Raw genomic sequence first — 57,671 nt, 5'->3', positions numbered from 1 at the left:
CGCAGTAGCTTTAGGTTCGCCGATTCTGGGTGCGATCGCTCAACGTTACGGCGAACAAATTTTACTAGCAGATGGCAGCCTCAACCGCCAAAAGTTAGGCGAAGTTATCTTTAATTGTCAAGATGAACGCAACTGGATAGATGATTTGATTCATCCTTATGTGCGCGATCGCTTCCTCACAGCAATTGCCCAATCTTCCTCACAAACACTGGTGTTAGTAGTGCCTCTCTTATTTGAAGCGGGAATGACTGATTTGGTTACAGAAATTTGGGTAGTGCATTGTTCCCAAGAGCAACAACTACAAAGATTGATACAAAGAAACCATTTAAATAGAGAACAAGCAGAAGCCAGGATCAACAGCCAATTATCTATCGAAGAAAAAGTTGCTCATGCAGATGTCGTTTTAGATAACTCTTCTACCCTAGAATTACTACTGAAACAGGTAGATGTAGTCCTAAAAACCAGGAATGTAGACTAAAGTCTATTTATCTTAAAAAGATACATAGACGACATTCTTAAGACATAAAACATTTATAAATTAATATTGTATTTTTAACAAAAAAACACTCATATCTGACCAAATATTGTTCAATAATTCGGTGATTTTACAGTTGAATCTGCGGTTCCCAGTACTGTAAATTTAAGTGAATAGTAAAACAATAGCTGCCATAACATCTGGTGTTGTATGAAATACTGAAGATTAAAGGTAACAAACTAGTCAATAATATGAAAAATAGTGAACTTTTACCTAAAAAACAGCATCATCATGACATCAATGGTTTATCTTACAGAAGATCCATTTAGTATCAATTAAACATTAATATCTCAGAATTAAGTCTTAAACAAACTGACTTTTGAATTATTAGGTCTATTTTTCACTTGTTTTTAAGTGCCTTCTCTTCAATCAGAACAGGTATGAACTTAAGTTTTAGTTTTTTAAATAAGTTATCTTTGGTTAGCTTTCCAGCTAATCCATTAAAACAAAAGAATAAAATCCATGATTATACCCAACAAGTTTGGGGAAGTGACTACGTATTTGAGCGCCTTAATGAAGGAATGATCGGTTACATGACTGGAGTCGGCAAAGGTATTAAACCCTGCGATCGCATTATCTTACGAGAAGGTTGTGAATCTTATCAATATCAAGTTGAAGAAGTTGATTACTACTCCGATCCGTCTGATATGTGGATAGCTTTACTGAAACAAATACCGATTGACTAAATATCAAAGTCAACCAGTTATTTAAATTATAAATGTGAAAATTCTTCTTCTCTTGCTAGATAATAAGAGAAGTCAGTTATCTATTTTAAATTTATCAAAAAATGAGCTATTAAAGTATTCCTTTCGTAGGATAGCAAGTAAAGATGCAAAAGATTTGGGTTATTTTTATCAAGGTGCATTACTGTACCATCTACCGCTAAATGGTGATGATCTATCCAACGCTCTTGTGAATCTAGTAAAAAACTGAAGTAAGGGCTGACATCTGGATGATTTTTTGTTAATTCATCGTAGCTTTGATAAAAAGGAGGTATCCCAATTCCCATTGGCATATATAAGCCGTTAGGATACTCTTGTACAGTCAATTGAGGGAGTGTTTTGAGATCAATCCCACTAATGAATAATTTATTTTGTTCACTAGTCTTAGTATCTGTGAATAGTAACTCAATTTCCTGTAAATTTTGTTCAACACCAATCGGTTTAATGTTCCTTAAAATAGCTTTATCAAATTTGCCTATTCTCCAGTATTGATTTCCCCAAGGCTTATTTTGATCATAAAATCCTGGTGGTCGAAAACTTGCAAATTTAATTTCTTTTTTAGGGTCGTAAAAATCTCCCCATTTTGTGACATTAGTCGCTAGCGTAGTTCTAACTTTTCTACCTTGCTCTCCGGATACAATTATCCTTTCGTCTAGGGGGAACTGAGTAGCGACTTCTTTTTCATCAATTATATTTCTCAGAAGATTAGTCTTTAATATTGTGCCACTTGGGTCTTGCCAGTGTTCTAATTTCCACCAATGCTTCCAATAGGAAATATTATTAATTTTTTCAAAAATATTTTTGTAATGTCCCATCGGAAAGGTAAACCAACTTTGATAATAAAGAGATTTGTTACCATCCTCTTTAGTGAAAAGCAAAATTTCCCAAAATCCGGCATTTAAGCAATTATTAGCCAAAGCAACCTCTACGAGATTTTGCTTTTCAAAACCATCTCCTCCAACAATTTCTAGATTTTTGGAATTAGCGGGAAAACTAACCTGTTGTCTATTCCACTCCCGGTCTGTAAAAGCAATTATTTCTAATCCTTGATCTTTTTTAACCCATTCGGGTGCTTTTGGGACTAATAGCTCTAAATCAACATTTTTTATAATGATTTGTGCCGTTTTGTTGTCTGTTGGCTCAAGCACAAAATCAAAATGCGTATCATCTCTCTTAATAATTGTTAATTTTCTATTGGAATATCTTTGAAAGTTTTTGCCTAGAGGTGCGGGATTAACTGGATAATCGACATTCGATAATTCTTGTAGTTTTAGAGTCATCTTGTCATCAAATTTATATCTGGACTTAAACCAGAAACCACCTATTCCCAGCAAACCAAGGCATAAAATAAGGGTACTGAATAAAATTTGTTTCTTCGTGACTCTAAAATTAGCTTTGCCAAATCGGGAAATGCCTGCATTTTTTTCCTTCGCAGAATTATTTTTCATTAGACAAATTTATTTTTATCAGAATGCTGCTTAATAGCATACTGTTTCATGCAACTGATTCCTTATTTTTCTAGGGAAAGGTCACATTATTAAACAATTACCTGGAATGAAGGGGTTTAATGCCTATTTCCTGCGGATGCGGAATGCTACGTCTCTCTTAGAACGAAAATTGCTCCTCTTGTGGTTTCCCCAAGAGGAGCAATTTTTTGCGCTTAAGTTTTAATCAGGGTCTAAGCTCGACTTTATCCGAAAAATGGGTTTAAAACCCCATTCTTCCAGCACGGCTTTAAAGTAATGAGTAAGGAGTAATGAGTAAGGAGTGGATGAAAAACGGGTATTTACTCATTACTCATTACTCATTACTTATTACTTATTACTTATTACTCATTACTCCAGAATCACAGTGCGTACCCTTCTCCTGACGGAGACGCTGCGCGAACGGGAACGCCAAGGGCGAACACGGCGGTGAGGATGTCAACCATTTTTTTCGCAACGCGATCGCATAAATAATTAATGCCTGATAATTAATAAGGCAATCTACACAGAGCAAAAATGCAGACTCTCCAAAAACTCTTCCTCCCAAGCATGGGCTGTGGGACTTGGGCCTGGGGCAATCAACTGCTTTGGGGATATGACGAAAGCATGGATGACCAATTGCAAGCCGTCTTTAACCTTTGTGTAAGCAACGGTGTAACTTTATTTGATACAGGTGATTCCTATGGAACTGGGAGATTGAATGGTCGCAGTGAGTTACTGCTGGGACGATTCAACCGAGAATATGTAGGTTCAGACAAAGACAATATTTGTATTGCTACTAAGCTTGCTGCTTACCCGTGGAGATGGACACGCCAATCAATGGTAAGGGCTTGTAAGTCATCTGCTCAACGCCTGGGAAGAAATGTTGATTTGGTACAGATGCACTGGTCTACAGCGAATTATGCCCCTTGGCAAGAAGAAGGGCTGTTAGATGGTCTTGCCGATGTATATGAGCAAGGACTGGTCAAGGGAGTGGGACTATCCAATTATGGGCCGAAACGACTTAGGAAAGTGCAGAAAAAGTTTGCTGAACGAGGCGTTCCGATTGCAACTTTGCAAGTTCAATACTCTTTGTTGTCTACATATCCTGTCACTCAACTCAAGCTCAAAGACCTTTGTGATGAGTTGGGAATTAAATTGATTGCCTACAGCCCTCTCGCTTTGGGAATACTAACAGGAAAATACTCTGAGCAAGGCCCTTTGCCCAAAGGCATCCGAGGTCTGCTATTTAGACAGATATTACCAGGAATGCGATCGCTGTTGGGATGTTTGCGAGAGGTGGCACAGTCTAGAAACAAAACCATGTCACAGGTAGCAATTAATTGGTGCATCTCTAAAGGAACCATTCCCATCCCTGGAGCCAAGAGCGTTGAACAAGCGAGGGAGAATCTTGGTGCGTTGGGTTGGCAATTAGATGCCAGTGAGATTGCAGAGTTGGATAGTGCAGCGGCAAATGCCGACAAAAAAATGGTACAAAATATCTTTCAAACTAAGTAAAATCTCAATATTTCTCAATTTAAATATCACATTGCAAAACCTGGTTTAAATCCGAGAATAAAAAGACTTGGATTTTCCATCAATTCCGACATAAATCTCTTAATTATGTCTGAGTTATTAGTGATATAAATTACTATTTTTAGCTGAAAGTATAGCGCTTTTATTCATTTTTTTGTTAAAAATAGCTTTTTATCGACTAGCTACGGAATTAAAACTACGTAGAATTTGTTTTTAGATAACATCTAAAAAAGACTTAAATCAAGGAGTTATGTCCTAACATTTAGTGTGTGGAACTTGATTTTTAACGTTGACTAAGAAAGAATGAATATTGAGTCTAACATCTTGTAGACACTCTTGGTGACAACTTAACCTTATCCAATGTCCACAGTCCGCGAAAGCGGACTTTTTTTATATATTAGCTGAGAGCTATTAATCAAACTGATTAGCTCGTTATTGAGAAGTGAATTAATTACTTGAATATGAAATTTAGAAAATATAAGAGCCTATTTATCGAACAGAATTCAGGAGTCAGGAGTCAGAATTCAGCAATGTTTTCTGTATGACTGGCGGTGCTTCGTAGCGTTAGCGAGTCTTGTCTACGACACGCTACGCGAACGAGCGTCTGAATGACCGGGTTTAAGACCCCCACCAAATCTACGATTTGGTGGTTTTCAATCAGTCGCGGGTCTGAATCCCCGACTGATTTATTCTGACTCCTGAATTCTGAATTCTGAATTCTGAATTCTGAATTCTGAATTCTGAATTCTGAATTCTTCTTCAAAAAGTAAATATTAAGTAGGGGCGTGAAAGCCTAAAATGTTTCAATAGATTTTTGAGAAAATTGAGATAAATCAATGTTTTCTGCTTTTTTTCTAATGCACGACTTTAGCTTTGCCACGCCAGTAGGGTGTGTTACGGCTGTGTGGAATTTTAAGAACTGCTGTCTGAGTTATTTTGTAACGCTTCCTAACACTTCCATGACTTCTGCTTCCGGTTTTACTCTAGCTTCTGCTTCCAGAAATTCAGCTACTTGAGCCTCAATTTCATCCCGAACAATTTGGCGATATTCCAAGAAATGCTCAATTTGGGCACAAACAGCTAAGTAGCTACTCATCCCACCTCGATTATGCTGATACATGTTCCACAAGTTGCGCCAGAATTGCCAGCGCGTCTGACGAAGTAGACCTTGACGCCAACAAATCACCAGCAACGCTCGGAGTACTTTCCAGTTCAATGGTTTTTTGGCACCTTTGCCCTTTTTCGGGTAGGTTGCTTCGCCCAAAAGACGGAAGTGTTTGTATGTGCGCTCTAAAAACCGTTCTGGCTCATACAAATCACAGAAGGCTTGCACATATTCACGAGCGATGTCTTCTAACGGTCGAGTTGGTACAAAGTTCATCAACGTGGTTTGGTTGATGTTGGCTGATTTATTGCGGAGTCGTCCTTCTTTTTCTAATCTATGCCAGAGGGCTGTATCTGGAAGTGCTTGCAACATACTAAACAAGGCTGTGGGAATTGCTGTCTGCTCGACAAATTTGACAATTCGTGCGCCTGCACCTGCTTTTTCGCCATCAAACCCAATAATAAAACCTGCCATGACTCGCAGTCCTGAGCGGGTAATCTTATTCACCGCCTCACTGAGTGAGTCTCGCGTATTCTGGTATTTCTGAGTAAAAGTGAGACTTTCTTCGTCGGGGGTTTCAATTCCCAGAAAAACGGCTCCAAAATTACACGCTACCATCAAGTCCATCAGTTCTTGATCTTGGGCTAAATCAACTGAAGCCTCTGTAGCAAAGGAAAAGGGATAGTTATGTTCCACCATCCAGGGCAAAAGGGACTTCAAAAATAATTTGACATTCCGCTTATTGCCGATGAAGTTGTCATCCACCATAAAAATACTACGCCGCCAACCCAGTTGATAGAGGTAATCAAGTTCTGCTAATATTTGTTCTGGGTTTTTAGTGCGGGGTTTGCGACCGTACAGCACAATAATGTCGCAGAATTCACATTGAAAAGGACATCCGCGCGAAAATTGCACTGACATCTCCGCGTATGCTTCAAACTCTAGCAAGTCAAAGCGAGGAGTTGGAGTGTTGGTGACATCTGGTTTTTCACCGTCAGAGCGAAAGATACCTGTGCGATCGCCCCGTGCGATCGCTGCTACAAATAAAGGTAGGGTGATTTCCCCTTCGTCTAATATCAAGTAGTCTGCTCCGGCGGATGTCATTTCATTTGGTAGAGCTGTCGGGAAGGGGCCACCCACAGCGACTTGTTTACCTCTCTGCTTTGCTTCCAATATTTGAGAGAGCAAATCCTCTTTTTGCACAATCATCGCCGACATAATAACCAAATCTGCCCAAGCCCATTCTGCCTCTGTACAGACACGAACATTACGATCTACTAGCTTGAAATTCCATTCCTGGGGTAAAATCGCCGCTACAGTCACCAAGCCTAAAGGCGGTAGCATTGCTTTGCGGTCTAATAAAGCCAGAGTCTTTTCAAAAGACCAAAAACTTTTTGGAAAACGGGGGTATAGAAGTAAAACGTTCATATGTGATGCTTATAAACCTTGATTTTTGTTACTGGTTTACTTCATATAAAACTAAACCAGTCATCAGAACACATTTAGAGGAGCTTCTGTATCCAGTAGCTATAATCTCTACTATGACTTATTTAGTCAGCACTCAGCACTGAGTCTGGTAAAGGATTTCGCCGGAAATAACAGGACTTGTGTCACGCTTCTTGTATCCTGCCTCCTTCAAGACTTGGCAAATTGGCTATTTTGAGAAAATTAACTGTGTTATTTTCAATACTATACAAGGTGTATTTGCACTTTCAAGCTATTTAGACGGGCTGCAACCCGTCTTTATTTATGAAGAAGGGGAAGGGGGAAAGGGGAATGGGGAAAGGTAAAAACCTCGCCCGAAGTAAAGCGAAATAATCCAAATTTTATGGGGAAGGTAAAAAGCGAGACCAATTGTGGGCGACAATCATCATCCCTTTCCCCTTTCCCCTTTAACCTTTTCCCTTTTATTGCGATCGCAGATATCTATACATAGAGATACGTCTCTCCAATCCTCTACTTCTTTCCTCCTGCCTTCTGCCTCCTTTGTAATAATAATAGTTAGTTAAACAAGCAGAGATGTAGCTAAGTATGGATAACTTCCCTCAAACCAATTCTAGCTACCCTGTTGGGGGTGGTTTACCTGTGATTCAATATTGGGCAGAAAAAACTCTCTCACCACAAGGATTAAAATTATGGCAAACTCTCAATCATAAAAGTGCGTGTTTATCCTGTGCTTGGGGTACGGGTGGGCAAAAAGGGGGGTTTGTTAATGAAGCGGGAGAATATTTACAACGCTGTGCTAAAAGTGTAGAAGCGATCGCTGCGGAATTGCAACCAGGAATTAAACAAGATTTTTTCTCAGCAAATAGCATCAGTGAATTACAAAAACTGACTTCTCAAGAATGCGATCGCTTGGGTAGATTAAGTTATCCTCTCATTCTCAGATCAGGTTCATCCTATTATCAACGTATAAGCTGGGAAGAAGTTTATGACATCGCGACACAAGCCTTTAATTTACCACCAGCACGAATTGCTAGTTATAGTTCTGGACGTTCATCTAATGAAGCTGCCTATTTACTACAATTATTAGTGCGATCGCTAGGTAGTAATAATCTAGCAGACTGTTCAGATTTGTGTCACGCACCCTCAACAGTGGGGTTAAAAAAAGTTTTCGGCTCAGGTACATCAATGGTAAGCTTAGAGAGCCTGGAACATAGTGATTGTATCGTTTTAATTGGTTCCAACGCACCTGCAAATCATCCCCGATTGATGAACGAATTGATAAAATTGCGGGAAAGAGGCGGGAAAGTAATTATTATTAATCCCCAAATTGAAATAGGTTTAGTTAAATTTGCATCTCCTGCATTTCCCATCAAATCTTTACTCACAGGAGGTTCAGATATATCTTCTTTATATTTACAACCAATTCCTGGTAGTGATGTTGCATTATTTGTAGGTTTGCAAAAATCCCTAATTGAACAGAACTTGATTAAAACAGAATATCTACAATCTTATACACAAGATTGGCAAAAAGTTATAGATTACGCTAACAATACATCGTGGGATGATATCACTAATACCTGTGGTTTATCCCAAGAAGAAATCACAGCAACAGCTTATATAATTGGAAAATCAGCGCGTGTAATTTTTGCCTGGGCAATGGGGATAACTCAACATGCTAACGGTGTAGATAATGTTTTTAGTATTGCTAATACAGCATTAATTACAGGGAACGCTGGTAAAATTGGTGCTGGAACAATGCCCATTCGAGGACATTCCAATGTGCAAGGATTTGGTTCAATGGGTGTCACTATAAACTTGCGGGAAGAAATCAAACAAGCACTATCTGAACTATTAGGAAAACCTCTCAATGAAACTCCTGGCTATCATACCCGTGACTTAATAACAGCGGCAGAATTAGGAAAGATAGATACACTATTTTGTTTAGGGGGAAATTTATATGCAGCTAATCCAGACTTACAGCAAGCAAAACAAGCATTGTCGCAAATAGAAACCATTTTTTATGTATCTACTAAACCGAACTTAGGACACTTTCACGGATTAGCCAAACAGCAAACTTTAATACTACCTGTCTTCAACCGCTTTGAAAATCCTCATAAAACAACAACTGAATCAGGTAATAACTTTGTACGGTTAAATAACGAAGGTAAAAGTCATTTACAAGCACCTGATGCTGATCTGATTTCAGAAATAGAATTAATTACAGAAATTGCTCATCGGTTACATGGTAAAACACCGATAGATTGGCGGAAGCTGCAAGATACAGTTTATGTAAGAAAATTAATTGCTAAAACCATTCCTGGCTATGAAAAAGTTGGCATAATTGACCAAGACAAACAGGAATTTATCATTGAAGGACGGATTTTAGATGAACCTAAATTTCCTACCTCTGATGGCAAAGCACAGATGTTTGTCACACCTTTACCACAATTATCGCTACCTTCTAAACAAACATTTGGTGTGACAGAAAATCAGCCAGGAATTGTGGTAATTTTAGGAACAGGACGCAGTTATGGTCAACATAATACTGTAGTTTATCGCAATGAAGATAAATATCGAGGAATGCCCCATCGTCACTGTATTTTAATGAATTCTCTAGATGTAAAAAAAGCGGGATTCCATGAACATCAGCGAATAAGAGTGAAAGGAGATAGGGGAGAATTAGACAATATTGAAATTATTTGTGGAGCAATCCTTGAAGGTGTAGCTTTTATGTTTTATCCTGAAGCTAATATTTTATTTCAAGCAAAAATTGACCCGCAAAGTAGCACACCTGCTTATAAAAGAGTTCCGGTTTGTGTTTATAAATCCCCGATCTGACTTTTACAATTATGTCTTATATTTAAAAATTTAAAAAACGGTAGATTGCTAATTGTTCTACCGTTTTTTATGTATGTTTTATGTGGTACTCAAAAGTCAAGTGATATTTTTGCTTGCTTTCATATGAAAGTGAATTTTGAGTATTTATTTTTCCACAGGTGTTAGTTTTAAAGGATACAATGGCTCAGATCCATTTAATTGCCAAATTCTAAATACCAATACAGCTGCTACAGTTAGCCATACACAAGAAAATGATAAAGTCATTCCCGCTAAAGGATTAGTTTGCCAATAAATTGCCGTCACCACTACAGCAGATAACCAAGGGCCTAAAATAACCACAGGAACAGCAGCACCTAATCTCCGTTCTACAGTAAAAATCGTATTCCAAGTATCCCCCAAAGCCAGATGCACCACAAACAAAATTAAAGGCAACACAAAAAACTGGTGATTCATTTGCTGCCAAACTAATACAGAAGAAATTACCCGTAAAACGGCAATTATCATCCAAACTATGGGAAATACTAAAGGTGGAGGCGACCATCTTGGTCTGATCACCTGGTCATAAGTCTGACGAGAACGGGTATTATCTAAAAGAGAAAAAATTCGTGATCGGATACTTAATAGAGCAAAAAATAATCCGGTTAATAAAGTACTAAACCAATTGGGAAAAGAAGAATTGGTATCAATCAACATTACTATTTTTTCTATTCCCAGCAACACGAGAAGCATGACTACTATTTGTAAGATAGTCCCTAGTGTATAAACTAAAACTGCTCTAACATCTAGTTCTTGTGTAGTAGCTATTGATGTATTTGGAGACTGTTGTTGATTAAGAGTTTTTACCCCCATCACTGCATTGACAAATTGTTCAACTATTCCACTATTATTGGATTTATTCATAATTAAGAGATTGTACTTAGCTTGCAATTAGTAGTAATAAGTCATTATATGATAGTCTAATGGTTCAAAATAATTTTTATAGTATCTTTTAATATCAGAGTTTATAAGTTGCAAATCTAATGTACAGTCTTTCGTAAGTGATATTGAGGAAAAAACGTGGAATTTCAGAAGTTATTGTATATTTTTACTCTAGTAAAGATTGCTACGTTCGCTCTGAGTGTACCTGTATTTGCTCAAATCACACAGACTCCCTCCAATTCTTCACAATCGAGTTGTCGTGCAACTAAAGTAGATACTCCAATTTTCAAAGAACCTTCAACATCATCCAACGCTATCAGAATATTGTCGGCAAAAACAAAGATTGCTTTGGCATATATACCAGCTAGTGGAGATAGATTTGTCAGAATTCAATCTCCGACTTCAGGGTTTATTCAAACTGCTGTGCTGAGATTTTGTCAGACGAATAACAACGCTCAAAACCTGTCGAGTAAACCTACTATTGGCAGTGAATGCCGGCAACTTGTACAACCTCAAACTCTACGTCTCCAACCAAGTACAAAAGGAGCCTATATTGCAACACTTTCTCCAAACACAATTGTGTTTGTGAACTTGCTTACAGGTAATGTAGTTAAGTCATACAAAGCTGAAAATTACATCTGGGTTGAAATCGACCTTGCCAGAAGTTTCCCTGGAGAGTTATCCGGTAATGGTTGGATAGCCAATACTGACTTGGTAAATACTCCTGGATTAAGCAGTCTGACTTATTGTAGTTAGTAGTCAAACACCTTGATTTTCCTCATCGTAGTGGTGCAGCCAATGTTGCTGATTATAAGCTAATGGGTAAACCAGCAACACGAGAAAACTGTATTAATTTCTGGCAGGATAAAAGCTTTTGCTTACTTATTAGGGTTGTAGACAAGGATAAGTGCCAGTGCGTTGGTGCAACCCGCCGTAGGCATCTCTGTTATTGTAGACTACGTTAACGAAATATAATCCACTATTTTTATGAGAGCGATGCCTAGGGTGGATAAAGTGCGTAGGCGTAGCCCGTCGTAGACATCGCTGATTAGAAACGTTAACCGACGAAATATGAACAACGAGTTTAGCATTGAATTGCTTTTACCCCACACCTGCAATCACCTGCCCAATATCTTGAGGGGTTGCACCTGTTGCTAACATTGCCCGGATCAACAATTCAATTGATACTGAATCATCGCCATTTTCAGCTTTAGCAATGCGAGGTTGGCTAGAACTAATCTTAGCAGCGAGTTCACTTTGAGTCATCAGTTTTTGCCGACGCTCCTTCAAGTTTTGGCTGAGAGCTAGCTTAATTTCAACCAAGATAGTTTCTTCGGGCGTTAACTCCAAAAAATCTGAAACTGTGCCAATTTTCCAGCCTTTAGATTCCAAACGTTCTCTCTTTGCTTGATCCATTACATTACTCCTGTTGATCGTTATCGTATTTGTTCAGACGGTTTTTGCAAATCTCAATTACCTTTTTGGATGTTGTTCTCGTTGTTTTATTATCGATATAATATACCGATTAAAGGGAACTTTATGCTTAGAGCGATACCTACAGTGATCGCACTCTTCGCACTAAACGGATATAGCTTTACTTGATCCCAATACTTGAGATAAGGTGAAATACTTGTGAATTCAATAGTCCTAGAACTACAAAGAGATGCCCTCAACCCTTCTATTTCTGTCCTAATTCTTCTCCGTAAGCTTATGTTAACGATGAAACTACTCCAAGTTTCAAGCGTTGTGTCGCTGGTGCGCTCCAAGCAAGTGGTGAAACAGCAATTGACGAGTTTATCTTAGAGAATAAGTATCTTAAAGTTGTCAAAGCGGCTATCAAGGGTTGGTTGCAGCCAGGTAGTTGAGTGCGATCGCTTTTCGTCTACGCTACGTTAACGAAACATAACGCATCATTTTGATGAGAGTAATACCTACGGCGGGTGGAGCGATCGCTTTATTCAGCAATTGTGCCTCACAGATAATCACTTCTCAATAACTTGTAAAATTTAAACAGCGAATAATTCCTCTATTCTTATGAATGTAAAACTTCAGACCGACGAAGATAAGCTCCAGGCAAGCACGAGTATAAACATAAATAAAGAAACAGAAAACGAAAAAGTTCTATGTCCTCATTGTCAGCGCACTGCTACGAACGGTATTAAATGTAAAGGTATTTGTGTGGCTGATAATGACTATTAAGGTATAAAATCTATCGCTATTGAACCATTGCCGTCATTACAAAAAATCGGTAGCATGAAGGTATAACTAAAGTTATACCAATCTATGAAAACAGCTATTTCTATCCCCGATCCTCTCTTTGCGGCTGCTGAAGAATTTGCAAAACGCATGGGGTTATCCCGTAGTCAGCTTTATGCTGTAGCACTTCAAGAATATTTACAATCGCATAAACCGGATCAAATTACTCAACAGTTAGATGCCGTATATGCTGATGAAGACAGTAGTCTTGATCCATTGTTTGTAAAGCTACAAGCCCATACGATATCTGAGGAAAATTGGTGATGCAGCGAGGGGAAATTTGGTGGGCAGACCTGCCAACGCCTGTTGCTTCCGAACCAGGATATCGTAGACCCGTTCTGATCGTTCAGTCTGATGAGTTTAATCGTAGCCGAATTCGGACTGTGATTGCTGTTGTACTCACAACTAATCTGCGACTGGCTGAAGCTCCAGGTAACATTTTGGTGACAACAGATGAAACTGGTTTACCCCAAGACTCGGTTGTGAATGTTTCTCAGGTAATTACTGTGGATAAGTCGTTTTTGATGGAGTGGGTGGGACAGATAGGCGATCGCCTAATGGTGCTTGTTGATGAAGGTCTTCGTTTAGTGCTTGCGCTATAGGTCTTGAGTTATGCCAGCAAGATAACAAGTTGATCGAGCGGACGGTTGAGATATCTGGGTGGTGTTGATAGCGATCGGTGCGATCGCACTAAACAAGAATTAATTCTAGAAAGTTTTGACATGAATTATTATAATCCTCAACAAAAGTTAAAAAATCGGATTAATAATCAAATTCTGGATCATCCTTTTGCAGACTATTGGGATATTTTTATTCTTAAACATCAACATCCAATTAATATTACTCTACACATTCTAGGAATATTCTTTTTTTACAGTTTACTTTTTTCTACTTGGAAGTTGCAAAATTTTTGGTTGCTCTTGGGCTTACCGTTAACTCAATTGGTGGGATTAACCGGACATTTTTTATTTGAGCGTAGCCATATTGATTTACAAGATGCTGTATTTTCTTGGCGGGCTTCTTATTGTTTAGGTAAAATGTTATTTAGAATTTTGACTGGTAAATATCGAGATGATATTCGCCAACGACAAGAAATATTAAATAATTATCTATCAAATAATTATGCAAATATTCAATAATTGGAATGTAATTGCTCAGGGTTGGTATATTGCCTGTCCTAGCCATGAAATACCTAAAAAAACGGCAAAATCTGTAGAATTATGCGGTCAAAAAATTGCAATTTTTAGAGGTGAAGATGGGCAAGTACGGGCTTTGGATGCTTACTGCCCTCATTTGGGGACAGATTTAGGAATTGGGAAGGTTGACGGTAATTGGATTCGTTGTGCATTTCATCATTGGGCATTTGATGAAACAGGGATTTGTCAAAATATTCCCTGTCAATCAGAAATTCCTAACCAAGCTAAATTACAAGCTTATGCAACAGAAGAAAAGTATGGATTTATCTGGATTTATCCAGATACTAAAGCACCAGAGGGAGTGGCTGATTTTGATGATTTGAAGGGAAAAGAAATTGTTGCACAAGCTGATATTGCATTTGAAAGAAGTTGCCACCATCATATTTGTATGATGAATGGGATTGATGCTCAACATTTAAAAACAATTCATCATTTAGATATCAAAATGGATCTATCCCTACATCGCAGCGAATTAGGGACGCAAATCGACTTTACAATGCGGGGACAATTCCCCAAAACTACCTTTCGAGAAAAGTTAGGTCAAAGATTTCTTGGTTCTTCATATCAGTATTCAATGCGTTATGCTCATGGCTGCATTGGCTTGTTAACAATGATGAAAGATGTTAGGCTTTTTCCACCACTGTTTATGATATATGCTTACACTCCGATTGCACCTGGAAAAACGAGAATTCAACCGATTTATGTAACTGAAAAACGTAAAGGTATTGTGGGATATTTGCTGAGTCCGTTTTTGTTATTCTGTACTCGCTTGGCTTACTATATGCTCAGAGATGAGGATGGCAAGATTTACGACAATATTCGCTTTAATCCGAAGTTGCTTCTTAGTATCGATCGACCATTAGCTGAATATATGGAGTATGTGAACCAGCTAAAACCGTCTCGATGGTCAAAAAATAGGAGTATAGAATAGTAGCTTGGATTAGCGATCGCGTAACCCAACAAAAGTTTTGGTAATGTTGCGTTTTGTTTCTCAATCTAAATACATCTTAATTATTTTGTAGAGTGGGCGATTTCCATCAACTCTATATTGAGAAGGTGCAAGATGTGAATATAGAATTGTAGTATAAATAACCATTTTGGAATCTGTCACACCATACCGTAATTTTACTAAGTTGGTCGATAAAGTGTTAAATAAACACATCTTACCAATCAAGTTTAGGTAATTGCCGAATAATGAAGAGTTTGCTGATTCCTGTTGAAAATTTGCAACCAAGCGATCGCACCGCTATGTATGCGTTGCTGCAAAATCACTTTAAAGGTATAACCTGGGATGGGTTTCTAGTCGATTTAGAGCGCAAAAACTGGGTTTTGTTATTGAGAGATGAAACATCCAACGCACTCAAGGGATTTTCAACTTTGATGTTATGCCAAAAGACTTTTTTGGGAGAAAAAATTAGTGTAGTGTATTCTGGCGACACTATTGTTGATCCTAGTGCTTGGTCGAGTACAACACTACCACGAAGTTGGATTGCTGCCATCAATTTTCTGCGTCAAAATTATGCAGAAAATAAACTTTACTGGCTGCTAATTTGCTCTGGTTTTCGCACTTATCGTTTTCTCCCTACTTTTTGGCAAGATTTCTACCCCCGTTATGATGTCACAACACCTACTGATGTTAAGCATTTAATGGGTAATTTGGCACAGGAATATTATGGTAGCTTATATCAAGAAGCAAGTGGTATTGTCCGATTTCCGCATCCCCAAATTTTACGGGAAGGGTTGATTGAAATTCCATCAGGACGACAAACTAATCCCCATATCCAATTTTTTGAGGCAAAAAATCCCGATTATCGGTTAGGGGATGAATTAGTTTGTTTAACTGAAATTAATTATGACAATCTCACTCGTTCTGGACAACGGATGTGGAAGTCAGAATCATCTTTAAAATTTGTGCAAGATTGTGTTCTTGTTTAACTGTTATGTCATCTACTAACCCACACTTAAACTTTAATAACCCAACACAATTTATAGAGGGATGGTACTGGACATTACCATCAAAAAAATTAAAGCTTGGCAAAGTAAAAGCTATAACTTTGCTAGGTAGAAATCTGGCAATTTATCGGGGAGTTAGTGGCCAGGTAGTAGCTATAGATGCTTATTGTCCACACATGGGCGCTCATTTAGCAGAAGGTAAGGTAGAAGATGATGGAATTCGCTGCTTTTTTCATAATTGGAAGTATGATAGTCGCGGAATTTGTGTAGATGTTCCTTCTCTGGGAAAACCGCTACCTGTGTGTATTAAAACTTGGCATACGGCAGAAAAGTACGGCATGATTTGGGTTTGGGTGGGAGAAGAAAAGCCAAGTTCACTGCCTTTTGTACCAGAGTTAGAACAGGCAGATTGCGATTATATATTGGGAACTCGATTTGTCAAAAACTGTCATCCCAATGTCTTACTAATTAATGCGATTGATGCTCACCATTTCAATACAGTACACAATCTGCCCTTAGAGATTGTATTTGATTCTCAAAACCTCAACCCTAACGCTATTAGCTTCAGCAACACTACACGAGGAGGTGATGATTCTTGGTTAATTCGCCTGATTCGTCCTTTATATCGCAACGAAGTTACTTATAGTATGTGTTACTGGTATGGCAGCACTGGAACTGTGACGCTAGGCCCGGATTTTCTGCATTTCTACATTATATTTACACTGCGAATGATCGAAGGTGGGAAAACTGAAGGGCAAACAATTCTTGTGACTCCTAAGCGTTCGGGATTTTGGGGATGGGTTTTAAATCGTGGTTTGTTATGGTTAACTCAGCAAGTTGGTAATTACTTTGCTAAAGGGGATACGCAGGTATTTCAGACAATTCAGTTTGATTTGAAAACTCCTACTAAAGCAGATAAATCTATTCTGCAATTTATTCAGCACGTTAATCATCAGAAAGCTTTAACCTGGGGAACTTGGGAAAGTGTTAATCATCCAAATATTCAAACTCCATCAGAGGATGTTTGTAAAGTGTCGTATAGCACATCAAATTGTGACATTACCCCACCCTAACCCTCCCCTTGTAAAGAGGAGGGGACTAGATTTCCAGTTTCCCCCCTTTATAAGGGGACGGGACTAGATTTCCAGTTTCCCCCCTTTATAAGGGGGGATTAAGGGGGGTATTAGATGCTTTCGGTAACAAATATAGCTTTTAAAAAGTCTTCTCAAATTCTAATCATGAATTCACTTTAATTGAACAGGAAAAATATGGATTTTAAAGATAAAATTGTCGGTTTTGATCTACCACACACAGATTATGATGACCGTTTGCGACGGATATTAACAGCAGCGTTACCCAATCAGAATAATTCTGCTAATTACCCACAATTAAATTATTGGGATACGGAATTTTTCAATTTACATCAAGTGAAAGTTTTTCAACAATCTAATATTAATGAACAATCAGCTATTTTGGAACTTGCCAACCGCAGCCTGTTAGAAGAATCATATTTCATTGAAAAAGCAGGTGTTGGCTACATGGCAAAAATGGTATTGTTTGCAGAAACAGTTGAAGAGCGAATGCTTTATGGATTGTTTACGGCTGATGAAGCTAGCCACCTTCACCAAATTAGCCATTTTTTACCAGCAATGGAAGTAACTAGTACGGACGATCCGTTTTTGCGCTTATTATCAGAAGTGGTTGAAAGTGCAGATAAAACAGTTTTGTTGTTTGTGCTTCAAGTGGTTTTAGAAGGATGGGGTTTAAGCCATTATCGGCGTTTAGCAAAGGAATGCCGCTATCCAGTTTTAGCAGAACTTTTTTCCAGTTTTTTACAATCTGAATCCCGTCATCACGCCACGGGAACCACCTTGTTTAATCAAATTACTGTTTCAGCATTGAGTCAAACAACAATTCTTGATGTATTGGAACAGTTTTTGTTTATGGTACAGGTGGGACCACAAAGTGTACTTGCAGCAGTTGAACAAGTGAAAGGACATCTGACGCGATCGCAAAAAATCCAAATTCTAGAAGAACTAGATACTGAAACCCACAGTGGAACGCGATTACAAATATTGCGATCGCTCATGGGGATAAAATCAGCCCAGTCTATCCTGCAAAACTTAGAAGAACGCGGAGCCTTTGAACCACTCCTCGCCCATCAATGTGTGTAATAAATATCAATCTTATCTCTGCATGAAATAAAAACGGATATGGAAAAAACTATTCATCGCAAATTACAAATCAACCACACCCGCAACAAACAGCAAGATCATACTGCTTTAATGGATGAAGCTGTCACCAAGTTTCGCTATGAAGATTGTCAAAACGAGTATTGGAACCCAGAGGAATTTTCCCTGCTATATGGTACACCTTTATGGGAACAGTCCAGCCAACATCAGCGTATAATTTTGAACCAACTTTACTGGGTAGCTTACTACTCACAAATTGTTTCTGCTGAAATTGCCACTATCTTTTTCAATCAAACCAGTGCAGCCGGACTTTACGCTCAAGAGGATTTTCGCTTAATCTGCGATACATTAGATTTGGAATCCGCCCAAGAGCGATCGCACATTAACGCCTTCCGCACAATTGCCAAACAGGTTGAACAAGCGTTGTTTGGGGAACTGATCTTTACCTACCCCATGCGCGGCCCCTTTACAGAAACGATGGTTTATGCTGATACCAATGCTCTAAAAACTTGGTGGAAAAAAATTCAACTTCAATATTTTGGGCTAATTTCTGCAAATAATACTTTTTTGGCTTGTCAGTATTTTACAGTCCGGGGAGTGCGGACACTAAACGGCAAGTTAATACAGCACAAACTCAGCAATTATTATCAAAAACATCCCCATCCCGAAGCTGCTCCAATTCCTGCTAAAGTCTCCTATTATCACTTCATGGATGAAAGTTTTCACTTCAATAGTTCGACAATTATATCTCACGATATTGTCACTTGTCTTAAGCCACCGACTGCATTTGAGCGACTCGTGGCTAATTTAGGATTATGGGGATGTCAGCGCGATCATTTACATTTTTCGGCTGCAATCAACGGAATTTTTTGGTACGATCCGGCGCTGTATAGTAAGATTTATCGGGTGTTGCGATCGCCAATTTTTGAGATGAGTGACAAAGATGCTAAAGAAATGATGCGGCGTTGTTTTACCGAGGAGTCGGAAGGCTTGCAGCGCAGTTTTTCAACTCATCAGGAGGCGATGAAGTCTTATCAGGTGTATGTGGAAAAACTCGATTATCTTTGGCAACGTAATCGGGATATGTCACTGATGGGAACTAATTCAATTTCTCGATATTTGGCAACTCAAAGAAGGGCTTTTCAAGGCTTAAAACACCAAGAGGATTTGTTTTTAAATCACGCAGAGACACAGAGGCGCAGAGAGGAATGGAAGAGTGTTGTTTAGGTAAAATTGTTGCGTATTATGGCTGACTTCTGTAAGATATCCTTTCCAGGAAGTGATTTTATTCCGATCGCTCTGGAATGTCATCAAAGTTTGTCTGAACATCTCACGATTCAGAATTCACCTGTTTTATTTGGTTGTCGGACTGGTATTTGTGGCACTTGTTTGGTTGAGGTTATTGGTGATATTCCTCCTCCTCAACCTGATGAACAGGAGATGTTGGAGACGTTAGCAGCTAATTATCCTCATGCACGGTTAGCTTGTCAGGTTGATGTTACAGGTAATGTTGAAATTCGTAGGATTTAGATGGTGATTTAAAAACAACTAAAAGAGCAAGTATGGATTGGTTAAAGCGCGTCGCAGAAATTCGTAAAACTTGTAACGTGCCAGCACCAGCCCGAAATGTTGCTATTGCTAGAGTCTGGATAGATGAGACATTTTCCGAGCTATTCGCCTTTAGTGGTAAGCTGTTGCGAGAGGGAGCGGTTGATGTACCCACTCAACCAATGTTTAAAACCTTTGAAGTTACCGGACACCGAAGAGACTTAGACTCAGAGTACAAAATATTAGAAGCGATTGCCGAAAAATATACAAATAATAGAGAAGTAAAGGGTAAGATTGAGTTATTCACCGAAAGAGAGCCATGTGATTCGTGTGAGTATGTCATTAAGCAGTTTAGGCAAGCTTTCCCGAACATTCAGCTAAATGTACATCACGGAAACATTGCGTAAAGGAGTCGGTATAAATGTCAATTCGCAATTTACCCGAAGCACTTCAGCTTATTTTTAACGAAAATCAGCTTTCGCCATGTTCAGATTTAGAAATAATTCAATTTGAACAACAACAAGGTATTACTTTGCCCAGTAATTATAAAGACTTTCTCAAGATGATGGGGCATGGTGCAGGTAAGTTTTTGCGTGGTTCTGATTGCTTTTACAAACATTTACCGCAAATTCAAGAATGGGCTAAAGAACTTCTGGTAGAAAATGATTTTCCTGAAGCTTTGCCTGAAGATGCTTTTGTATTTTTTATGCACCAGGGTTATCAGTTTAGCTTTTTCAGGCTTTCAGAAGGTGATAACCCACCAACTTACTCATATTGCGAAGGACAGGAAGAGTCTTATTTTGTCAAAAGTCATGATACGTTTAGTGACTTTATAGCGGTGGAAATCGACCTTTATTTAAAGTCTTCAATGTCTCTAACGAGTTAGATATTTAGCACATGAAATTGACAATTATCTTTCTCTCTATCCAATATCGCACTTGTAAATTTCTCGAAATGTCGGTTTTTTTAGCGTCAACCTAACTTACTCGCTTTTATCTTCAGGTACTCGTATTTGTTCAAGTGGTTTTAGTGTGGCAGCCGAATTAGCCATTTGTAACCATGCAAGTTCTTTTAACGCATTTGAATTAGGTATTAGTGTTTGTTCGATTGCTTTTTGCATTAATAAATTAGGTATTAATGCCTGTCCAATTAATTTCTGCATATCTGAATAATTAATTTGTAACTGTGCAAGTCTTTTTAGCGCGTCTGAATTAGGGATTAGTGCCTGTCCAATTAATTTCTGCACATCTGAATAATTAATTTGTAAGTGTGTAAGTCTTTTTAGCGCATCCGAATTAGGTATTAGTGTCTCTTCAATTGCTTGCTCAATAACCTTATCATTTTGTTCATCAATCAAGTCAGTATCAGCAATTGCATTTGTTTCTTCGATTGATCTTAGATCAATCTCAACCATCAATTCCTTTTTAGCCATTTCAAGAAACCGTTGAGTTCGATACATCCAAAAAGGCTGTTTCACATATTCCTGAAATTCGCGTCTTAGTTCTATATGTGGAGCAACTATTTCTCCATTTTTCTTTATCCACCAGTCTGGCTTTTTCTCTCCTGTGACAAAAACAATTGGTAAAGACTCTCTTTTAGCAAAATCTAATATTTGTTTCCAAAGAATGAAGTCTCCATATTTCCGTTCATCTGCTTTGTCTTTACCATCCGAAAAACCAGGAGGTTGTGATTTTTTGTACCTATCGTCAGCTTCTTTATACAGGATCTGCAAACTTTGCTCATCGTAGGGTTCTCCCACTTTTGAATCAAATATTGAGAGAAGATGTTCCAAAATTCTGTCATTGTCTGAATCAAACGGAAAATGAGCATTGGCAAGCTCATTTATCTTTTCTCGAAAAACCTTCTCTACCTCATCCACTGCATCAAGATAATTTTTTTGCTTATCAAATAAATTCTCCACTTCAGCAGCTACAATCTTTCCTGCTTGGTTAAGATGACCTCGGAGACTGTTAAATTTTTGTTGTTCAGATTTCCATTTTTCAAGTGCTGATAAAGCTTTCTTAAAAGATGCTGCCTCCGAGTCAATTATTTCTTCTCGCTGTCTCAAAAACTCGTCAGCTACTTGATAAGGCAACCAAATTCTATTTTGAAGATGTTCCAGTATTTTAAGAAAATCCTCTACGGTAAGACGCGATACCCGATATAAATCAAGGAGAAAATTTGTATCAAAGACAAAAGTGGCATTTTTCCACAGCTTTGAAAAATCAGCCTCAGATGGAGAAAGTCTCCAGGAAAATAAGTTTCTCATGTACAAAGGATTAGATTAGGAATTTTAATATTATTCAATGTCAAAAGCTGAATATCTTGCATCAGTAGATTCACTTAAAGGTAATTAAATTATGTGGCTTGATATTTCTGTACCTTTTGCAATCCCTCGCAGTCGGGACAAGTTACCCTTTTTCAATTCAGAACTAGTTTCTTGCTGTAGCGATTCCAAAAGGATTTGTACTAATGTCCAGCCGCTAATTGGTAACTCTAATACCTGCTTTTGCAATTGTTGTAATGTCACGCTCGTTTTCCCATCTCAGGTTATCTCATTCTTAATTGTAAATTAGCTCTTTTGGAATTCGATATATACAGCAATGCAGTTCTATTCAAGACATTGCCATAATTTAAATACGATCGCTCCCACCCACCATGCAATTTGCAGATTTCTGGTACATTGTCGCACTCAGCGAACAGTTACAACCTAACAAGGTATTACCACGCACCGTTTTAGGAGAATGGTTAGCGATATTTCGCGGTGAAGATGGACAAGCCGTAGCTTTGCGCGATCGCTGTTTACACCGCAATAGCCGTCTATCATCAGGTAAAATCTGTGATGGTGCTTTACAATGTCCCTATCATGGTTGGGTATATGACGGCGTTGGAAACGTGATTGCTGTTCCAGCCGAAGGAGATGATTTCAAACCTTCCCCACAGCGTCGAGCCAAGTGTTACGCTACCAAAGAACAGGATGGCTATGTTTATGTGCGGTTAGCCGATACCCCAAGTGTTGATCTTGAACCCTTTTCTATGCCTCACTACGGACAAACAGGATGGGAGACGGTGCGGGTAATTAACCGTTTTGCTAACAATGTTACTAATTGTGCGGAGAACTTTATTGATATTCCCCATACGGCTTTTGTTCATCCTGGTGTTTTCCGTACTTCTCGCCAACAAAAGTTAGAGATGACTGTTGAACGGTGGAATGGTTCGGTTTTGGTGGAGTATCGCAACGAAAATAGTAATTTGGGATGGTACAGCCGTTTTCTGAATTTGCAGAATGCAGAGATTAAACATAGCGATCGCTTTTATATGCCAAATATTACCTCTGTAGAGTATAAAATGGCACATAATCGGTATTTATTTATTACCAGTCAATCTATTCCAGAAAATGATAATTCAACTCTGGTTTACACCGATGTTACCTACAACTATGGTATTTGGAATAAATTAGCACGTCCCTTTGTGCGGTGGACTGCTCAACATATTATCCGCCAAGACGTGGAAATTTTGGGTATTCAGGGAGAAGCGATCGCTAAATACGGGACACAATTTTATAATACGCCTGCGGACACAATTCATATATTTGTAGAGTCAATTATGGCAGCTATATCTCGTGGAGAAGATCCGCGTTTATTGCCAAATCAATCAGTAAAAGTTACATTTTGGGTTTGAAAATAATTCGTAATTACCCCCCTTAATCCCCCCTTGTAAAGGGGGGAGATTGGAAAATCCAGTTCCCTCCCCTTAGAAAGGGGAGATTGGAAAATCCAGTTCCCTCCCCTTAGAAAGGGGAGATTGGAAAATCCAGTTCCCTCCCCTTTATAAGGGGAGGGTTAGGGTGGGGTAAAACCCATGTTTAAAATCAGTGTGAGCAATCAGAAGTGGAAATACAAAACTTTGCACAACTACTAATTTTTGCTGCTTTTATCGGATTAGTTGGTTGGACTCTTAGCAATCAGCTTGGACGAACTCAAATCAAAGTTAAAAGTCGTGAAGATTGGTTGCTAGATGGTACAGGATTAACGATTCAAGGAATTTTAATTCCCTTACTACAAGCTACTTTAGTTTATGGGCTTTATCAATATTTACTACCGACTCAACAAGGATATTTAAAGGTATCATTAGTTCCGGCTTTTATTATCAGTTTTGTTGTAGTTGATTATTTTTATTATTGGAATCATCGTTTATTACATACTAAATTGTTGTGGAAAGTTCATCAAGTTCATCATACTGTTACTCAGATGGATGTATTAGGAACTTCTCGCAACACACTTTGGACAAGCTTGTTAATTATATATTTATGGATACACACTTTATTTGTATATCTGTTAGCCGATCCCAGAGGTTATTTACTTGGAGTCAGTCTAACTTCTGCCTTAGATTTATGGCGACATAGCCGTTTAATCATTCCTGCAAATACCAGGCTATATCAACTTTTATCTACTTGGTTAATCTTACCACAGGATCATGCTTGGCATCATTGCCGCGAAATCCACAATTATAACTATGGGGCTAATCTGAAAATTTGGGATAAGTTACATGGAACATATTATGAAAGCGAAAAATTGCCATCTATAATTGGAATTTCTAGCTCATTAAACTTGTTCCAAAAACTTTTATTCCCATTTTCATGACAGTTATCAGCAAAATACTTTCGTTTTTCCCTACGTTTATATTATTGCTAACTGGTGCAGCAATAATCTACCTTGCCTATTCGCCCAACATTTTCAGCATTCTCGCAGTGTTTTTTTCTATTTATGGGCTACCAGTGCTAGTTTACCGCTTGCATGAATGGGTTTATCCTGTGCGCGAGGGTATTAGTTATCTACTAGGTGAAGAATATAATCCCTGGTGGGGTAGTCATCAAATCCAGGTAATTTATATTGCAATTCCGGTGTTGGAAGCAGTGCTGCGACTGATTCCGGGGGTGTTTTCGTGTTGGTTGCGATTGTGGGGTGCTAAAGTGGGGCGAGATGTATACTGGACAACAAGATTGGAGATTGCCGATCGCAGTTTATTAGAAATTGGCGATCGCGTCGTTGTCGGGCATGGTGTCGGTATCTATTGCCACATCATTAAACCCCGCAAGCAAAATTTAATGCTGTATGTTAAAAAAGTCCAAATTGGCAGCAATGTTTTTGTGGGAGCCGGATCTAATCTTGCTCCCGGTGTAGTCGTTGCTGATGGTTCTTATTTACCAGCAGCTACCAAGCTTTATCCTAATCAAAAGGTGCAATAATGCGTCCGATTATTCAGCTTTTTGGGCAAATTCTCGCGCCAACTGCGAAGCAATTTTATCGAGCTTTGGATAAGCCAGAGTTAATGCAGACATCTGTACAAAGGGAAATTTGCGATCGCCTAATCAAAAGTGAGTATGGCAAAACTTTGGGTATCCATTCTATAGACGATTGGCAGCGCGTACCAATTGTAGATTATGATGCACTCGAACCCTACTTAAATCAAAAATCTAAACAAATTCCTCTCACTCCCGAACCAATTTTGTTCTATGAAAAAACCTCTGGTAGTAGTGGGGCGGTAAAATGGATTCCTTATACTCAATCTTTGCGGCGATCGTTTAATCAAATGTTTTGCGTCTGGGCGCATGATTTGATTGTACATGGCCCGAAATTTTCCACAGGCAAGCTTTATGCTTGTATCTCGCCGCAATTAAATGTAGGTGATAGCCAAACTTTACAAGATGATTTAGATTACTTAGACGGCTGGTTACGTTGGTTTTTGCGTCCTTGGTTGGTGATGCCAAATAAACTTAATCGACTGCATGATGCGAACTTGTTTAAACATCAACTAGCTTTGGCATTATTAGAGGCTGAAAAACTAGAAATTATCTCTATTTGGAGTCCTAGTTTTCTACAAGTACATTTAAAATATATTCAAGAAAATCAGGATTTATTGCGAAAAGAATTACACAACCGCATTTCACATTATCGCCTCCAACTCCTTAGCGAAAGTAAGATTCCCTGGATGCAACTCTGGCCAAATTTGAAGCTGATTTCCTGCTGGGATAGCGCCAATGCAGCAGATCAAGCGCAAGGATTAAGATTAAAATTTCCAGGTGTATTAATTCAAGGTAAGGGACTACTAGCAACGGAAGCCCCAATAACGATTCCCTTGATTGTCGCTGGGGGATGCGTGCCGGTTCTTGATGAAGTTTTTTTCGAGTTTGAGGATGAGGCTGGTTCAGTGTATGGTTTGCATGAACTCAACATTGGCAAGGAATACACGGTTATTTTATCGCAGAAAGGGGGATTGTATCGTTATCGAATTGGCGATCGCATCCGCGTAACTCATTACTATCGCCACACTCCCTGTTTAGAATTTATCGGACGACATCAAGCTATTAGCGATTTGGTGGGCGAAAAGTTGCAAGAAACTTTTGTAAATAATGCTTTGACTCTCTTGAACTTGCAAGAAACTAATTTTAAAAGTTTGATGCCCATTGCCGATCCTCCACACTATATTTTATTATTAGATTCGGCAAAAGAAAGCCCGGAAATTATCGCTAAACAGCTAGATCAGGCTTTATCAGAATCTTATCATTACAAGAGAGCGCGATCGCTCGATCAACTTGCACCACCAGAGGTTTTAATCTCTAGTCAAATTCATGAAATATTAGTTTCCCATCGTATCCGCACTGGAAGTATTTGGGGAGGTATTAAGCATCCAATTCTGGCAACATCACCTATTAGCGCTGAACTTTTACAAGAATTGAACTCCGGATTAGAGATTGCAGATTAGCTATTTTTGAAGCGCTTGCTGAAAAGTCTTGATGGCATCAACATGATTTACCATATTAATGCAACGTAATAACAAATCCAGATCGATTTCTTTGACCTCCTCACTACTAGAAACTCTTTCATAGTGAAGTGCATTGCCCTCTTTCCGCAGGTGATAAACTTCTAACACACCATCTTCCCAGAACCACACTTCAGGAATCAAGAGCCGCTTGTATGCTTCCAGTTTGTTTATCCCGCCACTTGTAAACACTACCTCAATCGCCAAATCGGGACGCACTCTACCAGGGGAAAGTTTATAGGATTCATCCGCTTCTCGCTTCACAGCACCCGCTTCACTTTCCAAGGTCATTGAACCAGTTGGAGTAAAGTCAAACCCTGCCACAAGCAAGTACAGTTCTAGCAATGCGGCAATTCTTTTCTTAACTGTTTCATGTGGTTCTCCAGGCATTCTTCGGATCTCCAAAACTCCATCCAGAAAAGACAGGCGATATCCCGGACGGTCTAACAACTGCTCAACTGCTTTAAATTCTCTCCAGGTCAGTCCCTCAAACAACAGAGGTGATTCTTGACGGGGTGTAGCGTAGACGCTTTGCGGCTTGTCGTCAGACATCGCTGCTGGGGTCATTTTGGTCTCCAGTCTGTTTCCAGATGAGAAATAATTCCGGCGTAGGAGGGCAGTTTAACTTCTTTTTGGAAGCAGGGCGTTTACCTACTGCCAATCCCCATCATAATAGTAATTTATCAATGAAGGCACGAGGCAGAGAGCAGTTTTTGCTGGAGGAAAACTGCCCTCTGCTGTAAGTATTGCGATCGCTTGTATCAACTTTTATTGAGGCACTTTAGCGGGTTTCAAATTTCTAGCTTTGTAGAACATTTCTAAACTATTGCGATCGCCTACAAAACGCCAGTGCCAAGGCTCATAACTCACACCTTGAGCATTATCTTTGGGAAATGACATTTCAAAGCTAAAACGCGCTGCATTTGCTTGCAGCCACCGATAAGCCTTGGTATTTTCAAAGTTGGTTTGGAGATTAGTTGCTGGTACTGATCCGTCTCCAATATCCACAGCATAACCTGTATGATGTTCGCTATGACCAGGAGGAGCGCTGAGGGCAGCTCGTTCTATTGGCGTTTGATTTCGCTGGGCACCGACACCAAAAAACAACGGCTCCTGGTCTTTGACTGAGCGAAAGCCAGAAATTGGTACTAAAATCACACCTGCACTCCGCGCTGCTGCTACCATCTCCTCAAACTTTTGGGCAGCAGATTTTTGCATTCTAATGCCCCTATTTGCGGAGATGGTTACTAATTCTGATTCAGGGGCTTCTGGGTATGCCAGATGCCCTAACAGAGTATTGACATTATCCGATTCTGTAGTTGGTGTAGGTGTAGAACTAGTGGGCGAGGGTTGAGAATCGGCAATTTTTTTGGGTGAAGTAACGAAAAACAAAAAACCGCTAATTAAAGCCAGCAAGACAAATCCCGCAACTCCCCCAATCAGGATAATTCGGGGTTGCAACCAAATTTTAGGTGTTGCAACAGGGGTATCGCGTACAGCCACTGGAATATCATCACCAAGGTCATTCGATGAGTTTTGCGGTCTTCCAGAAAACCCTGCCTTATTCAAGGATAAACTCCTGTTTTTGTGGGACAGCCATAACAGATTTTGCACTGGACAAAAGTAGAAGTAACAGGTAGCATTTTACATCTGTGGTTTTTAGGCGCAATCTTGACAAACCTTTTAGAACTATACGTCAAGCTAGGAGGATTAGTCCTGGTAGGTTTCATTCTGGGACGCAAACTACCTGTGACAGTTCCTACACGTTTAGGACAATTCCTCTTTTGGGTGGGAGTACCCATAAGCATAGTATCGTTTTTGCGTCAATCCAGTTTATCAGGGCAAATTTGGATTGCACCTGCGATCGCTTACCTAGCCATTTTACTAGGAGCATTTTTAGCTTGGTTAGGGATTAAAGCACAAGCCTATTTTAGAAAGACTGTCCCCCAACAATCCACTCAGGCTAGCTTGATCCTAGCGGCAACGCTGGGTAATACAGGTTATCTTGGCTTTCCCATCACCTTAGCAATACTAGGCAAAGAATACTTTGTTTGGGCATTATTTTACGATTTGTTAGGTTCATTCCCCGGAACTTATGGCTTGGGTGTTTTGCTAGCAGCCCGTTTTGGCGGCGATGTCCAAAATCACTGGCAGACTGCTAGGGCGATCTTAATTAATCCTGCCCTGTGGAGTTTCGGATTTGGCTTGCTGGTTCAAGAAATGACAATTCCCACGGTAGTAGAATTTTGCTTAGAGAAATTGGCTTGGAGTAGTGTAGCTTTATCTCTGGTGTTAATTGGAATGCGACTAGGGCTGCTCAAATCTTGGCGTAGCCTACCACAAGCCGGGATGAGCTTGGGAATCAAAATGCTGCTAGTTCCCTTGATATTGGGCAGCATACTACCACTGTTTGGATTAACTGGTTCCGCAGCAAAGGTAATTCTCTTACAAATGGCCATGCCTCCAGCTTTCGGCACACTGGTAATTGCTGAGACATTCAATCTCGATCGCGATCTGGCAGTTACGGCGTTAGCTGCTGGGGCTATAGTATTGCTGGTTACTCTGCCAATTTGGCTGTGGCTATTTTGATTTTAGATTTAGGCACTGTGATGCGATCGCTTAAAACCCCAGGCAAAAGGCATCTTAATAAAATTTAAAAATTAATTGTATGCTCCATCCACAAAAGCTACCATTTCTAGAATCTATTGGTTGGCAGCTAAAAAATGTATATCAAATGAGTGAAAAAGAAATTGTTCAATTGTATCAACGCAATTGGCATCATCAAACTACATTCAACAATTTAAAACAAGAAGAAAAGGATTTTGTACATTATTTAGCAAAAAAATATAACTCTTGGATATTACCTGATTTTGAAATGTTTCATCTCGCCCATCACAAGAATATACTTAAAATCCTTAATGCTTTCAATCCAGAAGTTTTTAAAAAAGCTTCTGCATACTTTGGCGGTGGTACACTCTTGGCGTTAGAGTATGATGAATACAGACTTAGTAAAGATATTGATTTTCTCTTCCCTTATGGAACTGAAAATTACAGGTATTTAAGAAATCTGATTTACGACGAAGGAATTGTAGCATTATTTCAAAGTACAACAGATATCGAATTGGGTGACACTACAATCAATCAATATGGTATTCGTTTCCCTGTTGTAGTCAATGAAATAACTATTAAAGTAGAAATTGTAGCCAATGGAATTTTTACTTTAGACCCTCCTGTTTATCCGGAATGGACAAAAATACCTTGTCTGAGTATAAGCGATAGATTCACATCGAAACTAATGGCTAATGCCGACCGATGGAACGATTCAAGTACACAATCTAGAGATTTGATTGACTTAGCAATATTGCGTGTAAATCACGAAATACCCGCACGTGCAATAGCTAAAGCTGAAGAAAGCTACGAAGTAAAAAAACCATTAGTTAAAGCCATCACTAATTTTACTGAAAAAGAAAAATATAGAGATAAATGTTTTCATGAGTTAAACATACCTGAAGAAAAATTTCCAATAATAATGGATGGAATAAATTGGCTTCTTGCTGACTTTGAATCTATGAATTAAAGGAATTTAAATGGAAATTAAACTTGATGGTAAAGCAATTTTTAATTATTGAAGAAGAATTCAGAATTCAGAAGTCAGAATTCAGGAGTCAGAATTCAGAAGTCAGGAGTCAAAATAAAGACGCGACGCTCGTTCGCGTAGCGTGTCGTAAACAAGACTCACTAACGCCAAACGAGAACCGCTATAGTTAAACTTCTACTGGATGCTGACCATAATATGGCAAAGCCTCTGACCAATTAGGAAATTTGCCTTCTTGCCAATCAAGATTAGCTAGTTCCAAAATACTTGTCACCGTCGCTGCTAACCCAGATTGTGCTTGAATTAACTGATAATTAGTATTCCAATTAGCTAAAGTTTCCTGCCATGCTTCTGGTGTCAACACTCTATCTGATAAACACACTTTTAGTTTAGAAATATCTGGTTCAAACTGATAAATAGCAGCAAAAATTTGACCTCGTTGGGCTGGCATTTCCACAGCAATAGTTTTTAGATTTTGACTTTTGCCTGCTTCTGACCAAGCTACCGCAGCCAAAGTTGAAATCGCAAATACAGGAATATCTAACTGTTGCCCTAAAGTCCGAGCAGTCACAACACCAATTCGAGTTCCCGTAAAGCCGCCAGGGCCTTTTGCTACGGCGATAAATGACAAATCTGCCCAAGTTTGCGGTTTGATAAATTCAATTAAATATTGATGTATTAGACTAGATAAATCACGTCCCAAATTCCAAACTTGAGAGCGAGTCTCGCCTGCAAAATTACTAATTGCTAGCCCTAATTCGGGAGTGGTAGTGTGCAGTGATAAAGCGTATTTTGTGGTTGTGAGGTGTTTTAGTTGTGTGGTCAAAGTTAATTAAAATATTGATTTTTTAGAGTTGACTTGATTTCTCTATTCAACCACATCTTTAAATACATTCCCAGCCTCCAGGCTGGGAACGAGACGACACAAGCTTTTGGGCTTTTCTTAGTGCCATTCAGCTTAGAGGTTGTTTGAAAAGTCTAAATTATTACTTGCCTCTGCGACTAAAAGTTGCAGCTATACATAACAAAACCCGCCTACGCGGGTTATAAAACTTAATTTTCTGCTAGTCCACGCAGGTGGAGTTAGCCTGTGTAGTAGCGAATTATATTCGCCTAAAACTTTTCAAATATCCTTTTAGGCATAGTCCGTCGTAGACATCCCTCTATTAATAATAGTGTTTGCTTCCTGATTTGTAAGGGCTGAAACCCCTACTATTAGGTTATTTTTCAAAAATTTATGGTTTACTGGTTATAGTCAAATAGGTGTTTTTGAGCGCTATTGATAGCCATGTTTATCTTCAATCCAAAATATTTTTACTTCACGGTTGCATTATTTTTAATAGAGGTATATATTGCTGTTTTTGTAAATGAGAGTTGCATCCGTCCTTTCATTGGTGATGTTTTAGTAGTTATACTAATTTATTGCTTTGTCAGAACCTTTTCCAATATACACTTATCCATCGTCGCTTTATCAGTTTTTGCATTTTCTTGTACTATCGAAATACTTCAATATTTTAATTTTGTAAATAATTTAGGATTGCAAAAATATAAGATTCTAGCTGTTGCCTTGGGAAGTGTATTTGATTGGAAGGATATCATTGCTTATGCAATAGGTATTATAACAGTCCTATGCTTGGAGAAACTCCCCAGAAAAGTTATTGCTGCCAAGTCGCGAAAAGCCACGCGAAATTGCCCTGATGTCAAATGAAGATGGCGTAGTGCGATCGCTACTTTTGAGTGACAGTCACGATCGCACAATTAAGCTGTGGGATGTGACAACAGGACGCTGCATCAAAACGTTGATGGCTGATCGTCTTTATGAAGGCATGAATATCAAAGGAACAACGGGATTCAATACTGCTTGGGTAAAGCATTTTGAACTCGGAATTGGCTTTTGGGAAAAGGTTAAAGGTTTTTTCTTTCCCCTTACCCTTTTCCCCAAAACCCGACAAGTATTGTAACGGGATTGACTAAAGCTGAAAAAGATACCCTGAAAGCTTGAGGGGGAATTGAGAATTAAGGCGAAAAGGTTGTCAAGGTTGATTGTGCCCAATAAGATTAACGATCGCAGCGGCTAAATCTACAGGATCGACGGGTTTTGGTAAGTGTTTTTGAAATCCTGCTGCCATTGCTTGGTTATAATTAATTTCTCCAGCATAAGCAGTCAAAGCGATCGCTGGAATTTCCCCACCTTGTTCTGGCGGTAATTTTCTCACCTCGCCAAGCAACATATAGCCATCCATAAAGGGCATTCCAATATCACTTAACAGGATATCTGGCTTGGATTGCACTAATATTTCTAGCGCTTCGGTTGCTGATTCAACTGCTGTTACAGTTGCACCATATTGTTCTAGCGCAAAGCTAAAAAACTCTCGCACATCAGCTTGATCATCCACAAGCAATATTTGCACCCCAGCAAGTAATGTCTCGTCGGTACTCACTTCTACTTGAGAAGCCTCATCACTGCTGACTCGCAACTCAGAATTTTTCAGCAAAGGTAGTCTGACTGTAAAGGTAGCCCCCTGTCCTTCTCCTAGACTCTCTGCCTGAACTGTACCACCGTGAAGTTCTACGAGATGGCGTACAATTGCCAGTCCCAATCCCAATCCGCCAAATACTCTGGTTGTCTTAGCATCTGCTTGGCGGAAGTAATCAAAAACGTAGGGCAAAAATTCCGGGTTGATTCCCTTACCTGTATCAATCACCTGGATTTGGGCATCTAACCCAACTTGCTCTAGACGCACTTCTACAAGTCCTTCTGTGGGTGTGAATTTAACGGCATTGGAGAGGAGATTCCACATTACTTGTTGCAAGCGATCGCCATCACCGAGAACTTTGCCGATATCATCACTTAACACCGTTTGAATTTGAATTGACTTGGCTTCTGCTGCTAAACGCACCGTTTCTAGTGCAGCTGCGATCACAGCTTTCAAATTCACTGCATAGAGATTTAACCTGACTTTACCTTGTAAAATCCGCGAAACATCAAGTAAATCCCCAATCAATTGGGTTTGTAACTTAGCATTCCGCTCGATTGTTTCCAACGCCCGGATTTTGGTGGGTTCGTCGAACTTGCGGGTTCTGAGTAACTTTGCCCACCCTAAAATCGGATTCAGGGGCGTTCGGAGTTCATGGGAAAGGACAGCCAGAAATTCATCCTTAATCCGGTTAGCTGTCTCGGCTTGCGCCCTTGCGGTCTTTTCGGCTTCGTAAAGTTGAGCGCGGGCAATAGCTTGAGCACACTGTTGTCCCAGTGTCAACATAAATCCCCGGTCTTCTTCGTTAAATATTTGTCCGGTAGTAAAGCTTAATCCCAAAGCCCCAATTACTTTACCTTCTACTATCAAGGGAATGGAAGCCCAGGCATTATTCGCTATAACAGTCACAAAATCTGCTAAGTCGGGATATCTAGCAATCATGGCTGCTAAATTTTCTAAAAAAATCGGCTGCCCAGTTCTGACTGTTTCTGCTATTTGGTTAGGTGCTGTTAGCGGAAAACTTGTCCAAGTATTTATGAGTGTTTGCGGATAGCCAATTGCTTGCACAACTTTTAGGGTAGTATTTCCTTCAGTAAGTAAGACAACGGAACCACCAGTAGCTTCCAAAGCGGCAATGCCTTGGTTCACCACTACATCAGTCACCTGTTGGGGAGTTAAGGCTTCCGAGAAGGCAGCAGTTATTTTTTGTAAAAGTACTGTGCGATTGACAGACCGTTCAGCTTCCTGTTTTGCCTGTTGAGTTTCCTGGTAGAGTCTAGCATTGTCGATGGCTGTCGCCGCCCGACGAGCAATATCCTCTGCTAAAGCCAAGTCTGTTTGTTGGTAGTACCGACCAGATTCGGCGGTAAAAAAAGAGATTGCTCCAAATAATTGCCCACGGGAACGGACTGGAATCACCATGAGAGAACGGATACCCAAGCTTCGCAGCAATTGCAGATGTTCCTCATTTTCAGCCATCTCTACAAGATTAGAGTCAGATAATTCGGAGTAAAAGGCAGATATTCCTAGCCTTAGCTGCCGGACAAGCTGTTTGGCTCTGCTTTTGGGTCGATAACGTCGTCGGATTTCGTCTAAAATATTTAGTTTTGTAGGGTCGGCAATTGCGATCGCAATTTGTTTACTTGACCAATCTTCCTGGAAAACATCTACAATACACAAGTCTGCGAGGGTTGGAACTGCCAGATTAGCCACACTTTCCAAAGCGATCTCATAATCTAATGAGGCAGCTAGTAAGGTACTGGCTTCGACTAAAAACTGTTGTGTGGCTTCAACTCGTTTGCGTTCGCTAATATCCTCAATAATGCCTAATGCATACTTTGGTTGTCCGTTAGTATTCCAAACTGCTGATGAAGTTAGGTTTACCCAAACAATGGAACCATCTTTGCGGATGTAGCGCTTCTCTAGGGAATAACCACTAATTTCTTTTGCCAAGACTCGCCGAGCATTCTCCCAATCAACTTCTAAGTCATCAGGGTGGGTAATTTCCTCGAAGTTCATTTGAATTAACTCTTCATGGCTGTATCCAGTAATTTCGCACAGAGCAGAATTAATTTGTAGAAATTGTCCATCCAACGCTACCAGACTAATCCCCACAGCTGCCTGATTGAAGATTGTTCGGAACCTTTCTTCGCTTTCCCGCAAAGCAACTTCTGTTTCCTTTGCTGCTGTCATATCTGCCAAAATAATTCCAATCCCTACTGTTTCACCCATTGCATTGTTAACTGGGTAATAGTTGCCCAGCCAGTAACCGTAACGTTCGGGTTCCTCTCTTGTATCACCGCTAATTTCCACATTCAGCAGGGGTTCTCCAGTATCCAACACCCGTTGTAACTGTTGCTCTAACTCAGCCGCCATCGCTGGCAACACTTCTCCAAATTTGCGTCCTAGATGTTCTTCTATAGTCAAACCGTTAATGTCAGCGAAAACTTGATTAATTCTGATATATCGCAGTTCCCGATCTAAAAAGCATACAGCAACGGGAGCAGCACCTAGCAGCGCATCTAGAAGAGATAGAGATTCAGCATAATGGATTAAAGCCTGGTTGATATCTCGATAAAGTCGGGCATTTTCTACTGCTAAAGCAGCACGATGGGTAATATCTGTTGCTAAAGTTAGGTCAGAGCGATCGTAGCGACGGTCTGATTCTGCGGTGACAAAGCTGATAGTGCCGAGGACTCGCCCTTGCCTGATTAACGGCACAATCATCACAGACTTCATCCCCAATTGCCGAACAAGTTCTAAGTGTTCCTGATTCTGAGTACTTGCTACTAAGAGCGAGTCAGATATCTCTGAGATTAATTCGCTTTGCCCAGTTTGTATTACTCTAGTAATTAATGCACTGACACCGTTGTAATCTTTCACATACTCCTGAAGTTTACGCGCCAACTCCGCTTTCAATGGGTCTGCATGGGCAATGGGTAAACGGCGAATGGAGCCATCATCATTTAAAATGTCTACGCTACACCAATCAGCAAGTTGGGGAACTGAGATTTTGGCAATTTGTTCTAATGTTTCTTCATAATCTAGCGAAGTAGAGAGTAAATTGCTAATCTGGGCGATATAGCGCAGTCTTTCCTCAGCTTGCTTACGCTCTGTAATATCGAGAATAAAAAAAGCTCCTCGTTCTACAGTCCCTTCAAAATGGCTACCACCTGCCAAAATTGGGAAGCGTGAGCCGTCTTTTCGGATATATTCTTTTTGATATGGAGTGCAAAAGGAGCTAGCTTGAAATTGATTCAGTGCTTGCTTATCAAGCGGCAGGTATTCTGTAGGTGTCAAGTTTTGCCAGTTAAGTTTTCCAGAAACTAATTCTTCACGAGAATAACCCACCATATTCAGGAAGGCATCATTAGCATCTGTGATCCTACCGTCTCTATTCCAGAAGCCAATACCAATCATATTTGACTCAACCACGCTGCGAAACTTCGCTTCGCTTTCGCGTAATGCTTGCTCAGTTTGTTTCAGTTGAGTAATATCAATTGAACTAATGCCCACTCCCAATAACTGCCCATCCGGCAAACATACTGGATAATAACTGGCAAGACCATAACGATATACCCCAGGCGGATAAGTTTCACCACTTACTTCCTGATTCAGTAAGGGCTGCCTAGTTTTCATCACTTGCTCAAAAACAGGCTCAATTTGGGCTGTCCATTCCGGTAGTACTTCTCTAAAGGTGCGACCAATATGTTGACTTTGTGGTACACCGTTGATAGCGGCCAGGGCTTCATTAGCGTGAATATAGCGCAGTTCAGTATCAAGAAAAGCCAGCGCTACTGGTGAACTAGTCAGCCAAGCATTGAGTAACGCCAGAGATTCGTCTTTTTGCTGAACAGCTTCCTGAAGTTCCTGATGCAACCTAGCTTTTTCTATTTCTGCCTGCTTGCGCTCAGTAATATTCACACCTGCACAAGTAATACCCTGAATGTTATCGTCTGCATCTCTTAGTGGTTCAACCAGCAAATCATAGTAACGGTCTTCTCCACAAGTTGTTAGATAAACTTCTTCACGAGTTGCAACACCAGTCTCTATTACCTTTAGCTTAATTGCCGTCAATTGCTCTGCTACTAAGGCTGGAAATAATTCATAATCAGACTTTCCTAACATTTTCTCAGCAGTTTCTAGACCTTGAGGATTATGAATCCACTGATATCGCAAATCACGATCCTGCTGAAAAACTAAAATATCTGAACTGCTTAACGCTAATCGAAATCTCTCCTCACTGACTCTCAATTTTTGTAGATTTCCATCAGCCCGTTTTTTAGCAGTCTTTAATGATTCACAGATGATACTAAAAAGCAATCCCTGTAATGCAAACAACCCAATTCGCACAGAATTTGATAAATCAAAACTTAGCTCAAAAACTGGCGGTAGGAAGAAGTAATTGCTCAGTAGAACAGACAAGGAAGTTGCTAAAAGCCCTGATTTCAAACCACCATACCAAGCACTCACTGTTACAGCGCTAAAAAATAGCAGGAAAGGAGTTCCACTCATGCTTAACCAAGGGTCTAGCATCAGCATTAGCACTAATGCAATTGCAACAATTAATACAGTAATACCATAACGTAGTGAGTGGAAAGAATGAATATGAGGCATGAAAATGTTTTGGAAGAACCAATACTTATTGCAAAAGCTGTATACACCCTAAGCTAGGTTGCAAATTTTAGTAATTTATCTCCAGATAGATTTTTCTTTATTTATAAAAGCTTCTTTTGTTAGAGGTTAATTACTCGGTAATATAGTAATAGAAGCTAGAATTTATCACTAATTTTTTATCAAGAAAGGCAGTAAAGGAAGCAAACTTGCGGTTTAAGACCCCCACCAAATTGAAAATTTGGGGCTGCTTTTTCAGGAGAGGTTTGAATCCTATAAGTGAAAAAAACCTTCTGCCTTCTGCCTCCTTCAAATCCATAACATGCGTTTGCCGATCATAAATACTCAATTTTAAGAAATCCAGCGACTCAAGTTTATAATAAATGCCAAAATAAAGGGCCTTTTAACTCAGTACTTGGCATGGGCTAAACACCCAGCTAACGGAACTCAGCATTCTTCATAACTGAGAGGGAGCAACACTGATACCGCGCACAAAAATATCTACACAGGTTTCGATATATTCCTCACAACTATAGCTGCCTTGATTGAATTTTGCACTGCGACATAGCATTCCAGCTAGCAGCATTCCTGTAAACATATCGACTGCCGGAAATGGATCAATGTCTGCTCTAACAGCGCCTCGTCTCTGACTCGATTGCAGGTAAGCTACCAGTTTTTCCCCTAAAGGCTTGGCAGCTTCTTGAATCACTTGTTTGGCTGCCTCTGGATGACGTTTGGCTTCCCCAATGAAGGTACGAATTAAGTCCTCCTGTACCTCTAGCATATTATTGTAAAGATGGGCATATTGTCTTAAATCAATTTTCAAATCCTGTGTCCACGCTTCAGGGTGTGCAAGGGCTTCTGTCTGGAGTGCCAAGGCATTTTCCATTACTGCTCCCAGAAGTTGTTCTTTGCTAGCAAAGTGGCGAAATAAAGTCACCTCATTCACACCAGCAACACGAGCTATTTCACGGGTAGTTGCTCCTTGAACACCTAAACTAGCAAATACCTGCGAGGCGGCTTCTATCAAACGTGTACGGGTAAGAGCTGATGAACGGATAATTTTATTCATTTATGCTGGCAAGTACTTACTTACATCATAGGTTATGTAGAAAAAGTTGTTGCATTAGCGTCGCTTACCATAAGCAAGGTATGGCTGAAAGCGGCGAGAAACTTCATCCTAAGAGTGGCTAAAGGTTGCTCCCCCCGCCGCATGGGGCATGGGGCATTGGTAGCTTCTTCCCCATTCTCCATCCCCTTGTGAGTGGAGTTTTTTATCTCTTGCCCTTTTCCCTTTAATTGGAAGTCTCTAATGTTTTACTCATTTTAGTAACTGGAACAACTATCCCACTCCTTAAATAATGAGGTGCTCTTTGGATGGCAGTAAATCCCAGTCGTAAATAAAACCCTTCGGCATAAAGGCTAGCAGTTGTAATTACCTTATCCATACCTTGAACAGTTGCTTCGTCACAAAAATGTTGCACTAAAGCCCGCCCAATTCCTTTACCTTGATATTTAGGATGAACATACAATCCAATCAGTTCATCAACAATGAAACTAGCAAAACCCATAACCACATCTCCCTCGATCGCAACCCAGAAAGTTTCCACTTTCATACTCTTCAAGATATTTGAACCATCAGGTTTGTCACGGTAATTACGCCAAGCTAACAGTTCTTTTTGGGTATAGAAAGTTGCAGGTAGAGCTTTGATAGCAGCAATATGAATTGCACTCAGCACCCACGCATCTGTTTCTTGGGCAGGTCGAAGAGATATTTCGTTAGCGCTCATAAGGCAGGAGGCAGGAGGCAGAAGGCAGGAGGCAGAAGGCAAGGAGGCAAGAGGAAAGAAGTATGAATGAAAACTTTAGTTCCAGGTAATTCCGAGTTTAAAAAGAAGAATTGTGTTGTAGCGACTGTCTTAAAAATTAAGCGATCGCTTAACGCATCGGTTTCAAATTTCTGTTTCAACTCACTAGAATCTTGCTTAATTTTGGATTTTAGAGACATCTAAAATCCAAAATCTAAAATCCAAAATTCTTACAGTTGCCGCACTAATGGCTGACCATCTTTGACTTCACCAATCAAAACTAAATCGACACAGTTAACGAAAATACCATTTTCCAGAACGCCGGGAATGTTATTCAATGTCTTTTCTAGTCCGGCTGGATCTTCAATAGAGTCAAATCTGACATCTAAGACAAAGTTTCCTTGGTCAGTGATTACTGGCCCAGCTTTTTTTACACCCATACGGAGTTCTGGTTTGCCACCGAGTTTTTTGATGGCATTGGTTACTGGAGTAATTGCCATTGGAATCACTTCCACAGGCACAGCGAAACTAGAACCTAAGCGGTCTACTAATTTTCCACTGTCTACCACGACGATGAACTGTTCTGCCAGGTAGTCTACGACTTTTTCGCGGGTATGTGCTGCACCACCGCCTTTAATCAAATTTTTCTGTGGATCGACTTCATCTGCGCCATCAATGGCAATATCGATGTGGTCAATAGCATCTAAGGTGGCGAGAGGGACACCGTACTGCTTCGCCAGAACTTCTGACTGAAACGAGGTGGGTATGCCTATAATATCTTTGAGTTCACCAGACTTTAGGCGATCGCCTAAAAACTGAATCGTATATGCTGTAGTTGACCCCGTACCCAACCCCACAATCGAACCCGACTTGACTAGGGCGGCGGCGGCTTTGCCAACTTCTTGCTTCATCAACTTTACGGGATCTGTTGTTGTCATTCCCAAAACTCCTGAAAAACTGGCTATAGTCCATAGTAGTGGGCAGATAACGCCAAAAGATGAAAGCTAAAAAACAAGTTTTTGCTGATTTCTACCCCCTTGATTATGAAAACCAGCTAATACCCTACGTAGCTACGCAACATTGCTCATCTGAAGTTCGTCACTAACTGAGTTACGGGTTATTAAGAACACCAAATTTTGCGTTAACCTCAGTAACGTAGTTTTTTAAATTCATTTAGCAGTTAAAAGTGGTTATGGTGATGCGTCAGCTTTCAATTACTCTATCTTTAATGGCACTACTACAAAGCTTGCCAGCAATTGCTCAAGTACCAGAAACTACTTCTGGAATCCCGTCTGATTCAATTCAACAGGTAACTGCTGTCAAATGGATGACAAACTTTCCCGATGGCAAATTTTATCCAGAAAGGTTACTGAGTCGGGCAGAATTAGCGTCGATTATGGTAAAAGCATTTCGCCTAGATAAAAGAGAAGCTGTTAACAAAGCAAATTTAACTGTTCCAGATGTTCCTCGTTCTTATTGGGCATTTAATGATATACAGACAGTCTTAAAAACTGACATCATGAAAGGCTATCGAGGCAATGAATTCTTCCCTAACCAAAAGGTGACAAGGGCAGAAGCTCTTGCTATTTTCGCCCAGGCTTATGGTGTATTTCAGTTTCCCGATGACGCGGTGAATGAGATTCTGGCTTCATATCCAGATGAAAAGTCTATCCCAACTTGGGCTAGAAAGGCGATCGCTACTGTAGCTACCGAGGGATTTCTTAACACAGATGCTCAAGGCAATATTTCCCCATTAAAACCTGTTACCCGTGGGGATATGGCTTATGTCTTGAGTAAATATTTGCAACGGCAACAGCAACAACCCGAAACACCAGAAGTTCCGGTTATTCCAAATAGCCCACAATCACCTTAGGGACTTCCAAATCAAAAAATATCCCATCGTTTTTAGGGCAGGGAAGCAGGGGGCACTTAGCTGGGGGAGGAAAAGTCGTTGTGATTCCAAAAATTGGATAATTTATTTTTTGGAGTTCCCTTAGCTGAATAAAATTCAGTTAAGCTTTGTGCTTAAACTCAGTTTTGACCCGGACTTCTATACTTGTCTCGAATCTGGCGAAGATATAAGGAATTAGACTGTGTTGGTTGCTGCAAGACATTATTCCCATAATTAGATTGTGGTGGTTGCGTCGGCTGCTGCAACCCATAATTTCCATATCCCGCAGGGTTTGTGGGTGTGACAACACTTTGACTCGGATTTTGGCTAGAGTAAGGTGCAATATTACTTGGTGCGGCAAAGGTAGCAGAAGGCGTCACTGGTGAGACATTAGGCACTAGCTGACCATTATTTAAATGACCGTAGGGATTTTGCGGTAAGTTCGTACCCGTTGATGTATAACCTGTACTAGGAGTTAAACCATTACTAGGTACTAGCTGACCATTATTTAAATGACCGTAGGGATTTTGTGGTAAGTTCGTACCCGTTGATGTATAACCTGTACTAGGATTTGACTCAGTGCTTGGTAGAGAATTCTGACTGGGTAAGTTGTTGATGGGTGGCATTAGCGTTGTTCCTGGGTCAGAGACTTGTCCCAAGGCATTTGTCGGAGTTGCAGTCCCATTAAAGCTAGACAATTTCTCGTTTGTTGATTGGTTGAGTGCTGCTTGCAGAGGACTGATAGAGAGAGAATTTTGATTCTTATTGGTTTGATTAGTCAATCCAATACCCAGGCTAGAGGACTTTTCTTCCTCCCCTGTTGGTTCAGACGCGGTATTTAAAGTCTTAAGACCTAGAAACTGGTTATTATTATCAACTATCCCAGTACGCAATAAATTTTCTGTTTGTACGACAAAGGGATTTTTCATCACTGGGGAGGTGTTGCCATTAATGCCTATAGGATTTGATTTAGCATCACTAGCAGATTTTTGTTTGTTAATTACATCTTCTAATAAGCTTGTGCTCTTTTTTGCCTCAGTCTTTTCATTAGGAGTATTTGCCTTTAATGAGAGAGCTGCTTCCTCAAAGTCATTAAACAAAACTGGCAGGTTATCAATATCTGCTGCAATGGCTCTATTTTCTGCTGACAGGGAGGATTCATCAGGCTGTTGTGGAGCAACTTGATTTTTTTGCTTATAAACGAAAATATCTGGATTTGACCAGTATTCCCAGGTTACTAGCCCTACTACAGATAAAAAAATTGCAGTTCCCCAAAAACCAGGTCGTCCTAGATTCCATAACCTGGCTCTGAGATAGCGTAAGTAGGCGGGAGGATAACGACGATTTGGCATGTTATTAGTAATTTAAATTTACTATAAATCGGTAAAATTTGACGGAAGAAGCGTTGCTGTTTGATGCTTTGATTTAGCTCAAGAGGAAATATCTCAACTGAAGTTCGTAGTGATTTCATCCTAACTTCTCAAGAAGTTATTAGTCATTAACAATAGACATCTAGTAGTCAAAAATTTACTTTTTTTACCTTTTTAAACTAAACCGTTTAGTTTGTTGGCGAAAGCTTTCTCGTAAAAGTAGACACGCAGCGGCTACATAAATTGCCTGAAAATCAGGGTTTCGGCTATTGTTTATGTAAGTCCTGACCCGAAAAATTTGGTATTTCACTCATGCTTAGACGTTTAAGTAGCCGTAAAATCTCCTCAGTGGCTATTTTTGTGCTTGTTGTATGCTTTACTCTGATAAGTGTGCGTTCATTTGGGCAATCAATTATGACATCAGCACCCCAACTGCTCACCGATCCATTTTTGCAACTGCCAACGGAAACCTCAGTGCGAGTAGTTTGGTTTACTGAGTTTGCTGGTGTTAATCACACAGTAACTTACGGTGAAAATTTCAAACAAACTGCTAAGGCAAGTACTACCAAACTCACTCGCACGCGTGAAGACCAAGAGTCAAGAGTTGCAAACCAAACCAAAGACGGCGAAGTTTATCAAAAACCCGTCCAGCGTGAAATTTGGCGACATGAGGCTGAGGTAACTGGCTTAACTCCTGATGTGAGGGTAAATTATCGTGTTACGAGTGTGCGAGAAGATGGTGAGAGGGTTAACAGTGATGTTTTTACCCTTGCAGCTACTCCCAAAACAGATACACCATTAAAAATTTTACTCACCTCAGATCATCAATTAAAGCCGATGACAGCAGCAAATCTGCAAAAGGTGGTAGAAACAATTGGACGAGTTGATGGAGTATGGTTTGCTGGTGATTTGGTGAATGTTAGCGATCGCGCCTCAGAATGGTTTGATGATAATAGTGGTGGTGCATTGTTTCCCGGTTTGCAAGGTCGTGCTAAATATGACATGACGCATAACGACGTTAAGACAACATACACTGGTGGACAAATAATTCAACACGCACCCATGTTTACTTGCATTGGCAATCATGAGGTGATGGGGCGTTTTGCCAGGACGGGAAGTTTAAATGATGAATTTGATGATACAATTCCCCGTGCCGTTGCTCAAAGAATCTACCGAGACAAATCTTTAATAGATAATTCTTTTAATACTAATACCTATGAAGAGATTTTCTCTTTACCAAAAAGTAAAGATGGTGGAAAAAAGTATTATGCAGTTAGCTTTGGGAATGTACGTTTGGTGGTACTGTTCGCTACGAATATGTGGCGGACTCCCAGCTTAGATAGAAAGCGTAGGGGTAGATATCAGGAAGCCGAAAGGGATTTAAATAATCCTGAAAATTGGGGTTATGGACAGGTGATTTATGAGCCAATTGCTAAAGGCAGCAAACAGTACAATTGGCTAGAGGCAGAACTCAACAGCCCTGAGTTTAAACAAGCAAAATACAAAGTTGTAATGTTCCATCATCCACCCCATACTTTGGGTGATAATATAGTTCCTGCTTATACAGAACCAGTTCAAATAATTGAACGGGATGGTAATAATATCAAAGCAGTGCGTTATGAGTACCCCAAAGACGCAGATTATATTATTCGTGATGTTGTCCCTTTATTAGAATCTGCTAATGTCCAATTAGTATTTTATGGGCATTCCCATTTGTGGAATCGCTTTGTTAGTTCCAGTGGAATGCACTTTCTAGAAACTTCCAATGTGGGCAATACTTACGGTGCTGCTTGGGGTGACAGAAAGCGAGAAGTGCCAATTGGATATCAAGAAGATTATGTTAAGCTTGGTGATCCTAATGGTTTAGAACCAATAGTGCCAACAATTGCTCCCTTGCTGGGCGAGGATGGGAAACCGATGCCTTATATTGCGAGTAATGATATTACAGTTTTCAGTATCTTTGATACAGGAACAGGTACGATAAGTAGTTATCGTTTTGATACTCGCAAGCCTGATTCAGAAGTATTGAAGTTTGACGAATTTAAGTTGAAATAGTAATTACACCAAGGGAAACACATTATTAAAGAAGGCAGGAGGCAGAAGGCAGGAGGGAGAAGGCAGAAGGCAGGAGGCAGAAGGCAGGAGGCAGGAGGCAGGAGGCAGGAGGCAGAAGGCAGGAGGCAGAAGGCAGGCGGCAGAAGGAGCGTCTTGCTTATTAATTTTAAGAATTTTTAATTGGAGCGATCGCGTAGCGTCTCGTAGAAAAGCGAGCGACTTGACTAAAATTAGAGTGTCACCTTTTGGTTATAAGCATTAACAAAACTGGTGTAGTCATACTCGACTTGAGTTGCATAGTCCACCGCAAAGTTAATAATTTCGTCTTTGAATACAGCCTTGTTACCGCTCACAATATCAGTTACTTCTTTGTCAACGCTTAGGGGAATAATCGCAGCATCGTAGTCTTTATCTGAGATTGCATGGTTCTTGGCAACAACCTTCCCTGCATACCCCATTGCATCCATGAATTTTGACTTAGTGGTTAGCAAAGTATAATCAAAGTCCACTTGATAGGGTGATTTTTCATGCAGCATAAAGGGAATGCTAGTGACCGTAGTATAGCCAAGCAATGGATCAGTATTAGAGAGCATTGCTTTCGTGGCGATTGTCACTCTTGCCCCTTCTTGGTTTCCGTAGACTGAACTTGGCAGCAAACCTGGAACTGCGATCGCAACTGCGCTATTACCTTCCTGCTTCATTTCCAAAATGCGATCGTCGTCGGTTGCTGAACTTGGGCCCTCAATCAATAAGTAATATCGGTACTTTCCAAGACTACCAATGCCTGAACCTAATTTGAGGCGAATGTCTTTGAGGGTGTAGTAACTATTGTTGTAGCGCTTACTGCTCGGAATTGAAGCGATGTAGCTGCTCATAGCCTCAGCAATGTCTGAATAGGTACTGGCAGATACAGACTTAAGTTCCAAAGTTGTTTGGAATACTCGATTGTTGCTGTTATTTAACTGCGTATATTTATTTAAAAACTTCAAACGGCTCTTATCTGATACCTTTTCAATCAAATCTTTGACCACACCATTCGTATTGCTGGATTCCAAACGATATGACAGTTCATCATTGGTTCCCTTAAAGTCACTCATCTTGTTCAGATAAGCATCCAAAAAATTCCTGACAATATCCTGAGCATCGCTTGAGCTAATACCGTTTTCTTTAGCTGCCAACAGAATGGAGACTGCCATCCGTCGCAAGTCCCAAACGTAGGGGCCAAGATAGCCTTCATCAAAATCAGTGGTGTCAAAAACGTTGTTATCGTTACTATCTCTTATGCCTCCAATATTTTGCAGATGCATATCTCCCTCTAACCAGATGGCTGATGTTGAAGAATTCACAAATTCTGAACTTGGCAAGGTCTGCATATCACGATAAAAAATGTGAGCCGTCCCTCGATAAAAGGCGAATGGGCTAGCTTTCATCTTTTGTATCTTCGTTTCCAGTTCTTGAGGCAATTGAGAAGCAAAGGGATGATTGTATTGGTAAATTTCATTTTCCACCCAAGTCGAACGGGGAGTTGCAGCTTGAACTGGAGATGCAAACCCCAAAATTAAAATTAAGACAACTGCGATCGCAGATATGTGTTTGGTCATGACAATCTCTTAGGTGTAAAAAATTGACTCTTATTAGACTCTTGTGTAGATACAATCATCCAACAACAATTCTTTTACCACCTTTAGCCATAGCTTAGAAAGTGATTTAAAGCACAATGCAACAACTATTCATGTCAAAGAATTCAAAAAGGTAAAATTATAAAGAATTGTCAAAACGTAATCATGTCAGCTATCCAAACAACTGTAGTTCTTGCGATGACGGCCGATGGAAAAATTAGCGCCGTAGATCCTAAAGCGCCTCGTGAATCCGATCCAGATGATCAAGCACACGTGGAGTATCAAGTCTCCCTTGCTGATCTAATTCTGGTAGGAGCAGGGACAATTCGGGCTGAGGGGGTAACTTTTACAATTCGCAATCCCGAACTTTTGGCAGCACGTAAGGTTCGGGGTCAGTCTCCCCAGCCTATTACCTGCGTTGTCTCAGGTTCCCTTGACTTAGCGCTGGACTTGCCTTTTTTAAGTCAGGACATTGAGCGATGGATATTTACAACACGAACTGGTTTGGAACGCAATTCTGATACAACAACCTTACAAAAACTGGCTGAATTAATTGATTTGGGAGATACAGACCTGGACTGGGATCGGGCTTACAGCTTGATGGCAGAGCGGGGTATTAACAAGGTAGTTGCTTTGGGAGGTGGCTCTTTAACAGCTGCTTTAGTGCACGCAGAGCGAATTGACGATTGGTGGTTGACAATTTGGCCAGTTATTTATGGAGGAAAGCACGCCCCTAGCCCAGTAGAGGGAGAAGGTTTTGTTCCTTATGCTGCTCCTCATCTCCAACTCGTTGAAACTCGTCAGATTGGAAGTGAGTTGTTTTTACACTACCGCACACTCAAGTAGAGAATACTAAAAAGCGCTCTCCCGAAAGGGAGAGCGCTTTTTAATTTAGCTAAACTTCAGAATTAACCGTTGATAGCAGGAGCAGTGAGAGCTACAGGAGCAGAATCGCCAGCAGCCAAATCTAGAGGGAAGTTGTGAGCATTGCGCTCGTGCATTACTTCCATACCCAGGTTAGCGCGGTTGATTACATCCGCCCAAGTTGCAATCACACGACCTTCAGAGTCAATGATTGATTGGTTGAAGTTGAAACCGTTCAAGTTGAACGCCATTGTGCTTACACCCAAGGCGGTGAACCAGATGCCGATTACAGGCCATGCTGCTAAGAAGAAGTGCAGTGAACGGCTGTTGTTGAAGGAAGCGTATTGGAAGATTAGACGACCGAAGTAGCCGTGAGCCGCAACGATGTTGTAGGTTTCTTCTTCTTGACCGAATTTGTAACCGTAGTTTTGTGATTCGGTTTCGGTTGTTTCACGAACCAAGGAAGATGTAACCAAAGAACCGTGCATTGCACTGAACAAACTTCCGCCGAATACACCAGCTACACCTAGTTGGTGGAAGGGGTGCATCAAGATGTTGTGTTCTGCTTGGAACACGATCATGAAGTTGAATGTTCCTGAGATACCCAAAGGCATACCATCAGAGAATGAACCTTGTCCGATTGGGTATACCAAGAATACTGCGGTTGCTGCTGCAACAGGTGCAGAATATGCGATCGCAATCCAAGGACGCATTCCTAAGCGGTAGGATAGTTCCCATTCACGACCCATGTAGCAGAATACGCCAATCAAGAAGTGGAAAACTACTAGTTGGTAAGGGCCGCCGTTGTACAGCCACTCATCAAGAGAAGCTGCTTCCCAGATTGGGTAGAAGTGCAAGCCAATTGCGTTGGAGGAAGGAACAACTGCACCGGAGATGATGTTGTTTCCGTAAATCAAGGAACCTGCTACTGGTTCGCGGATACCATCGATGTCTACTGGAGGAGCGGCGATGAAGGCGATTACGAAGCAAGCGGTTGCGGCTAGCAAGGTTGGAATCATTACTACGCCGAACCAACCGATGTAAATCCGGTTGTTGGTGCTGGTGATCCATTCGCAGAATCGATCCCATACGTTGGCGCTTTCGCGACGTTGTAAGGTTGTTGTCATTGTTTTATAAGTGCGGTTAGTTATTTATGATTTGGATAAGCAAATTTGCTTACCTATGTTTATTACATTAGAAGCAAAATGGAGATTTGTAAAGAAATATTACATAGGTATTGATTATGACAGTAATTTCTTTTGGTGATGAACCGCGTTTAGAGACGCAATTCATCTGGTTTTATCACGTACTTCGTCCCGCTACGCTAACGCCCGCAAGTGGCGCGAAATAATCCTTGTATAGCAAGGCACGTAGAAACCCCACCCCGAAGTGTCTGTCTTGGTTTAATTGCGTTAGGGTAGCGGGGCGTTAGCAAGAGTGCGAATTGCGAATTGCGAATTGGTTTTATCAACCAGGGGGCCAGTCTAACTGCCGTCCTCCCAAAATGTGCAAATGTAAGTGATGGACTGTTTGTCCGCCGTCATCACCAGTGTTGATGACAACTCGATAACCATTTTTCAGCCCAGCTTCTTCTGCAACACGTTTGACGGTTAACAAAAGATGCCCCAACAGAGCATGATCTTCAGATTCAGCATCAGCTAGTTGAGCAATGGGTTTTTTGGGAATCACGAGGATGTGAACGGGCGCTTGGGGATGGATGTCTTTAAATGCCAGGGACAAATTATCCTCATAAACAATATCAGCGGGAATTTCCCGACTAATAATTTTGCTGAAAATCGTTTCTGGAGTTTCACTCATGCCAATTTACCTACTTATCTGCTAGAGATTTTATATTAAGTCCGGCTAATCACTTAAATGAGACAACATTATGGCTAAAAATGAATTTAAATTTATATTAAAAATTAGCGGATTTCTTTGTTACTACTATGTATAAATCACCATCCCAAAAAATCCAAATATTTACACCTATCACAGATTATATTTTATTACCAGTGCTATTTAAATCTTTAAAATATTCTCAGTATTTGTTTGTAATCTTTAATTTAAACTGATGGAGGTCATCTGCGGCAGAAAGGGCGATCGCATGAGCAAAAAATGGTATCGAATCCAAAAGCTGAAAGCAATATTCGTCCTAGCATTGGCAGTTATATTCACTAATGCTGTAGTCTCCTACGGCAACACTGTTAAGCTGATTTACAACCAGCAATGGGTGACATCCTCATATAAAGTTATTACCCAAGTTGAAAGTATCCAATCTACACTCCAAGATACTGAGACTGCACAACGTAATTACTTAATTACAGCAGATGCAGATGACCTAAAAACTTATCTTGTAGCTTATGAACAAACTAATCGCAACATTCAGACTCTCAGTAAGTTGACTGCTGATAACCATCAAAAGCAGCAGTGGGTTTCTTTGCTGGAGCCGAAAATTAACAGTAGACTCAACATTTTGCAACAAGAGATTTCCCTCAGACAAAACCAAGGATTTGAAGCAGTTCGACAGAGAATTTTATCTGTCAAAGACAAGCAAAACAGCAAAGAAATCCAACAGCTTATTCACGACTTTTTAGAGGTAGAGCAAAATTTATTACAGCAGGGAATGCAACAGTCGCAAGCAATTTCTCAAAAGGCGATAGTTACATTTTTTATCGCGGCTATTGTGGATTTGGTGCTGGTGGCGCTGCTGTATGACTTGTTGTGGCGCTATATCAGGCAACTTCAGCAGACGGAATTGGCCCTACGCCAAAGCGAAAATCGTTTACGAGCCATGATAGATGCAGAACCAGAATGTATCAACTTAATTGCCAGGGATGGAACCCTTTTAGAAATCAATGCAGAAGGGCTGGCGATGATGGAAGTGGAAAGTGCTGATGTTTTGATTGGCAAACCAGTTGATGCTGTAATTTTACCAGAGTATAGAGCAGCCTTTGCCGACTTGCATAAAAGTATCTGCCAAGGTAACAAGGGAACTTTGGAGTTTGAAATCGTTGGATTTAAAGGCACTCGCCGCTACATGGAAACTCATGCTGTACCACTGCTTAACGAATCTGATGGGACGTTCATCCATTTAGCACTGATACGAGATGTAACTCAGCAAAAACAGGCAGAACAGAAAATTCGTGAACAAGCAGCGCTGTTGGATGTATCAACTGACGCAATTGTGGTACGAAATATCCGCAACCAAATTTTGTTTTGGAATAAAGGTGCCCAGAGTTTGTACGGCTGGAAGGCTGAGGAAGTTGTGGGTAAGAATGTTTTGCAACTTTTGTATAAAGAGATTTCACCACAGCTAGAAGATGCTTACTTAACGGTGATGAATACGGGTGAGTGGCGGGGTGAGTTGCATCAACTGACAAGGGAAGGTAAAGTAATTATCGTTGAAAGTCGGTGGACACTGATACGACATGATAATGGACAACCCAAATCCATTTTGAGTGTGAACACCGAAATCACACAGCAGAAACAACTGGAAGCTCAACTTTTGCGATCGCAACGTTTGGAGAGTATTGGTACTTTAGCTGGCGGTATCGCCCATGACCTGAACAATATACTATCCCCAATTTTAATGTCAGTTCAACTGTTGCAGAGGAAATTGCCCGATCCGCAGAGTCAGCAAATACTGCAAACTTTAGAAAATAATGTTAAACGCGGTGCTAATTTGCTCAAGCAAGTATTATCTTTTGCACGAGGTATTGAAGGCAAACGAACAATTGTCCAAATTCAGCCTTTGATGGCAGAAATTGAGCAAATTATCGCTCAAACATTTCCTAATTCCATTATTTGCCAGATAGATATCTCTAAAAATCTCTGGTACGTTCGCGGAGATATAACTCAATTACATCAAGTACTGATAAATTTAGTAGTCAACGCCCGCGATGCTATGCCTAGTGGCGGTATTTTGAGGATTGCGGCGGAAAATCTGGTGATTGGCGAACATTCTGCCCAGATAAATATTGATGCGAAAGTGGGTTCTTATATTGCGATCGTGGTGACGGATACTGGGATGGGGATGTCGTCGGAAGTTCAAGAACGAATTTTTGAACCATTTTTCACTACCAAAGAGGTAGGAAAAGGTACGGGTTTAGGACTTTCCACGGTGTTGGGTATTATTAAAAATCACGGTGGTTTTGTCAATGTTTACAGTCAAGTAGGCAGAGGCACTCAATTTACAGTGTACTTACCTGCCTCAACATCCAGAGATACACATTCGCTGTCTCTAGAATTGGAATCAGTTACAGGAGATAGTTAAAAAAACTACAACCAAGCCCTGTTTATATATCAGAAAATTTGTTAACAAAATATACATTCTATATAAAATATACGCTATTAAAACATCTATTCAAACATAAACTCTAACAATAGGATGTTATGGTAAACACTGTTGTTGAAGAAGAATTCAGAATTCAGAATTCAGAAGGCTCAGTTGGCAGAAGGGAACCCACGTTTAAAAATGCGGGATTGATCTTGGAAGCCTTGTGTCTTGTGGCACTTTCCGCGACGCTCGATAGCGCAGCGTTAGCGACGCAGGAGCGTCTGACTCGCTTGCCGCCGGCGCTATCGACACAAATCTTTTTATACTAGTGCGGCTCTAGACCCACAACTAAAGTTTTTATTAATACTTCTTTCATAAAAGCCTTCTGCCCTCTGTCCTCTACCTTTATTTGTAACTATAAAATGTGTGTATTATCTCAATTAGGTTTACTTTTGAATAGCGGAATTATTGGTATTGCATTTATTCTAGTTTTAGACTTTTTAGCAGAGATTGGGATTTAGGAAAATTAAAATTGTTTATAGGTTATATATTTTGAATATTCAAATATTTTTTTGTTTACCATAAAAAAATTATGGTGCTGTTAAGAAAGTAACGAAGGTCAAAAAATAGATTTTCTTCCTGCCTCCTGCTTTTATTTGGTAAAACCAACCTAAAATACAAACCTTAGCCGCCAAAGCATTGCGTTACTAAATTTTATCTTATGACATCCGATCGCCCCTCTGAACAACCTGTATCTGAATCTACCGCAAATGAAGCGTCCGACGTAGAGCAGCAAGAAATTGCAGATGCTTTATTTCCCATCGTTGGCATTGCCGCCTCTGCGGGTGGATTAGAGGCATTTACGCAGGTACTTAAGCATTTGCTTACCGATACAGGGATGGCATTTGTGCTGATTCAACACTTAGATCCTAACCACAAGAGTCTGTTGAGCGAGATTCTAGGAAGAACAACTTCAATGCCCGTCAATGAAGTGCGAGACGGCGTGACTGTGAAACCTAACCAGGTTTACATTATTCCGCCTAACACTAAGATGATGCTGTCTGGTGGAGTGTTGCAACTCACGCCGCGAGAGAAAGTTCATGGTAAATATATGCCTGCTGATGCATTCTTTACTTCATTGGCAGCAGATCGAGGGCACAAAGCGATCGCAGTTGTTTTATCTGGAGCAGATGGAGACGGTTCACTAGGGCTAAAGGCAATCAAGGCAGCTGGAGGCGTGACTTTTGCTCAGTGTGAAGACACGGCAAAATTCGATAGTATGCCCAATACTGCTGTTGCCACCGGGAATGTGGATTTTGTGCTACCGCCGCAAAAAATCGCCGAGGAACTGGTAAACCTCAGTCGCAATCCTTTTATTTCTAAGTCATTGCCACTGATCGCGGTTGAGAAGTTGCCCGAACAGGGAGATGCCCTGGCGACTATATTTGTATTACTGCGATCGCAAACTGGCGTTGACTTCAGCCACTACAAGCCCAACACCCTCGATCGCCGAATTCAGAGGCGAATGCTGTTGTATAAACTAGAACGCTTGGAGGATTATGCCGAGTATTTGCAAAACAATCCGGGTGAAGTCAAGGCGCTCTATGAAGAAATTCTGATCCACGTCACCCATTTTTTCCGCGATCCCGAAGCATTTGAAGTGTTGAAAGAGCGAGTCTTTCCTACCATCATCCAAAACAAATCAACAGAGTTGCCGATTCGGATTTGGGTAGCTGGGTGTTCGACGGGTGAAGAAGTGTATTCCATCGCTATCTCCTTGCTGGAGTTTTTATCAAATAAAGTCACCTCGCCGCCGATCCAGATTTTTGCCACAGACATCAGCGAGATAGCGATTGACAAAGCGAGAACGGGTATTTATGCAGAGAATCAAATGGTGGAAGTCTCACTAGAGAGCCGCCGCAGATTTTTTAATGCCCTTGAAGGCGGTGGATATCAAATTAGTAAAGCTGTCCGCGAACTGTGTGTGTTTGCTAGGCAAGACTTGGGCAGTGATCCCCCTTTTTCTAACTTAGATTTAATTAGCTGCCGGAATGTACTGATTTACTTGGACGAAACGTTGCAAAAACGGATATTGCCCATCTTTCATTACAGTCTTAATCCCACTGGCTTTTTACTGCTAGGGACTTCAGAAAGCACAGGTAAATATTCGGACTTGTTTATTCAGATTGACAAAAAGTATAAAATCTATAGTAAAAAGCTAACTGCAATTCGTCCAACTTTTTCGTTCATTACCAGCAATTATCCGATAGTAAAAGTGGACGAATCAAAGCCGACCAATGAGAATCCATCGGATGAGTTTGATTTAGAGAAAAAAACTGACCAACTAATCTTGAATCACTATGCCCCAGTGGGTGTAGTAATCAACGACAAGATGGACGTGCTGCAATTTCGGGGAGAAATCGATCTCTACCTCAAACTTGTACCGGGGAAACCGAGTCTTAACTTATTCAAAATGGTGCGCGAGGGTTTGCTCATCGAGCTACGGGCGACAATTTATCAGGCACAACGGCAAAAAATTCTAGTTAGAAGAGAAGGGTTACGAATTGAAGAGGGCGATCTTTCAAAAATCATCAATCTTGAGGTGATTCCATTCAACCCTGGGACTGGCGAAGAACTCTACTTTCTAGTTTTATTTGAATCAGCCCCACTCACAATTAACAACCCCAGCACAGTAAATTCTGAGAGCGAAGAGCAGTCAGACTTAGCGCAGGAGATTGTTCAGCTCAGGCTTGAACTTGCAACCGCCATCAAAGAGCGGGCTGCAACTCAAGAATATCTGCAAGCGGTGATCCAAGAGCAGGAGCATATCAATCAAGACCTGAAAGTTGCCAATGAAGAAATCCTCTCTAGTAATGAAGAGTTGCAAAGCACCAATGAGGAGCTAGAAACTGCCAAAGAAGAGATTCAAGCAACTAACGAAGAACTCAACACCACTAATGAAGAACTTCGTAGTCGAAATCTGGAATTACACCAAGTTAATAACGATCTCACGAATTTGCTTGCCAGTATTAATATTCCCATTTTGATATTGACTTTGGACTTACGCATTCGACGTTTTACGCCAATGGCGCAGCGACTTTTCAATTTGATTCCCACCGATGCTGGACGACCTTTGAGCGACATCAGAGCAAATCTCGATGTTCCTGAGTTAGAAACTATAATTTTGGAGGTTCTTGACACACTCAGCATCAAAGAATTAGAAGTCCAAACTCTGGGGGGACATTGGTACAACCTCCGCATCCGTCCTTATCGCACTACAGAAAACAAGATTGACGGTGTAGTGTTGGTGTTAATAGATATTGATGTTCTTAAACGCAGTGCCGCAACCTTAGAACAAGCCAGAAATTATGCTGAAGCGATTGTGGAGACAGTACAAGTGCCCTTAATCGTCCTTGATGCGGATTTCCGGGTGAACAAAGCCAATCGCTCGTTTTATGAAACATTTCAGGTTTCACCATCAGAGACAGCCCAATCTCTGATTTTTGAACTAGGGAACGGTCAATGGAACCTGCCAGAACTGCGATCGCTCTTAGAAGAAATTCTCGCCAACGATACCAGTATTAACAACTGGGAAGTAGAGCATAGTTTTGAGCGGATTGGGGAGAAAACCATGCTGCTCAATGGGTGGAAAATTATTGAACAGGGCGAGGCTCAAATGATTTTGCTGACCATTGAAGATATCAGCGATCACAAACACTTAGAGTTAGAGCGATCCGAGCTACTAGCGCAGGAGCAGTCAGCCCGTCAACAAGCAGAAATTGCCAACCGAGCCAAAGATGAATTCCTGTCGAACCTCTCCCATGAACTTCGTAACCCGCTTAATACTATACTGGGCTGGGCGCAACTTTTCCGCACCCGCAATTTAGATTCAGAAGCAGTCATTCGTGCCTGGGAAGTTGTGGAGCGGAGTGCTAAAGTGCAAGGTCAGTTAATCGATGATATGCTGGATGTCTCCCGAATTACGAGTGGCAAGCTTCATTTAAATACTCGTCTAATCGATCTAGTTTCAGTAGTGGATGCCGCCATTGAGTCTATCCAATTTTCCGCAGAGGCGAAAAGCATTGAAATTGTTTCACAGTTGAACTCGGCGACGGTTGTCGGAGATTTTGACCGTTTACAGCAAGTTCTGTGGAATTTACTTTCTAATGCCATTAAGTTCACTCCAGCCGGTGGGCGAGTGGGAATTATACTCGAAGCTGTATCTACTCACGCTGAACTTCGAGTCAGCGACACAGGAATTGGCATCCGGGAAGACTTGCTGCCATATATTTTCGATCGCTTCCGTCAAGGAGATTCCAGCAGCAGCAAAACAAGTCAGGGACTTGGATTAGGCTTGTCAATCGTCCGTCATCTGATAGAACTTCATGGTGGAACAGTTCAAGCGCAAAGTCCAGGTGAGGGACTAGGAACTACGATCATTGTCAGGCTGCCTCTGCGCTTAATGCCACCGGAGATTACACCACCAACTTATTTAGAGCCGAGCATTTTATCAGAGACTCCAGATACATTAGATGGTAAAAATCCACCCCTTACCCTTGAAGGATTATGCATCTTGTCTGTAGACGATCAAGAGGATAGCCGCGACTTATTAAAGTGGATGTTAGAAGAGTTTGGGGCTGAAGTAGTGGTTGTGACATCGGCAAAGGAAGCGATCGCTGCTTTAACTGAATCCCCTGGCAAATATGATGTGCTTCTAGCAGATATTGGGATGCCAGATGAGGATGGTTACTCCCTGATTCGTCAGGTGAGAGCGCTTGAAACTGAAGCTGGGGGACAAATTCCAGCAGCAGCAATTACTGCCTATGCCACCGAGCAAGAGCGGCAAAGGGCAATTGATGCTGGTTTCCAAATGCATCTCGCTAAACCGATTGAGCTTACTGAATTGGTATTGATGATTGCAAATTTGACTGGACGAGGCACAGATAATTCGTAATTCTTCAAGGAGGCAGGAGGCAGGAGGCAGGAGGCAGGAGGCAGGAGGCAGGAGGTGTATAATGATGTAATTTCTCCCAACTTCCTACTTCAAACTTCTTGCTTGCGCCATGAGTTATAGAGAACAATTTATTTGGCAGCGTGGTGTCAAGCTTGCCATTAACTGCTATCGACTTACCGAAAAATTCCCGAAATCTGAACTCTACGGATTAACTAGCCAGATTAGACGCTCGGCAGTTTCCGTGCCATCAAATATAGCTGTTCGCGCAGCGTCTCGTTAGAGAAGGTTATGGAAGACGGACGCAGAACGAATATATCCAATTTCTACACATTGCTTTAGGTTCGCTTCGAGAACTTGATACTCAATTGATTATTTCTAAGGAAGTCGGATTAGCATCGCCTGAACTATTTACTCCTATTTTGGAAGAAGTCGATAGGTTTCAAAGAATTTTAGTGTCAAGTATTCAAAAGATTAAATCTTAAAACCTTTCTGTCTCTTGCCTACTGCCTCCTGCCCTCTGCCTCCTGCCTTCCTCGATCAAATGTTTGAATCAACGTTTCAATTACGTATAAATTGTATAATCTGCACCTAAAACATTCCAAAGGTACAGGTTATATCTTACATTTTTACTTAAAAAGATATAGAGGATCTTTGATTTTTTTTAATAAAACAAAAGGTATCAACTATTAATTAGAGGAGTCTTACACATGACTGCAACCTTCATGAGGAGGCCTAAGTTTCGCAATGCCCAATGGGTGAGCTTTGTTGGTGGAGAAGGGATTGTACGCAGCTACACACCTGAATATGGCAGATGGATGTATGTCATTGAGATGGTATTAGGGCTAGAGCCTGACTTTGGCAGAGTTGGTGTAGAAACGATGATACTCCTTACCGAGACAGATTTACTTACGACATACAGCGAATTTCAAGCTGGTGAAATGAAGAGTGCTGAGTGCAGTGGGGCGTAGCTAATTCTGACTTCTGAATTCTGCTGTAAGTAGGTTTTTGATAAGGAGGTGGAAAATGTTTAAATCTACCAATTTAATTCGGGGTAAAATCTACTCTTGCCGAGGGGAACAAATCAAATTTAGCCATCAATCTCGTAATCAGAGATTCTTTTTTGTAAACAGTAGTGGTAAGCGCTTGATGTTTACATCCAATTTCATTCAGCGAGAACTTTATGAAATCAAAGTACTAGCAGAACAGTAGGGGAAGCTTCATGCAGCAAGACAACTCTGATTTAGTCAAACAAATCAAAGATTTCAAGACTTATAGTTACTCCTGAGATGAAGTTATCCAAAAATTCAATTTTGGCAAACAATTAGAGCAAGACTTCAATATCATTAATGCTCATTTTCGCTGATTATAAATCAAGTACTAGTCCCTTCTCTTCGTTCGCGCAGCGTCTCGTTGGCATTCACGTTACCGTCTCTGAAAGAGAAGCCTCTCTCCTTTTAGGCTACGGTGTACACACATCTTTCTAGAAAACCAAAATCGTTGTAGATCCCCCTAAATCCCCCTTAAAAAGAGGGACTTTGAGAGCTTTTTGCCCCCTTTTTTAAGGCTACGGTGTACACACAAGTTTATTGACTTGCACTTTTAATGCATCGACCTGCAA

General features: G+C 40.5%; 50 protein-coding genes and 1 pseudogene (1 of these 51 cut by a window edge). 34 read left to right on the top strand and 17 right to left on the bottom strand.

Annotated features, from left to right (window positions below; genetic code table 11):
- A protein-coding gene (gene coaE / locus RRG12_RS15530; protein WP_420759912.1) for a dephospho-CoA kinase crosses the window boundary here: on the top strand, positions 1-478 show its 3' portion. 119 nt of this gene lie to the left of the window's left edge; 478 of the gene's 597 nt are visible here — the last part of the coding sequence; the start codon falls outside the window, past its left edge; it ends in the stop codon at positions 476-478.
- 437 nt (positions 479-915) lie between these two features.
- Positions 916-1,221: a hypothetical protein gene (locus RRG12_RS15525; RefSeq protein ID WP_069070347.1), complete on the top strand. Its 306-nt coding sequence runs from the start codon at positions 916-918 to the stop codon at positions 1,219-1,221.
- Between the two features lie 80 nt (positions 1,222-1,301).
- Here RRG12_RS15525 and RRG12_RS15520 read toward each other — a convergent pair whose 3' ends face one another.
- The gene (locus RRG12_RS15520; protein WP_069070348.1) at positions 1,302-2,705 is read right to left on the bottom strand and encodes a hypothetical protein; all 1,404 of its coding nucleotides are present in this window, start codon (positions 2,703-2,705) and stop codon (positions 1,302-1,304) included.
- Between the two features lie 552 nt (positions 2,706-3,257).
- Between RRG12_RS15520 and RRG12_RS15515 the strand changes: the two genes are divergently transcribed.
- Positions 3,258-4,238 (top strand): aldo/keto reductase, encoded by a 981-nt coding sequence (locus RRG12_RS15515; RefSeq protein WP_069070349.1) that lies wholly within the window; start codon positions 3,258-3,260, stop codon positions 4,236-4,238.
- Between the two features lie 949 nt (positions 4,239-5,187).
- On the opposite strand, the gene RRG12_RS15510 is transcribed toward RRG12_RS15515, so the two are convergent.
- The gene (locus RRG12_RS15510; protein ID WP_420759911.1) at positions 5,188-6,789 is read right to left on the bottom strand and encodes a B12-binding domain-containing radical SAM protein; all 1,602 of its coding nucleotides are present in this window, start codon (positions 6,787-6,789) and stop codon (positions 5,188-5,190) included.
- Positions 6,790-7,392: 603 nt separating this feature from the next.
- On the opposite strand from RRG12_RS15510, the gene RRG12_RS15505 reads away from it, so the two are divergent.
- Positions 7,393-9,645, top strand: coding sequence for an FdhF/YdeP family oxidoreductase (locus RRG12_RS15505; RefSeq protein ID WP_420759910.1), 2,253 nt, complete (start codon positions 7,393-7,395; stop codon positions 9,643-9,645).
- A gap of 144 nt (positions 9,646-9,789) precedes the next feature.
- Here the strand turns inward: RRG12_RS15505 and RRG12_RS15500 are convergent, their stop codons facing one another.
- The gene (locus tag RRG12_RS15500) at positions 9,790-10,545 is read right to left on the bottom strand and encodes a TspO/MBR family protein (RefSeq protein WP_420759909.1); all 756 of its coding nucleotides are present in this window, start codon (positions 10,543-10,545) and stop codon (positions 9,790-9,792) included.
- A gap of 156 nt (positions 10,546-10,701) precedes the next feature.
- Between RRG12_RS15500 and RRG12_RS15495 the strand changes: the two genes are divergently transcribed.
- Positions 10,702-11,319, top strand: a complete 618-nt coding sequence (locus RRG12_RS15495) for a hypothetical protein (RefSeq protein ID WP_420759908.1) — start codon at positions 10,702-10,704, stop codon at positions 11,317-11,319.
- A 345-nt stretch (positions 11,320-11,664) separates the two neighbouring features.
- Here the strand turns inward: RRG12_RS15495 and RRG12_RS15490 are convergent, their stop codons facing one another.
- On the bottom strand, positions 11,665-11,979 hold the full coding sequence (locus tag RRG12_RS15490; protein ID WP_420759907.1) for a helix-turn-helix domain-containing protein: 315 nt from the start codon (positions 11,977-11,979) through the stop codon (positions 11,665-11,667).
- 216 nt (positions 11,980-12,195) lie between these two features.
- On the opposite strand from RRG12_RS15490, the gene RRG12_RS15485 reads away from it, so the two are divergent.
- The 12 genes from RRG12_RS15485 (at position 12,196) to RRG12_RS15430 (ending at position 20,594) form a co-directional block, all read left to right on the top strand.
- Entirely contained in the window at positions 12,196-12,366 is a 171-nt protein-coding gene (locus RRG12_RS15485) for a hypothetical protein (RefSeq protein WP_420759906.1), read from the top strand.
- Between the two features lie 480 nt (positions 12,367-12,846).
- Entirely contained in the window at positions 12,847-13,083 is a 237-nt protein-coding gene (locus RRG12_RS15480) for a ChpI protein (protein ID WP_420759905.1), read from the top strand.
- Positions 13,083-13,421: a type II toxin-antitoxin system PemK/MazF family toxin gene (locus RRG12_RS15475; protein WP_420759904.1), complete on the top strand. Its 339-nt coding sequence runs from the start codon at positions 13,083-13,085 to the stop codon at positions 13,419-13,421. Before RRG12_RS15480 ends, RRG12_RS15475 begins: the two co-directional genes overlap by 1 nt.
- A 45-nt stretch (positions 13,422-13,466) precedes the next feature.
- Complete coding sequence (locus RRG12_RS15470) at positions 13,467-13,958, top strand: Mpo1-like protein (protein WP_420759903.1); 492 nt, start codon at positions 13,467-13,469, stop codon at positions 13,956-13,958.
- Positions 13,942-14,946: a Rieske 2Fe-2S domain-containing protein gene (locus tag RRG12_RS15465; protein ID WP_420759902.1), complete on the top strand. Its 1,005-nt coding sequence runs from the start codon at positions 13,942-13,944 to the stop codon at positions 14,944-14,946. Before RRG12_RS15470 ends, RRG12_RS15465 begins: the two co-directional genes overlap by 17 nt.
- Before the next feature lie 263 nt (positions 14,947-15,209).
- Positions 15,210-15,950: a hypothetical protein gene (locus tag RRG12_RS15460; RefSeq protein WP_420759901.1), complete on the top strand. Its 741-nt coding sequence runs from the start codon at positions 15,210-15,212 to the stop codon at positions 15,948-15,950.
- Between the two features lie 5 nt (positions 15,951-15,955).
- A complete protein-coding gene (locus RRG12_RS15455; RefSeq protein WP_420759900.1) occupies positions 15,956-17,041 on the top strand; it encodes a Rieske 2Fe-2S domain-containing protein in 1,086 nt (361 codons plus the stop codon).
- A 195-nt stretch (positions 17,042-17,236) separates the two neighbouring features.
- Positions 17,237-18,142 (top strand): ferritin-like domain-containing protein, encoded by a 906-nt coding sequence (locus tag RRG12_RS15450; RefSeq protein WP_420759899.1) that lies wholly within the window; start codon positions 17,237-17,239, stop codon positions 18,140-18,142.
- Positions 18,143-18,181: 39 nt separating this feature from the next.
- On the top strand, positions 18,182-19,387 hold the full coding sequence (locus RRG12_RS15445; RefSeq protein ID WP_420759898.1) for a P-aminobenzoate N-oxygenase AurF: 1,206 nt from the start codon (positions 18,182-18,184) through the stop codon (positions 19,385-19,387).
- An 18-nt stretch (positions 19,388-19,405) separates the two neighbouring features.
- Positions 19,406-19,690 carry a 2Fe-2S iron-sulfur cluster binding domain-containing protein gene (locus RRG12_RS15440; RefSeq protein ID WP_069070364.1) on the top strand — a complete coding sequence of 95 codons (285 nt, stop codon included), beginning with the start codon at positions 19,406-19,408 and terminating at the stop codon, positions 19,688-19,690.
- Between the two features lie 32 nt (positions 19,691-19,722).
- The gene (locus tag RRG12_RS15435; RefSeq protein WP_069070365.1) at positions 19,723-20,115 is read left to right on the top strand and encodes a deaminase domain-containing protein; all 393 of its coding nucleotides are present in this window, start codon (positions 19,723-19,725) and stop codon (positions 20,113-20,115) included.
- Between the two features lie 14 nt (positions 20,116-20,129).
- Positions 20,130-20,594 (top strand): SMI1/KNR4 family protein, encoded by a 465-nt coding sequence (locus RRG12_RS15430; RefSeq protein WP_069070366.1) that lies wholly within the window; start codon positions 20,130-20,132, stop codon positions 20,592-20,594.
- A 96-nt stretch (positions 20,595-20,690) separates the two neighbouring features.
- On the opposite strand, the gene RRG12_RS15425 is transcribed toward RRG12_RS15430, so the two are convergent.
- Both RRG12_RS15425 and RRG12_RS15420 read right to left on the bottom strand, forming a co-directional pair.
- The gene (locus RRG12_RS15425) at positions 20,691-21,977 is read right to left on the bottom strand and encodes a PIN domain-containing protein (protein WP_069070367.1); all 1,287 of its coding nucleotides are present in this window, start codon (positions 21,975-21,977) and stop codon (positions 20,691-20,693) included.
- 84 nt (positions 21,978-22,061) lie between these two features.
- The gene (locus RRG12_RS15420) at positions 22,062-22,238 is read right to left on the bottom strand and encodes a hypothetical protein (protein WP_176727003.1); all 177 of its coding nucleotides are present in this window, start codon (positions 22,236-22,238) and stop codon (positions 22,062-22,064) included.
- Between the two features lie 128 nt (positions 22,239-22,366).
- On the opposite strand from RRG12_RS15420, the gene RRG12_RS15415 reads away from it, so the two are divergent.
- The 4 genes from RRG12_RS15415 (at position 22,367) to RRG12_RS15400 (ending at position 26,473) form a co-directional block, all read left to right on the top strand.
- Entirely contained in the window at positions 22,367-23,389 is a 1,023-nt protein-coding gene (locus tag RRG12_RS15415) for a Rieske 2Fe-2S domain-containing protein (protein WP_420759897.1), read from the top strand.
- A 209-nt stretch (positions 23,390-23,598) separates the two neighbouring features.
- Complete coding sequence (locus RRG12_RS15410) at positions 23,599-24,351, top strand: sterol desaturase family protein (protein ID WP_420759896.1); 753 nt, start codon at positions 23,599-23,601, stop codon at positions 24,349-24,351.
- Complete coding sequence (locus tag RRG12_RS15405; protein WP_420759895.1) at positions 24,348-24,956, top strand: acyltransferase; 609 nt, start codon at positions 24,348-24,350, stop codon at positions 24,954-24,956. Before RRG12_RS15410 ends, RRG12_RS15405 begins: the two co-directional genes overlap by 4 nt.
- Entirely contained in the window at positions 24,956-26,473 is a 1,518-nt protein-coding gene (locus RRG12_RS15400; protein WP_420759894.1) for a GH3 family domain-containing protein, read from the top strand. Before RRG12_RS15405 ends, RRG12_RS15400 begins: the two co-directional genes overlap by 1 nt.
- Here the strand turns inward: RRG12_RS15400 and RRG12_RS15395 are convergent, their stop codons facing one another.
- Positions 26,474-27,097, bottom strand: a complete 624-nt coding sequence (locus RRG12_RS15395) for a Uma2 family endonuclease (RefSeq protein ID WP_069070372.1) — start codon at positions 27,095-27,097, stop codon at positions 26,474-26,476. It lies immediately after the preceding gene.
- A 23-nt stretch (positions 27,098-27,120) separates the two neighbouring features.
- Here RRG12_RS15395 and RRG12_RS15390 point away from each other — a divergent pair, with 23 nt between their 5' ends.
- Entirely contained in the window at positions 27,121-27,273 is a 153-nt protein-coding gene (locus RRG12_RS15390) for a hypothetical protein (RefSeq protein WP_420759893.1), read from the top strand.
- Between the two features lie 25 nt (positions 27,274-27,298).
- On the opposite strand, the gene RRG12_RS15385 is transcribed toward RRG12_RS15390, so the two are convergent.
- The gene (locus RRG12_RS15385) at positions 27,299-28,099 is read right to left on the bottom strand and encodes a M15 family metallopeptidase (protein ID WP_069070392.1); all 801 of its coding nucleotides are present in this window, start codon (positions 28,097-28,099) and stop codon (positions 27,299-27,301) included.
- A gap of 102 nt (positions 28,100-28,201) precedes the next feature.
- On the opposite strand from RRG12_RS15385, the gene RRG12_RS15380 reads away from it, so the two are divergent.
- Both RRG12_RS15380 and RRG12_RS15375 read left to right on the top strand, forming a co-directional pair.
- Complete coding sequence (locus RRG12_RS15380) at positions 28,202-29,119, top strand: AEC family transporter (RefSeq protein WP_420759919.1); 918 nt, start codon at positions 28,202-28,204, stop codon at positions 29,117-29,119.
- A gap of 79 nt (positions 29,120-29,198) precedes the next feature.
- Entirely contained in the window at positions 29,199-30,107 is a 909-nt protein-coding gene (locus tag RRG12_RS15375) for a nucleotidyl transferase AbiEii/AbiGii toxin family protein (RefSeq protein WP_420759892.1), read from the top strand.
- Positions 30,108-30,294: 187 nt separating this feature from the next.
- On the opposite strand, the gene tsaB is transcribed toward RRG12_RS15375, so the two are convergent.
- On the bottom strand, positions 30,295-30,951 hold the full coding sequence (gene tsaB, locus RRG12_RS15370) for a tRNA (adenosine(37)-N6)-threonylcarbamoyltransferase complex dimerization subunit type 1 TsaB (protein WP_069070374.1): 657 nt from the start codon (positions 30,949-30,951) through the stop codon (positions 30,295-30,297).
- A 462-nt stretch (positions 30,952-31,413) separates the two neighbouring features.
- Here tsaB and RRG12_RS15365 point away from each other — a divergent pair, with 462 nt between their 5' ends.
- A complete protein-coding gene (locus RRG12_RS15365; protein ID WP_420759891.1) occupies positions 31,414-31,833 on the top strand; it encodes a DUF2809 domain-containing protein in 420 nt (139 codons plus the stop codon).
- Complete coding sequence (locus tag RRG12_RS15360; RefSeq protein ID WP_420759890.1) at positions 31,823-32,086, top strand: hypothetical protein; 264 nt, start codon at positions 31,823-31,825, stop codon at positions 32,084-32,086. The genes RRG12_RS15365 and RRG12_RS15360 overlap by 11 nt, the downstream gene beginning before the upstream one ends.
- Positions 32,087-32,158: 72 nt before the next feature.
- On the opposite strand, the gene RRG12_RS15355 is transcribed toward RRG12_RS15360, so the two are convergent.
- From RRG12_RS15355 to rpiA, 4 genes are all read right to left on the bottom strand, one after another.
- A complete protein-coding gene (locus RRG12_RS15355; RefSeq protein WP_420759889.1) occupies positions 32,159-37,219 on the bottom strand; it encodes a PAS domain S-box protein in 5,061 nt (1,686 codons plus the stop codon).
- A gap of 454 nt (positions 37,220-37,673) precedes the next feature.
- The gene (locus tag RRG12_RS15350) at positions 37,674-38,288 is read right to left on the bottom strand and encodes a TetR/AcrR family transcriptional regulator (protein WP_069070378.1); all 615 of its coding nucleotides are present in this window, start codon (positions 38,286-38,288) and stop codon (positions 37,674-37,676) included.
- Between the two features lie 223 nt (positions 38,289-38,511).
- The gene (locus tag RRG12_RS15345) at positions 38,512-39,006 is read right to left on the bottom strand and encodes a GNAT family N-acetyltransferase (protein WP_420759888.1); all 495 of its coding nucleotides are present in this window, start codon (positions 39,004-39,006) and stop codon (positions 38,512-38,514) included.
- 248 nt (positions 39,007-39,254) lie between these two features.
- Positions 39,255-39,962: a ribose-5-phosphate isomerase RpiA gene (gene rpiA / locus RRG12_RS15340; protein WP_069070380.1), complete on the bottom strand. Its 708-nt coding sequence runs from the start codon at positions 39,960-39,962 to the stop codon at positions 39,255-39,257.
- Between the two features lie 260 nt (positions 39,963-40,222).
- On the opposite strand from rpiA, the gene RRG12_RS15335 reads away from it, so the two are divergent.
- Positions 40,223-40,897, top strand: a complete 675-nt coding sequence (locus RRG12_RS15335; RefSeq protein WP_181929517.1) for an S-layer homology domain-containing protein — start codon at positions 40,223-40,225, stop codon at positions 40,895-40,897.
- A gap of 158 nt (positions 40,898-41,055) precedes the next feature.
- Here the strand turns inward: RRG12_RS15335 and RRG12_RS15330 are convergent, their stop codons facing one another.
- Positions 41,056-42,267 (bottom strand): hypothetical protein, encoded by a 1,212-nt coding sequence (locus tag RRG12_RS15330; protein WP_420759887.1) that lies wholly within the window; start codon positions 42,265-42,267, stop codon positions 41,056-41,058.
- A gap of 432 nt (positions 42,268-42,699) precedes the next feature.
- Between RRG12_RS15330 and RRG12_RS15325 the strand changes: the two genes are divergently transcribed.
- The gene (locus RRG12_RS15325) at positions 42,700-44,340 is read left to right on the top strand and encodes a metallophosphoesterase (protein WP_420759886.1); all 1,641 of its coding nucleotides are present in this window, start codon (positions 42,700-42,702) and stop codon (positions 44,338-44,340) included.
- A gap of 230 nt (positions 44,341-44,570) precedes the next feature.
- On the opposite strand, the gene RRG12_RS15320 is transcribed toward RRG12_RS15325, so the two are convergent.
- Entirely contained in the window at positions 44,571-45,941 is a 1,371-nt protein-coding gene (locus tag RRG12_RS15320) for a DUF2252 domain-containing protein (protein ID WP_420759885.1), read from the bottom strand.
- Positions 45,942-46,124: 183 nt separating this feature from the next.
- Between RRG12_RS15320 and RRG12_RS15315 the strand changes: the two genes are divergently transcribed.
- Positions 46,125-46,805, top strand: a complete 681-nt coding sequence (locus RRG12_RS15315; protein WP_420759884.1) for a RibD family protein — start codon at positions 46,125-46,127, stop codon at positions 46,803-46,805.
- A 62-nt stretch (positions 46,806-46,867) separates the two neighbouring features.
- Here the strand turns inward: RRG12_RS15315 and psbA are convergent, their stop codons facing one another.
- Positions 46,868-47,950, bottom strand: coding sequence for a photosystem II q(b) protein (psbA, locus tag RRG12_RS15310; protein ID WP_069068940.1), 1,083 nt, complete (start codon positions 47,948-47,950; stop codon positions 46,868-46,870).
- A gap of 340 nt (positions 47,951-48,290) precedes the next feature.
- Complete coding sequence (locus RRG12_RS15305) at positions 48,291-48,641, bottom strand: histidine triad nucleotide-binding protein (protein ID WP_069070385.1); 351 nt, start codon at positions 48,639-48,641, stop codon at positions 48,291-48,293.
- 253 nt (positions 48,642-48,894) lie between these two features.
- On the opposite strand from RRG12_RS15305, the gene RRG12_RS15300 reads away from it, so the two are divergent.
- From RRG12_RS15300 to RRG12_RS15280, 5 genes and pseudogenes are all read left to right on the top strand, one after another.
- Entirely contained in the window at positions 48,895-51,096 is a 2,202-nt protein-coding gene (locus RRG12_RS15300; protein ID WP_256090966.1) for a PAS domain S-box protein, read from the top strand.
- 724 nt (positions 51,097-51,820) lie between these two features.
- On the top strand, positions 51,821-56,053 hold the full coding sequence (locus tag RRG12_RS15295) for a chemotaxis protein CheB (RefSeq protein WP_420759883.1): 4,233 nt from the start codon (positions 51,821-51,823) through the stop codon (positions 56,051-56,053).
- Between the two features lie 109 nt (positions 56,054-56,162).
- Positions 56,163-56,535, top strand: a pseudogene (locus RRG12_RS15290) (four helix bundle protein).
- A 225-nt stretch (positions 56,536-56,760) separates the two neighbouring features.
- The gene (locus RRG12_RS15285; protein ID WP_069070387.1) at positions 56,761-57,021 is read left to right on the top strand and encodes a hypothetical protein; all 261 of its coding nucleotides are present in this window, start codon (positions 56,761-56,763) and stop codon (positions 57,019-57,021) included.
- 55 nt (positions 57,022-57,076) lie between these two features.
- The gene (locus tag RRG12_RS15280; protein ID WP_069070388.1) at positions 57,077-57,262 is read left to right on the top strand and encodes a hypothetical protein; all 186 of its coding nucleotides are present in this window, start codon (positions 57,077-57,079) and stop codon (positions 57,260-57,262) included.
- Positions 57,263-57,671: the final 409 nt, after the last annotated feature.

The sequence above is a fragment of the Nostoc sp. CALU 546 genome (assembly GCF_048836525.1).
Note: the sequence above shows the minus strand (reverse complement) of the source record. Positions and strands in the feature narration are given on the sequence as shown.

Excerpts from the sequence above, each read along its gene's own strand:
- RRG12_RS15525 (WP_069070347.1), top strand. The coding sequence starts at position 916 with ATGAACTTAAGTTTTAGTTTTTTAAATAAGTTATCTTTGGTTAGCTTT.
- RRG12_RS15520 (WP_069070348.1), bottom strand. The coding sequence starts at position 2,705 with ATGAAAAATAATTCTGCGAAGGAAAAAAATGCAGGCATTTCCCGATTT.
- RRG12_RS15515 (WP_069070349.1), top strand. The coding sequence starts at position 3,258 with ATGCAGACTCTCCAAAAACTCTTCCTCCCAAGCATGGGCTGTGGGACT.
- RRG12_RS15510 (WP_420759911.1), bottom strand. The coding sequence starts at position 6,789 with ATGAACGTTTTACTTCTATACCCCCGTTTTCCAAAAAGTTTTTGGTCT.
- RRG12_RS15505 (WP_420759910.1), top strand. The coding sequence starts at position 7,393 with ATGGATAACTTCCCTCAAACCAATTCTAGCTACCCTGTTGGGGGTGGT.
- RRG12_RS15500 (WP_420759909.1), bottom strand. The coding sequence starts at position 10,545 with ATGAATAAATCCAATAATAGTGGAATAGTTGAACAATTTGTCAATGCA.
- RRG12_RS15490 (WP_420759907.1), bottom strand. The coding sequence starts at position 11,979 with ATGGATCAAGCAAAGAGAGAACGTTTGGAATCTAAAGGCTGGAAAATT.
- RRG12_RS15480 (WP_420759905.1), top strand. The coding sequence starts at position 12,847 with ATGAAAACAGCTATTTCTATCCCCGATCCTCTCTTTGCGGCTGCTGAA.
- RRG12_RS15475 (WP_420759904.1), top strand. The coding sequence starts at position 13,083 with ATGCAGCGAGGGGAAATTTGGTGGGCAGACCTGCCAACGCCTGTTGCT.
- RRG12_RS15465 (WP_420759902.1), top strand. The coding sequence starts at position 13,942 with ATGCAAATATTCAATAATTGGAATGTAATTGCTCAGGGTTGGTATATT.
- RRG12_RS15460 (WP_420759901.1), top strand. The coding sequence starts at position 15,210 with ATGAAGAGTTTGCTGATTCCTGTTGAAAATTTGCAACCAAGCGATCGC.
- RRG12_RS15455 (WP_420759900.1), top strand. The coding sequence starts at position 15,956 with ATGTCATCTACTAACCCACACTTAAACTTTAATAACCCAACACAATTT.
- RRG12_RS15450 (WP_420759899.1), top strand. The coding sequence starts at position 17,237 with ATGGATTTTAAAGATAAAATTGTCGGTTTTGATCTACCACACACAGAT.
- RRG12_RS15445 (WP_420759898.1), top strand. The coding sequence starts at position 18,182 with ATGGAAAAAACTATTCATCGCAAATTACAAATCAACCACACCCGCAAC.
- RRG12_RS15440 (WP_069070364.1), top strand. The coding sequence starts at position 19,406 with ATGGCTGACTTCTGTAAGATATCCTTTCCAGGAAGTGATTTTATTCCG.
- RRG12_RS15435 (WP_069070365.1), top strand. The coding sequence starts at position 19,723 with ATGGATTGGTTAAAGCGCGTCGCAGAAATTCGTAAAACTTGTAACGTG.
- RRG12_RS15430 (WP_069070366.1), top strand. The coding sequence starts at position 20,130 with ATGTCAATTCGCAATTTACCCGAAGCACTTCAGCTTATTTTTAACGAA.
- RRG12_RS15425 (WP_069070367.1), bottom strand. The coding sequence starts at position 21,977 with ATGAGAAACTTATTTTCCTGGAGACTTTCTCCATCTGAGGCTGATTTT.
- RRG12_RS15415 (WP_420759897.1), top strand. The coding sequence starts at position 22,367 with ATGCAATTTGCAGATTTCTGGTACATTGTCGCACTCAGCGAACAGTTA.
- RRG12_RS15405 (WP_420759895.1), top strand. The coding sequence starts at position 24,348 with ATGACAGTTATCAGCAAAATACTTTCGTTTTTCCCTACGTTTATATTA.
- RRG12_RS15400 (WP_420759894.1), top strand. The coding sequence starts at position 24,956 with ATGCGTCCGATTATTCAGCTTTTTGGGCAAATTCTCGCGCCAACTGCG.
- RRG12_RS15395 (WP_069070372.1), bottom strand. The coding sequence starts at position 27,097 with ATGACCCCAGCAGCGATGTCTGACGACAAGCCGCAAAGCGTCTACGCT.
- RRG12_RS15390 (WP_420759893.1), top strand. The coding sequence starts at position 27,121 with ATGAGAAATAATTCCGGCGTAGGAGGGCAGTTTAACTTCTTTTTGGAA.
- RRG12_RS15375 (WP_420759892.1), top strand. The coding sequence starts at position 29,199 with ATGCTCCATCCACAAAAGCTACCATTTCTAGAATCTATTGGTTGGCAG.
- RRG12_RS15365 (WP_420759891.1), top strand. The coding sequence starts at position 31,414 with ATGTTTATCTTCAATCCAAAATATTTTTACTTCACGGTTGCATTATTT.
- RRG12_RS15360 (WP_420759890.1), top strand. The coding sequence starts at position 31,823 with ATGTCAAATGAAGATGGCGTAGTGCGATCGCTACTTTTGAGTGACAGT.
- RRG12_RS15355 (WP_420759889.1), bottom strand. The coding sequence starts at position 37,219 with ATGCCTCATATTCATTCTTTCCACTCACTACGTTATGGTATTACTGTA.
- RRG12_RS15350 (WP_069070378.1), bottom strand. The coding sequence starts at position 38,288 with ATGAATAAAATTATCCGTTCATCAGCTCTTACCCGTACACGTTTGATA.
- RRG12_RS15345 (WP_420759888.1), bottom strand. The coding sequence starts at position 39,006 with ATGAGCGCTAACGAAATATCTCTTCGACCTGCCCAAGAAACAGATGCG.
- rpiA (WP_069070380.1), bottom strand. The coding sequence starts at position 39,962 with ATGACAACAACAGATCCCGTAAAGTTGATGAAGCAAGAAGTTGGCAAA.
- RRG12_RS15335 (WP_181929517.1), top strand. The coding sequence starts at position 40,223 with ATGCGTCAGCTTTCAATTACTCTATCTTTAATGGCACTACTACAAAGC.
- RRG12_RS15330 (WP_420759887.1), bottom strand. The coding sequence starts at position 42,267 with ATGCCAAATCGTCGTTATCCTCCCGCCTACTTACGCTATCTCAGAGCC.
- RRG12_RS15325 (WP_420759886.1), top strand. The coding sequence starts at position 42,700 with ATGACATCAGCACCCCAACTGCTCACCGATCCATTTTTGCAACTGCCA.
- RRG12_RS15320 (WP_420759885.1), bottom strand. The coding sequence starts at position 45,941 with ATGACCAAACACATATCTGCGATCGCAGTTGTCTTAATTTTAATTTTG.
- RRG12_RS15315 (WP_420759884.1), top strand. The coding sequence starts at position 46,125 with ATGTCAGCTATCCAAACAACTGTAGTTCTTGCGATGACGGCCGATGGA.
- psbA (WP_069068940.1), bottom strand. The coding sequence starts at position 47,950 with ATGACAACAACCTTACAACGTCGCGAAAGCGCCAACGTATGGGATCGA.
- RRG12_RS15305 (WP_069070385.1), bottom strand. The coding sequence starts at position 48,641 with ATGAGTGAAACTCCAGAAACGATTTTCAGCAAAATTATTAGTCGGGAA.
- RRG12_RS15300 (WP_256090966.1), top strand. The coding sequence starts at position 48,895 with ATGGAGGTCATCTGCGGCAGAAAGGGCGATCGCATGAGCAAAAAATGG.
- RRG12_RS15295 (WP_420759883.1), top strand. The coding sequence starts at position 51,821 with ATGACATCCGATCGCCCCTCTGAACAACCTGTATCTGAATCTACCGCA.
- RRG12_RS15285 (WP_069070387.1), top strand. The coding sequence starts at position 56,761 with ATGACTGCAACCTTCATGAGGAGGCCTAAGTTTCGCAATGCCCAATGG.
- RRG12_RS15280 (WP_069070388.1), top strand. The coding sequence starts at position 57,077 with ATGTTTAAATCTACCAATTTAATTCGGGGTAAAATCTACTCTTGCCGA.